The following is a 55,448-nucleotide window of genomic DNA, read 5'->3' as shown; positions in this document are numbered from 1 at the left end:
ACCTGAAGGTCTTCGTCTACGACTGCATGGACGACGAGGGCGCCCGGCACGTGGGCGTGGTGTGCAACCCGAAGCTGGTCGACCTGCCGGCCGACAAGCGCCGGCTGGACGACAGCAACGAGGGCTGCCTCTCCGTGCCGACGGCCTACGCGCCGCTCGCCCGTCCCGACTACGCCGAGGTCACCGGCCAGGACGAACAGGGCAACCCGATCAAGGTCCGCGGCACCGGTTACTTCGCACGGTGTTTGCAGCACGAGACCGACCACCTCTACGGCTACCTGTACATCGACCGGCTGTCCAAGCGGGACCGCAAGGATGCGCTGCGGCAGATGGGCGAGAACGAGCCACGTTATCCGGTGGTCGCGAACGACTAGCCGGCACCGGCCTGCCTGGGCGCCCGACGGGGATCACTCCCTGTCGGGCGCCCTTCGTACGAGCACGCCTCGCTCGTCCGTGTGTCCGTCCGTGCGTTGTGCAACCGGTCCCTTCTGTGCTTGTTGTGATCCCTAATCGGTCATGTGGGGGGAGATTCTCGGCACCTTGGGGTAGTGAGTGAAGCAAATCCGTTCCCCTGGCGGTCAGTTGTGGTGCTGAATGGGGAGGGCGGGATACGCAGCGGCGCGCGCCCGGCACACCGGGGGGCGTGCGCTCCAGGCGGCTGAGAGGGGTTTGTCCGTGCAAGCTTTCCCACACAGCACCACCGCGACGCCGACGGCGGTCGTAGTACCACCCTCACTGGTACTTCCGGTGATCGAGTCCGCCTTTCCCCGGCAACTGCATCCGTATTGGCCGCGGCTCCAGCAGATGACACGACGCTGGCTGCTGGAAAAACGGTTCATGCCGGCGGACAAGGTGCATGAATATGCCGACGGACTTTGCTACACGGACCTGATGGCGGGCTACTACCTCGGCGCCCCTGAGGAGGTCCTGCAGGCCATCGCCGACTACAGCGCGTGGTTCTTCGTCTGGGACGACCGTCACGACCGGGACAGGGTCCACGGCCGGGTCGGTGCCTGGCGGCGGCTGAGGTACCGCCTGCACGCGGCCCTCGACGCACCCCGGCACCATCTGCACCACCCGGATCCGCTGGTCGCGGGGTTCGCGGACAGCGTGCTGCGGCTGTACGGCTTCCTGCCGCGCACCTGGAACCAGCGGTTCGCCCGGCACTTCCACGCGGTGGTCGAGGCCTACGACCGCGAGTTCCGCAACCGCACCACGGGATACATACCCGGTGTCGAGGAATATCTCGCCCTGCGCCGGCATACCTTCGCGCACTGGATTTGGACGGACCTGCTCGAGCCGAGTGCGGGGTGCGAACTCCCGAACGCCATAAGGAAAAACCCGGCCTATCGCCGGGCGGCTCTGCTCAGCCAGGAATTCGCCGCCTGGTACAACGATCTCTGCTCGCTGCCGAAGGAAATAGCGGGCGACGAGGTCCACAATCTCGGAATCAGCCTCATCACCCATGAGGGGCTGAGTCTCGAGGAAGCGGTGGACGAAGTAAGGCGGCGCGTCGAGGAATGCATCAGCGAATTCCTCGAAGCAGAGCAGGTCGCCCTGCGGTTCGCCGACCAACTCGCCGACGGTACGGTCCGCGGAAAGGAATTGAGCACCGCGGTGCGCGCCTGTGTCGGCAATATGCGCAACTGGTTCAGCTCCGTGTACTGGTTCCACCACGAGTCCGGCCGGTACATGGTCGACACCTGGGACGACCGGTCCACGCCCCCGTACGTCACGAACGAAGCGGCAGGTGAGAAATGACCGTCGAGTCTGCGCAGCCCCTGACCCCCGAGACCTCCGAACTGCGCGAACCGCCCCTGGCCGGCGGGGCCGTGCCGGGCCTCGGGCACGGCCTGAAACTGGTCCGTGATCCGCTCGCCTTCATGTCCCGGCTCCGCGAGCACGGCGACGTCGTACGCCTCAAGCTCGGCCCCAAGACGGTGTACGCCGTCACCACCCCGGCGCTCACCGGCGCGCTCGCGCTCAGCCCCGACTTCAAGATCGACGGACCCCTGTGGGAGTCCCTGGAAGGGCTGCTCGGCAAGGAGGGCGTGGCCACCGCCAACGGGCCCCGGCACCGCCGCCAGCGCCGCACCATCCAGCCCGCGTTCCGGCTGGACGCCATCCCCGACTACGGACCGATCATGCAGGAGGAGGCGCATGCGCTGACCGAGCGCTGGCGGCCCGGCGAGACCATCGACTGCACCTCCGAGTCCTTCCGGGTCGCCGTCCGCATCGCCGCCCGCTGCCTGCTGCGCGGCGACTACATGGACGAGCGCGCCGAGCGGCTCAGCGTCGACCTCGCCTCCGTCTTCCGCGGCATGTACCGGCGCATGGTCGTCCCGCTCGGGCCGCTGTACCGGCTGCCGTTCCCGGCCAACCGCGAATTCAACCGGGCGCTGGCCGATTTGCATCTGCTGGTCGACGAGATCGTCGCCGAGCGGAGGGCATCTGGTCAAAAGCCGGACGATTTGCTGACGGCATTGCTGGAGGCGAAGGACGACAATGGCGACCCCATCGGCGAACAGGAGATCCACGACCAGGTCGTCGCGATACTCACCCCCGGCAGCGAAACAGTCGCCTCCACGATCATGTGGCTGCTGCAGGTGCTCGCGGAACACCCGGAACACGCCGAGAAGGTACGGACCGAGGTCGAATCCGTGACCGGCGGCCGACCGGTCGGATTCGAGCACGTCCGCACACTCACGCACACCAACAATGTCGTCGTCGAGGCCATGCGGCTCAGGCCCGCCGTATGGATATTGACGCGGCGCGCGGTGACGGACACCGAACTCGGCGGGTATCGCATTCCGGCCGGGGCGGACATCGTCTACAGCCCGTACGCGATCCAGCGCGACGCCCACTCGTACGACCGCCACCTCGACTTCGACCCCGACCGATGGCTGCCGGAGCGGGCCAAGGACGTACCGAAGTACGCCATGAGCCCCTTCAGCGTCGGCAACCGCAAGTGCCCCAGCGACCACTTCTCGATGACCCAGCTGAGCCTGATCACCGCGGCGATCTCGGCGAAGTACCGCTTCGAGCAGGTCAGCGGGTCGAACGACACGACCCGGGTGGGCATCACCCTGCGCCCGCACGATCTGCGACTGCGGGCGATGCCCTGGTAGATCACCTGCTACCGGCGTGCGCTCAAGCGGCCTGCGGGCCCGGAACGCGCGCCGGCAGGCGTTCGGTTGACGGCGAGACGGGCTCAGAAGTCCTCGTCCAGGTCGACCGTGCCCTCGACCGCGACCTGGTACGCCGACGGGCGGCGCTCGAAGAAGTTCGTCAGCTCCTGAACGCCCTGCAGCTCCATGAAGGAGAACGGGTTCTCCGAGCCGTACACCGGGGCGAAGCCCAGGCGCGTGAGCCGCTGGTCGGCCACGCACTCCAGGTACTGCCGCATCGACTCGGTGTTCATGCCCGGCAGGCCGTCGCCGCACAGGTCGCGGGCGAACTGCAGCTCGGCCTCGACGGCCTCCTTCAGCATGTCGATGACCTGCTGCCGGAGCTCGTCGTCGAAGAGGTCCGGCTCCTCCTTGCGGACGGTGTCGACCACGTCGAAGGCGAAGGACATGTGCATCGTCTCGTCACGGAACACCCAGTTGGTGCCGGTGGCGAGGCCGTGCAGCAGACCCCGGCTGCGGAACCAGTAGACGTACGCGAACGCGCCGTAGAAGAACAGGCCCTCGATGCACGCGGCGAAGCAGATCAGGTTGAGCAGGAAGCGACGGCGGTCGGCCTTCGTCTCCAGCCGGTCGATCTGCTCCACCGAGTCGATCCACTTGAAGCAGAACTCGGCCTTCTCGCGGATCGAGGGGATGTTCTCGACGGCTGCGAAGGCCGCCGCCCGGTCCTCCGGATGGGGCAGATAGGTGTCCAGCAGCGTCAGATAGAACTGGACGTGCACGGCCTCCTCGAAGAGCTGACGGCTGAGGTACAGCCGCGCCTCAGGGGAGTTGATGTGCTTGTACAGCGTCAGGACCAGGTTGTTCGCGACGATCGAGTCGCCGGTCGCGAAGAAGGCCACCAGCCGGCCGATGAGGTGCTGCTCCTCCGGCGTCAGCTTCGCGAGGTCGGCGACGTCCGAGTGGAGGTCGACCTCCTCCACGGTCCAGGTGTTCTTGATCGCGTCCCGGTAGCGCTCGTAGAAGTCCGGGTAGCGCATCGGGCGGAGAGTCAGTTCGAAGCCCGGGTCCAGCAGGTTGGTGTTACGGGTGGTGGTCGGGGTGGTCATTACTGGCAGGCCTCGCAGGACTCGGGGTTTTCCAGGGAGCAGGCGATCGCGTCGGGGTCGGCGACCTGCTGGACGGGGATGGGGACGGGGGTCTGCGCCTGCGCCTGGGCGGCGCGGGCGATCCGGGTCGCCGGACGCGAGCGCAGGTAGTACGTCGTCTTCAGGCCCGACTTCCAGGCGTACGCGTACATCGAGGAGAGCTTGCCGATGGTCGGCGTCTCCAGGAACAGGTTCAAGGACTGCGCCTGGTCCAGGAAAGGGGTGCGGGCCGCGGCCATGTCGATCAGGCCTCGCTGCGGGATCTCCCAGGCCGTGCGGTACAGCGCGCGCACGTCCTCGGGGATCCAGACGAAGTCCTGCACCGAGCCGCTCGAGTCGCGCAGCGCCTCGCGGGTGCGCGCGTCCCACACGCCGAGGTTCTTCAGGTCCTGCACCAGGTAGGAGTTGACCTGGAGGAACTCACCGGACAGCGTCTCGCGCTTGAACAGGTTCGACACCTGAGGCTCGATGCACTCGTACACGCCCGCGATGGAGGCGATGGTCGCCGTCGGGGCGATGGCGAGCAGCAGCGAGTTGCGCAACCCTGTTTCGGCGATACGCCGGCGCAGCGCCTCCCAGCGCTCGGGCCAGGTCAGCTCGACGCCGTAGTGGTCGGGGTGCAGCACCCCCTGGGCCGTACGGGTCTTCTCCCAGGCCGGCAGCGGGCCACTGCGCTCGGCGAGGTCGGTGGAGGCCTCGTACGCGGCGAGCATGATCCGCTCGGCGATCCGCGTGGACAGGGCCCTGGCCTCCGGTGAGTCGAAGGGCAGGCGCAGCTTGAAGAAGACGTCCTGCAGCCCCATCGCGCCGAGACCGACGGGACGCCACTTGGCGTTCGACCGACCCGCCTGCTCGGTCGGATAGAAGTTGATGTCGACGACGCGGTCGAGGAAGGTGACGGCCGTACGGACCGTCTCGTCCAGCCGCTGCCAGTCGAGGTCGCCGGTCGACAGATCGACAAAGGCGCCCAGATTGACGGACCCCAGGTTGCAGACCGCCGTCTCGCCGTCGTCCGTGACCTCCAGGATCTCCGTGCAGAGGTTGGAGGAGTGGACGACGTGACCCGGCAGGGCCGTCTGGTTGGCGGTGCGGTTGGCGGCGTCCTTGAAGGTCATCCAGCCGTTGCCGGTCTGCGCGAGGGTGCGCATCATCCGGCCGTACAGCTCACGGGCCGGGATCGTCTTCTTCGCGAGGCCTTTTTCTTCCGCCTTGCGGTAGGCGGCGTCGAACTCCTCGCCCCACAGGTCCACCAGCTCCGGCACGTCGGCGGGGGAGAAGAGGGACCACTGCGCGTCGGCGTTGACCCGGCGCATGAACTCGTCCGGGATCCAGTGCGCGAGGTTCAGGTTGTGCGTACGGCGCGCGTCCTCACCGGTGTTGTCCCGCAGCTCCAGGAACTCTTCGATGTCCGAGTGCCAGGTCTCCAGGTAGACGGCCGCGGCGCCCTTGCGCCGGCCGCCCTGGTTCACCGCGGCCACCGAGGCGTCCAGGGTCTTCAGGAAGGGGACGATGCCGTTGGAGTGCCCGTTGGTGCCGCGGATCAGCGAACCGCGGCTGCGGATCCGGGAGTACGACAGACCGATGCCGCCGGCGTGTTTCGAGAGCCGGGCCACCTGGTGGTAGCGGTCGTAGATGGAGTCCAGCTCGTCCAGCGGGGAGTCGAGGAGATAGCAGGACGACATCTGCGGGTGCCGCGTGCCGGAGTTGAAGAGCGTGGGGGAGGACGGGAGGTAGTCGAGGCGGCTCATGAGCCGGTAGAGCGCGGCGACTTCGTCGACGGAGCGGACGGTGTCGTCCTCGGCGAGACCGGCGGCGACCCGGAGCATGAAGTGCTGGGGCGTCTCGATGACCTTGCGGGTGAGGGGGTGCCGCAGGAGATAGCGGCTGTGCAGGGTGCGCAGACCGAAGTAGCCGAAGCGGTCGTCGGCCGCCCGGTCGACCAGGGCGTCGAGGCGTTCGGCATGCAGCCGCGCGAACTCCGCGGTGCGGTCGGCGATCAGGCCCTCGCGGTGGCCGACGGCGACGGACTCGGTGAAGGACGTCACGCCCTGCGAGGCGGCCTCGGCGCGGATGGAGAGGGTCAGCAGCCGGGCGGCCAGCCTGGAGTAGGCGGGGTCCTCGGAGATGAGCCCGGCGGCGGCCTCGGTGGCCAGTTCGCGCAACTCCGCTTCGCCGGCGCGGGCGGACCGGCCGCGCAGCGCGGCGGCGGCGACCCGGCCGGGGTCGGCGTCGGGGAGGTCGGCGGTCAGCTCGGTCAGGGTCCGCAGCAGCGCGGTACCGGGACCGTCCGTCTCCGGCTCGCTGACTTCGCCGACTGAAGCCGGATCTGCTGGCGCGATGGTCACGTGGGGCTCTCCCTCGCTCGGCACGGGGGCCTTGTGGAGGGCAGGAGGCAGCCACGAGCGCACACGGCGTCGCGTCCACCGGCCCATTCCACGAGGCCCGGACGTCTCAGGGCACCCGGACCGGACGGCCGGGTGCGCTGCCGGCAGGTCCTCGGACTGACGCGAGCGTGCGAATGCACGCAAGTACACCGTTGCGGGACAGTTCCGGATTCGCACCGGATTCCCCTGCGGCGACAGCGAGGACGAGCATACATCTAGTGCCGGGCTGTCGTGGCACCCCCAGATGTTGTGTCGCGGTGGTCTCAGAGCGTCAACTGATAGGTGAGCAGAGTGATGTCGAGCTGCTCGGGCAGCGGATTCCAGTCCCGCTCGGGTGTGCGAACGAAGCCGAGGCGTTCGTAGATCCGGTGGGCGGCGCGCATGGTGCGCTGGGTCGACAGAACGACGGCCCGACAGCCCTCGGTGGCCCGTGCGCGGTCGAGGCACGCCTGTACGAGGGCCTCGCCGGCTCCCTGACCACGGGCGGCGCCGGCCACGGCCAGCATACGGATCTCCGCCTCTCCAGGGCGCGCGATGTCGGTCATGGGGCCGGGGAAGGGGACGAAGGTGACGCCGCCGAGCACTCCGTCGCGTACGGCCACCAGGACCTCTGCGGCGGCGGCTCTTTTGGCCACGTCCCGGAGTTCACCGAGGTATGTGTCGCTCTCGCCGAAGTCCAGGAGGCCGTCCTGGAGGTAGGCCTGGGCTGTGATGTCGCCGAGTGCGTCGTAATCGGCGGGGTCTGCGGGGCGGATCTGGATGTCCATGGTGTGAGTGTGCAAGCGAGCGGGCCGCCGTAGCACTTGCTTTCCGGCGGCCCGCTGCGGGTTGTCCGTGGTCACTCGCGCCCACGCGGCGGAGCCGCATGTCGATACGGCCCCGCGCCTCCCTTATGGGGTTGCGGTGGGCGTCAGTTCCGTCTGCACGCCGGGTTCTCCCGCGTCCGCCGTGTAGTCCTCCGGCTCGGTCTCGTCGACGCCCTCAGGGGCCTTCACGGCCTTGAGGACGATGGTGAGGACCACGGCCACGGCGACGTTGAGGACGAAGGCCGTGAGGCCGATGTAGCCGATCTCGCCGATGCCGGGGATCTGCTTCGCCGAACCGCCGAAGTGCTTCTGGGTCGGGGAGGCGACGCCGTACGCGGCGACCGTTCCGTAGGCCATGCCGACCGCCCAGCCGGCGAGCAGGGCCCAGCGGTGGAACCAGCGGGTGAACAGGCCGCCGACCAGGGCCGGGAAGGTCTGCAGGATCCAGATACCGCCCAGCAGCTGGAAGTTGATGGCGACGGTCTTGTCCATGGTGAGGACGAAGACCAGCGCGCCGACCTTCACCAGCAGCGAGACGATCTTGGAGACCTGGGCCTCCTGCTTCGGTGTGGCGTCCGGTTTGATGAAGTCCTTGTAGATGTTGCGGGTGAAGAGGTTCGCCGCCGCGATGGACATGATCGCCGCCGGTACCAGCGCGCCGATGCCGATCGCCGCGAACGCCACGCCCGCGAACCAGTCCGGGAACATGTCCTCGAACAGCTGCGGGATCGCCAGCTGGCCGTTGGTGACCTTGACCCCGGCCGCGATCGCCATGAAGCCCAGCAGGGCCAGCAGGCCGAGCATCAGGGAGTACAGCGGCAGGATGGTGGTGTTGCGGCGGATCACCTCACGGCTCTTGGAGGAGAGGGTCGCGGTGATCGAGTGCGGGTACATGAACAGGGCCAGGGCCGAGCCGAGGGCCAGGGTGGCGTAGGTCCACTGGCCCGCCTCCGGGGGCGCGAGCGCGCCGCGTGGCTTGCCCGTCGCCGGGTTGACCTGGCTGAACGCATGGCCGGCCTTGGCGAAGATGTCGTCGAAGCCGCCCAGCTTGATCGGGATGTAGATGATCGCCACCGTGATGACGATGTAGATCAGCGTGTCCTTGACGAACGCGATCAGCGCGGGGGCGCGCAGTCCGGAGGAGTAGGTGTACGCCGCCAGCACGCCGAAGGCGATGAGCAGGGGCAGGTCGCGTACGAACCAGTTGCTGCTGCTGTCCCCGCCGACGCCCATCACGTCCAGCACCGCCTGGATGCCGACGAGCTGGAGCGCGATGTACGGCATCGTCGCCAGGATGCCGGTCAGTGCGACCGCCAGCGACAGGCCCTTGGAGCCGAAGCGGCCGCGCACGAAGTCCGAGGTCGTCACATAGCCGTGCTTGTGGGACACCGACCACAGGCGCGGCAGGAAGGTGAAGATCAGCGGGTAGACCAGGATCGTGTACGGCACCGCGAAGAAGCCGGACGCGCCCGCCGCGTAGATCGCCGCCGGTACGGCGACGAAGGTGTACGCCGTGTACAGGTCGCCGCCGAGCAGGAACCAGGTGATCCAGGTGCCGAACGACCGTCCTCCCAGGCCCCATTCGTCCAGGGAGTGCTCGTTCTCGGCCCTGCGCCAGCGCGCGGCGAGGAAGCCCATGACCGTGACGGCCAGGAAGAAGAAGATGAAGACGCCGAGCGCGACGCCGTTGACGCCGTTCTTCACTGCGCCGCACCGCCCTTCTGGGCCGCCCGGGCGCGCTGGTCGCGCTGCCACAGCTTGTACGCGGTCATGGTGAGCGCGGTGGAGACCAGCACCCAGAGCATCTGGTACCAGTAGAAGAACGGGATCCCGATGAACGCGGGGTCCGTCTCGGCGTAGGAACCGACCCAGAGCATCGCTACGAAGGGCGCGACCAGACACAGGGCGATGATCACCCGGACCGGTGTGACGACCGGTGGTCTCACTTCAGGTGTTTCGGACATGCCACGGCTCTCCGTCCCCTCGCTGATCACCTGTGTAATGCGCAGGCAATCTAGGTGACGGTGTCGTGGCAGTGGAAGACCTCGTCCGCATATCGGTATATCGATTCAGCGAACGTCCACCGGCCGTGCTCCGCAGGGGCGTTGACGGGCCCTACTCCGCCGGCCGCTTGAGGCGTGCCACGAACTTGTAGCGGTCCCCCCGGTACACGGACCGCACCCACTCCACCGGCTTGCCCTCGCGGTCCAGGGAGTGACGGGAGAGCATCAGCATCGGCAGGCCCACGTCGGTACCGAGCAGGCCCGCCTCGCGCGGGGTGGCCAGCGAGGTCTCGATGGTCTCCTCGGCCTCGGCGAGGTGGACGTCGTAGACCTCGGCGAGGGCGGTGTAGAGGGATGTGTACTTCACCAGGGAGCGGCGCAGGGCCGGGAAGCGCTTGGCGCTCAGATGCGTGGTCTCGATGGCCATCGGCTCACCGTTGGCCATGCGCAGCCGCTCGATGCGCAGCACGCGTCCGCCGGCGCTGATGTCGAGCAGCCCGGCGAGCCGGTCGTCGGCCGTGATGTAGCCGATGTCCAGCAGCTGCGAGGTCGGCTCCAGACCCTGGGCGCGCATGTCCTCGGTGTAGGAGGTGAGCTGGAGCGCCTGGGAGACCTTGGGCTTGGCGACGAACGTGCCCTTGCCCTGAATGCGCTCGAGCCGGCCCTCCACGACCAGTTCCTGCAGGGCCTGGCGGACGGTGGTGCGGGAGGTGTCGAACTCGGCGGCCAGCGTGCGCTCGGGCGGCACCGGCGTGCCCGGAGCCTGCGTCTCCGTCATGTCGAGCAGGTGCTTCTTCAGGCGGTAGTACTTGGGCACGCGCGCCGTACGGACGGTCGTCCCAGCCTCGTTCTCCGCACTGCTGACGTCGGTGCTCATGCTCTGCCTTCCCGGCTCCGGATGCCGAAATCGACCGACCTGGCATCGGCCACGGCTCACATCGTGGCACGGCTTCGGGGGTCTGGAGTCCACCCACACCCTCCGTGATCCCCTCTATATACCGTCGCACCCGCTCCTGGTCTAGTCCATCGGGCGCCCGGTGAGCACGCCCGGGCGAGCGGGAAGAGCCCGCCGCGCCCCCCTGCCGGCTTCGCTGCCAGACCCGTGCCGACCGCGGCTGAATCCCCGGCCGACCCCGCTGGATCTACTGCCAGACCCCGGCCGACTCCGGCCGATCCCGCTGGATCCGCCCCCGGCCCCCGGCCGATCCCGCTGGATCGGCTCCTGACCCCCGGCCCCCCTCCCGCTGGATCGGCTCCCGGCCCCCTGCCGCTCCCGACCGGAACCCCTTGCCCACCCCCTGGCCGGCTCCCCGCTGGCCCCGCGTCGATCCGGCCTAGATCCCTTGCCACTCCGGCTTGTTGGCGTAGGTGTGCCTGAAGTAGTCCGCCAGCTTCAGTTTGGACGCGGCTGCCTCGTCGGCGACCACCGTGGCGTGGCGGTGCAGCTGGAGTGCGGAGGCCGGGCAGACGGCTGCGACCGGCCCCTCGACGGTCGCGGCGACCGCGTCCGCCTTGCCCTCGCCCGTCGCCAGCAGCACCAGGTGCCGAGCCTCCAGGATGGTGCCGATGCCCTGGGTGATGACGTGGTGCGGCACCTGGTCGATGTCACCGTCGAAGAAGCGGGCGTTGTCGACGCGGGTCTGCTCGGTCAGCGTCTTGATCCGGGTGCGCGAGGCGAGGGACGAGCAGGGTTCGTTGAAGCCGATGTGTCCGTCCGTGCCGATGCCGAGCAGCTGGAGGTCCACCCCGCCGGCCTCGGCGAGCGCACGGTCGTACGCCTCGCACGCCGCCTGGATGTCCTCGGCGGTGCCGTCGGGGCCGAGGAAGGAGTCCATGCCGATGCCGAGCGGCTCCAGCACCTCGCGGCGCAGCACCGAGCGGTAGGACTCGGGGTGGTCGGCGGGCAGTCCCACATACTCGTCGAGCTGGGCTACGCGGGCCCGCGAGGTGTCGACGGCGCCGGAGCGCACCTTCGCGGTCAGCGCCTGGTAGATGGGCAGCGGGGTCGAGCCGGTGGCCACGCCGAGCACGGCGTCGGGCTTGCGTCGCAGCAGCTGGGCCATGGCCTCGGCGATCAGCTCGCCGCCCGCCGCGGCGTCCGGAACGATGACAACTTCCACGCTGGGCCTGCCGTTCTGAAGTGGGCTCTGTGCGTCTCTATGTGGTTTAGACCAATCTAACAGAAGTGGCGTTCGACGGCCCAGGAAAGGGACGGCGAAGGTCAGGGAAAGCCTCAGGGAAAGCCTCAGGTGAGGGAGCCTCCCGTCGCGTCCAGCCAATGGCCCGTCACCCAGCGCCCGTCCTCCGAGACCAGGAAGGCCACCACGTCGGCGATGTCCGCCGGTGTGCCCACCCGGCCCAGCGCCGCGAGCGCCGCCGCCTCCTGCCACGCCTCCTCGCTCGCGCGCAGCCATGCGGCGTTGACGTCGGTGTCCACGATGCCGGGTGCCACCGAGTTGACCGTGATCCCGCGGGGGCCGAGCTCCTTGGACAGGTCCCGGGTGAAGACGTCGAGCGCGGCCTTCGTCATCGCGTACGCGATCAGCTGGGGCATCGCGGCGGCCCGCGCAAGCCCCGACGATATGTTCACCACCCGCCCGCCGTCGCGCAGCCGCTCCGCCCCGAGCCGGGTGAGGAAGAAGGGCGCCTTCACATTCACCGCGAAGAGCCGGTCGAACTCCTCCTCGCCGATCTCGGCGAACGGCCGCGACGTGCCGATGCCCGCGTTGTGCACGAGGATGTCCAGCCCGTCCGCGTGCCGGTCGAACTCCTCCCACAGCCGATCGGCGTCACCCGGCATGCCCAGTCGCACCCCGATCGCGAACGCCGAGCCGCCGGCCGCCTCGATCGCCGCCACCGTCTCCTTCGCGGCCGTCTTGTCGCTGCCGTAGTGCACCGCGATCCGCGGTCCGTCCCGCCCGAGCCGCTCGGCGACACCTCGCCCGATACCCCGGCTCGCCCCCGTGACCAGCGCCGTCTTTCCCGTGAGCACGCCCATGTCTCCCGCCCCTCCAGATTTGTCTAGCGGTCGCTACAAAAAGACCGTAGCGCATCCCGCCGACAATTCTCTAGGGACCGCTATAAAATGCACTCCATGGTGGGACAAGCGCAGAGGGAAGAGCAGGTCAGGACGGTGAAGGGCCGCGGCCGGCCACGCTCCTTCGACCGGGCCACCGCCCTGGAGAAGGCACTCGTGGCCTTCTGGGAGCACGGCTACGAGGCCACCTCGGTCTCCGACCTCACCCGGATCATGGGCATCGGGGCCCCGAGTCTCTACGCGGCCTTCGGTGACAAGCGGACCCTGTTCGAGGAGGTCGTCCGGGTCTACAGCGACACCCACGGCGCCTTCGGCGACCGTGCCATCGCCGAGGAGCCCACCGCCCGGGCCGCCGTCGAACGCATGCTGCGCGAGGCAGCCGCCGAGTACACCGACCCCGCGCACCCGTACGGCTGCCTGGTCGCGCACGCCGCCACCAACTGCACCAGCCCCGAGGTGGAGCAGCTGCTCCGTGAGCGGCGCAACGCGAACCTCGCCGCCCTCGCGTCCCGGATCCGGGCGGACATCGCGGCCGGGCTGCTCCCCGCCGGCGCCGACGCCGATGCCCTCGCCCGGCACGCCGGCGCCATGATCCAGGGCATGTCCCAGCAGGCGCGCGACGGAGCGAGCAGGGGGGAACTGGAGGCACTCGCGGAAATTGCCATGGCCATCTGGCCCCGCGACTGACCGAGGCGGGCTAGGCTGCGTGGCATCGGGTGCCATCAGTCGTGCATGCCGACAAGAGCATGGACACATCCTTGTGGTCTAGTCCACAATCAAAGTGAAGAAAGCCTCCGTCTTCCCCGCACAGGAAGGCGGATCGAGGAACCGGCGCTCTCTGCCCTGACTGCCCCGGCTCCTCGACCTTCGGCCGGCCGGGACCGCACACCCCGCGGCCGATGATGCTCCGGGCTGCGGTGCCGGAAGGGTTGAGGGTCCCTTCCAGGCGCCGCGGCCCGCGGGTGTTTTTTCGGCCATCCGAGGCCCGCGGGTACGCTCGCACCGTGCCCTCCATGAACGAGCTGGTCCGCCAGCACACCGCCCTCGACGACTCCGATCTCGAGTGGCTCCATCTGCTGGTCTCGGAGTGGCAGCTGCTCTCCGACCTCTCCTTCGCCGACCTGGTCCTGTGGGTCCCCACCCGCGACGGCACGCGATACGTCTCGGTCGCCCAGATGCGCCCCAACACCGGCCCCACCTCCTACCAGGACGACATGGTCGGCCACCTCGTCCCGCGCGGCCGCCGGCCCATGCTGGACGCGGCGCTGGACGAGGGCCGGATCGTGCGCGAGGGCGACCCGGAGTGGCGCGAAGAGGTCCCGGTACGGGTCGAGTCCATCCCCGTACGACGCGAGGGCCGCGTCCTCGGCGTCATCGCCCGCAACACCAATCTGCTGACCGTCCGCACCCCGAGCCGGCTGGAGCTGACCTATCTCCAGAGTGCCTCGGACCTGGCGCAGATGATCGCTGCAGGATCGTTCCCCTTCCCCGGCCAGCAGGTCGACATGGATGCCTCGCCGCGTGTCGGCGACGGCCTGATCCGGCTGGACGCGGACGGCGTCGTCCAGTACGCCTCCCCGAACGCGCTGTCCGCCTACCACCGGCTCGGCCTCGCCGCCGACCTGGTCGGCCAGCACCTCGGGCAGACCACCGCCGAGCTGGCCCCGACCCGCGGTCCGGTGGACGAGGCGCTCGTCAAGCTGGCCAGCGGCTGGGCGCCGCGCGAGTTCGAGATCGAGGCCAACGACGGGGTGATCCAGTTCCGGGCGATCCCGCTCAAGCCCAAGGGCACCCGGATCGGATCCCTGGTGCTGTGCCGGGACGTCACCGAACTGCGGCGCCGCGAGCGCGAGTTGATCACCAAGGACGCGACCATCCGGGAGATCCACCACCGGGTGAAGAACAACCTCCAGACGGTTGCCGCGCTGCTGCGGCTGCAGGCCCGGCGTATCGAGTCCGAGCGAGGCCGGGAGGCCCTGGAGGAGGCCGTCCGCCGGGTCGGCTCGATCGCCATCGTGCATGAGACGCTGTCTCAGAACCTGGATGAGCGCGTGGAGTTCGACGACATCGCCGACCGCGTGCTGGCGATGGTCGCCGAGATCTCGCCGGGCAAGGTGACCGGCCGGCGCACCGGCCGCTTCGGGATACTCGACGCCGAGGTCGCCACCCCGCTGTCGATGGTCCTCACCGAGATCTTGCAGAACGCCCTGGAGCACGGCTTTTGCGAGGGCGACACCGGCACGGTAGAGGTCTCCGCGGTCCGTGGCGGCACCACCAAGGAGGCCCGCCTCCTCGTCACCGTCCAGGACGACGGGGTCGGCCTGCCCGAGGACTTCGACCCACATCGCTCGGGCAACCTGGGGCTGCAGATCGTACGGACGCTGGTGGAGGGGGAGTTGGGCGGCTCCTTCGACATGGTCCCGGCGCCGGGGCGGGGGACCCGGGTGATCCTCGACATTCCGGTGCGGGCGCAGAAGTGACCCAACTGCCGTACGCCGGCGGCCCCTTGCGGACAGCAAAAAGCCCCGGACCGCCATGGGTCCGAGGCTCGTGCTCGTTGCTGCTCTGCTAAATCGCTAGCGGCATCGGGGGATACTGCGCGCTGCGGCTCGGGGGCGGGAGATGCGCGCGTACTGCACGCGCCGCCAAGCTCAGGCTGTCAGCAGGGGTGGGTATGTCAGGCGGAGGCCTGACGGGCCCGGTTGCGGGCGGCGCGGCGCTTCATGGCGCGGCGCTCGTCCTCGCTGAGACCACCCCAGACGCCGGAGTCCTGACCGGACTCGAGCGCCCACTGCAGACACTGCTCGATCACCGGGCAGCGACGGCAGACGGCCTTGGCTTCCTCGATCTGCAGCAGCGCAGGACCGGTGTTGCCGATGGGGAAGAAGAGCTCGGGGTCTTCCTCGCGGCAAACGGCGTTGTGACGCCAGTCCATGGCTGCTACCTCTCCTTGGTTTCTCTGAACGTATTACGTACAGGTTGCTTGTGAATGTGAACGCTTTCACGAATCCCTCAACAAGTGAAGGGCCGACCGCCGAGTCTTCCCCGGCGTGGTCCTTGGTTTGAAGAGGGGTTCTGGTGACCAGCGGAGGCCGGTGTTGCGGGCCGTCCCGATCGCCACGTAGAGACTCGCAAACCTCAGCGGCGGATACAACCCCTTCAGGAAAGTTTTTTTGATTCCTCGGTGTCGACTAGGTCACAGCCGTACTTCCATGGGGTGGATCCTGGCCTAAACGTTCGAGTGAAAGGACTTTGGGGTCTTCCGCTCACACAATCACACGCAGTGCACGGCGTACGCCTGTGAACGTCACGCTTCTACGCAGTCCGAGGTGGTCGCCGTCCATCTGCAGGGGGAGGGGCGCCTTCGAATGCAAGGTGAACTGGTCCATGTCGTGCAGCGAGACCACGTGCCTGCCGTGGGGTCCGCGCTCGGGGGACGAAGTGAGCAACTGGGTGCCATACCGGGCAACCGCGGCCGTCGAGAGGCGGCGCAGACCCAGGACGTCGACGCCGGTGTCGAACGAGGCCTTAGGCGACGTGTACATGGGGCGATTGCCGAAATACGTCCAAGGGGCCGTGTTCGAGATTATGGCGACCACAAGATCGGTGATCGGGTCCTCGCCGGGCCGCTCCAGTGTGATCGAGCCGCGCCGCCGGTTCGGTTCGCCGAGGAACTGCCGGATCACCTGTCGTACGTACAGCCCGTGTGTCGACTTCTTGCCGCGCTCGCGCTGCTGCTCGACCCGGCCGACGACGCCCGCGTCGAAGCCGAGTCCGGCGTTGAAGGTGAACCACCGGTCCGGGACCGCCTCGTCCTCAGTGCCGGGCGTGCCCGAGGTCAGGCCGAGGCCGACGAACCGCTCACTGCCCTCGCGCAGCGCGTCCAGCAGGGCGCCGGTGGCTTCCACCGGGTCGTTGGGCAGGCCGAGGGCGCGGGCGAAGACGTTGGTGGAGCCGCCGGGGACCACGGCGAAGCCGGGCAGCCGGTCCGGGTCGGGGCCGGCGTGCAGGAGGCCGTTGACGACCTCGTTGACCGTGCCGTCGCCGCCGAGGGCCACCACGAGGTCGATGTCGTCGCTGTCCGCCGCCAGCCGGCCGAGGTCGCGCGCGTGGCCGCGGTACTCGGTGGTGACCGCCTCCAGCTTCATCTCGCTCGCCAGTGCGTGGATCAGGACGTCGCGCCTGCGTGCGCTTGTGGTGGTAGCCGCCGGATTGACCACGAGAAGTGCACGCATGGATGGCAGCGTACCTACCCGGCGGTACCCGGCCTACACCGAGGTAGGGATCCGGTAAGAGGCAGGGGCGTGAGCCTCGACATATCGATACAGCCACGCGCCCTTTGAGGAGCCGCAGTGCCGTCGGTTTCGCAGCGCCGCGCGCACCCGCCAGTGGTCCTCAGGGCCCGGCGGCTACCCTGCTGGGGTGAGCAGTGAGCAGAACCCGACCCCGGATGCCGAAGCAGCCGTAGCCGAGGGGCCCCGCCCCCGTCGGCTGACGTATGCCGCCCTGCTGGCCGCCCTGGAAGGCATCGCGCTGGTGGCCGGCGGCCTGTGGGTGTTCGTGCGGGGGCTCACCGGTGACCCGGACGGCCGGCAGCAGGCCGTGACCCTGGGTATCACGCTGGTCGTGCTCGCGCTGCTGCCGCTGCTCGCCGCGCGGGGACTGCTGCTGCGGCGCAGCTGGAGCCGGGGCCCGGCGGTGATCACCCAGCTCATGGCGCTGCCGATCGCCTACAACCTGCTCAAGGCCGACAGCATGGCCATCCCGGCCGGGATCGCCCTGGCCGTCGTAGCCGTGGCGGCGCTCGTACTGCTCGTCAACGGCCAGACGACCCGGGCCCTCGGCATCAAGGGACCGGGTCGCGCCGAGTAGAACCGGGCGCAGACCCAGGCGCTCTGCTCGTCCGCTCTGCTCGCTCCCCGGCTACTCCTCGACGAGCAGCTTCTCCCGCAGCTGGGCCAGCGTGCGGGCCAGCAGCCGGGAGACGTGCATCTGGGAGATGCCGACCTCCTGCGCGATCTGCGACTGGGTCATGTTCCCGAAGAAGCGCAGCAGCAGGATCCGCTTCTCCCGCGGCGGGAGATCCTCCAGCAGCGGCTTCAACGACTCCCGGTACTCCACGCCCTCCAGCGCCTCGTCCTCCGCGCCGAGGGTGTCGGCGACCGCGGGCGACTCGTCGTCGGTGTCGGGGACGTCCAGGGACAGCGTGGAGTACGCGTTGGCGGACTCCAGGCCCTCCAGGACCTCCTCCTCGGAGATCGCGAGCTTCTCGGCCAGCTCGTGGACCGTGGGCGAGCGGCCGTGCAGCTGGGACAGCTCGGCCGTCGCCGTGGTCAGCGCGAGCCGCAGTTCCTGCAGCCGGCGCGGCACCCGGACCGCCCAGCCCTTGTCGCGGAAGTGCCGCTTGATCTCGCCGACCACGGTCGGGGTGGCGTACGTGGAGAACTCCACGCCGCGCTCCGGGTCGAACCGGTCGACGGACTTGATCAGACCGATCGTGGCGACCTGGGTGAGATCGTCCAGCGGCTCGCCGCGGTTGCGGAACCGGCGTGCCAGGTGCTCCACGAGCGGCAGGTGCATACGGACCAGCTGATTGCGCAGCTCCGCGTACTCCGCGCTGCCGGCGTCCAGCTTGCGCAGCTCGACGAACATCGCCCGCGCACCGCTGCGGTCCTGCGGGGCGTGCTGTACGGCCTGCACGGCCTCCGCGCCCAGCGCCTCGTCCTCGGCGTTTCGCTCGTGCTCGCTCATCGTCCCGCCCGTAGCCCTTCCCCGAGCCCTGGCTCCCGCGTGGACGGCGGGTCCGGCGCCGCCGGGTTCCTCCGGCTGTACGACCTGCACCGCGCCGTCACCTCCGGCACTCGCGGAGTCGTCCACCGGGTGCGGCCTGGCCTGCTCGGGGATGCCGTCGATGCCGTCCGCCATGCGCCGGGAACCGTCCCGGGGGGCTTCCCCGGAGATCTCGCCCGCGCTCGACCAGGGGGCACCCCCGTCCCCGGTCGGCAGCTCGCGTGTGCCGCGCTCTTCGTCCCGCACCGGACCGTCCCCGTTCCTCACGCCGGGCCGGGGCCCGCGCCGCGCTGTTTGTAGAGGCTGATCGACACGGTCTTGTCCTCGTCGACTGCGGACGAGACCTTGCCTGCGAGGGCCGACAGCACGGTCCAGGCGAAGGTGTCCCGCGAGGGGGCGTGACCGTCCGTGGTCGGCGCCGAGACCGTGACCTCCAGCGAGTCGTCGACGAGCCGGAAGACACAGCTGAGCACGGAGCCGGGCACAGCCTGTTGGAGCAGGATCGCGCAGGCCTCGTCCACGGCGATGCGCAGGTCCTCGATCTCGTCCAGGGTGAAGTCCAAGCGGGCCGCGAGACCGGCCGTGGCCGTCCGCAGCACCGACAGGTAGGCACCCGCGGCCGGCAGCCGGACTTCCACGAAGTCCTGATTCGCCGCGGGCTCGCCTGCGATCTGGGACACCCTCACCTCCATGGTGGTACAAGCTTTACGGGGCCGAGGGTCGCCCCCCGGGGTAACGCGTACGTGGTTCGGCGGTGACGCTATCGCGCTCCGAACGTTCCTGTCCCGGGACCCCAACCCCCCTGGCGTCACTCACAGTAAAGCTGTGTATACGCTCCGTGTCTAGAGGGTTTGCGGGCCCAAATGGGAAGAGCGCGCGCCGGGTTGACGTACCCAGACGTCAGACGCTCGAACCGTCGTGCGGCCGCCGTCGCATGCAGTGTCACACGAGAACGCGGTCGGACGGGAACACGATCACACCAGTACGTGGTCCACGAAGCACCACCGCCAGTCCTCGCCGGGCTCGAAGGTCCGCATCACGGGGTGACCGGACTGCTCGTGGTGCTGCGTCGCGTGCCGCCCGGGCGAGGAGTCGCAACAGCCGACATGGCCGCAGCTGAGACACAGCCGCAGCTGCACCGGGTGCGTGCCGTCCCGCAGGCACTCCGGGCAGGTCGGGTCGAGCGGATCCGGTTCCGGGTGCGGCAGCGCGTCGGTGTGCGTGCACTGTTTCATGATTGCCAGATTACGACGGGTGTGCGGGTGGCCGCGCGGAAAACGAGGGTGGGCGAGGACCATGGACGTGATGCCGCTGCTGTTGCTGGTGGCGGGCAGTGCGGGGTTCGCGGGGATCGCCCGGCGCACCCCGGTCCCGGCGCCCCTGCTGCTGGTCGCGGTCGGCCTGGCCGTCTCGTACGTCCCGGGGATCCCGCACTACACGCTGGACCCGGACATCGTCCTGCCGCTGGTGCTGCCCCCGCTGCTCTACAAGGAGGGCACCGAGAGCTCGTACCTCGATCTGCGCGCCCAGATGCGGCCCGTGGGGCTGCTGTCGATCGGGTACGTGCTCTTCGCGACCTTCGTCGTCGGCTGGGCCGCCTATCTCGTCGTACCGGGGCTGCCGCTGCCCGCCGCGCTGGTGCTGGGCGCGGTGGTCGCGCCGACCGACGCGGTCGCGGCCGCGGCGATCGCGCGCCGGGTCGGCCTGCCGTCCCGGATCACCACCATCCTCCAGGGCGAGTCCCTGCTGAACGACGCCACCGCGATCACCGCCTACAAGGTGGCCCTCGCCGCGGCCGTCGGCGAGGGCGCCACCTGGGCGGGCGGCATCGAGGAGTTCCTGCGGGCCGCGGTCGGCGGGGTGCTCGTCGGACTCGTGCTCATGGTGCCGATCCACTGGCTGCGCACCCATCTGAAGGAGGCGCTGCTGCAGAACACCCTCTCGCTGCTGATCCCGTTCGTCGCCTACGGCGTGGCCGAGCAGTTCCACGGCTCCGGCGTCCTCGCGGTCGTCGTGGTCGCGGTGTATCTCGGGCACCGCGCGTGGGAGGTCGACTTCGCCACCCGGCTCCAGGAGGACGCGGTGTGGCGGATGGTCGCCTTTCTACTGGAATCGGCGGTCTTCGCGCTGATCGGCCTGCAACTGCCCACCGTCCTCAAGGGATTGGGCGCGTACCAGGGGGTCGACGCGGCCTGGTACGCGATCGCGGTCTTCGTCGTGGTCGTGGCGGCCCGCTTCGCGTGGGTGTTCCCGGCGACCTTCCTGCCCCGCGCGCTCTCCCGCCGGATCAGGGAGCGCGAGGAGGGTGTCACCTGGCGGGCGCCGGTCGTGACGGGGTGGGCCGCCATGCGCGGAGTGGTGTCCCTGGCCATCGCGTTCTCGATCCCGCTCACGGTGCACGGCGGCGCCCCCTTCCCGCAGCGGAACCTGATCCTCTTCATGACCTTCACCACGGTCATCGGCACCCTCGTGGTGCAGGGCCTGACGCTCGCGCCGCTGATCCGCCTGATGCGCTTCCCGGGCCGCGATGCGCAGGCCGAGACGCTCGCCGAGGCCAACGCCCAGGCACAGGCCTCCCGGGCCGCCGAGCGCCATCTCGACGACCTCCTCTCCGACGAGCGCAACGCCCTGCCCCCGCCGCTCGCCGACCGCCTGCGCACGGTCCTGGAGCGCCGCCGCAACGCCGTCTGGGAGCGCCTCGGCCAGACCAACCCCGTCACCGGCGAGTCCGTCGACGACACCTACCGCCGCCTGTCCCGCGAGATGATCAGCGCCGAACGCGAGGTCTTCGTCAAGCTCCGCGACCACCGCTACATCGACGACGAGATGCTGCGCGCGCTCCTCAGACGCCTGGACCTGGAGGAGGCGGCGGCCTATCGGGAGGCGGGTTGACCCTGCGGGAACGGCCGCCCGGTCACGACGGCGGCGATCGTCGTCCCGCGCGGGAAGGCGCCCTCGTCCGCGAGGGCGACAAGTCCGTAGAGCAACTTGGCGACATAGAGACGCTCGACAGGCAGCCCGTGGCGGTCCTCGAAGTCCTGGGCGAAGCCGTGCAGTTCGGGTGTCGTACGGGCGTAGCCGCCGAAGTGGAAGCGCTCGTCCAGGGACCAGGAGCCGGTACGGCCGCCGAAGGCACGTTCCTGCAGCGCTTGTATGTCACGCTCCAGGAAGCCGCCCCTGAGTACCGGTACGCCGAGCGCCCGCTGTCCCGCCGTCAGCCCGGCGGCCAGCCCCGCGAGCGTGCCACCGGTGCCGCAGGCGACCGCGACGACGTCGGCGTGCCCGCGCAGTTCCTCTCCCAGCGCCCGGCAGCCCTGTACGGCCGCGCCGTTGCTGCCGCCCTCGGGCACGACGTACGCCTCCTCCGCACCGGCCGCGCGCAAGATCGCGGCCAGGGTCTCCGGCTCGGTCTTGCGTCGGTACGTCGATCTGTCGACGAAGTGCAGCCGCATGCCGTCCGCCGCGCACCGGGCCAGGGAGGGGTTGAGCGGACGGTCGGCCAGTTCCTCGCCGCGGACCACGCCGACGGTCGGGAGCCGGAGAAGGCGGCCCGCGGCGGCGGTGGCGCGCAGGTGATTGGAGTAGGCCCCGCCGAAGGTGGCCAGCGGCCGGCCCTTCGCCGCCTCGATGTTCGGCACGAGCTTGCGCCATTTGTTGCCGATGAGGTGGGTGTGGATCAGGTCGTCGCGTTTGAGGAGCAGCCGCAGACCGTACCGCTCGAACCGGTCGTCCCCGACCTCTTGGAGAGGAGAGGGGAGCCGGGGAACGAGCGGATCGGGGCTGGTCACCGCTTCATTGTCACCCGGTGCGGGGCATACGGCCGAGGGCGCTGCAGGGGACTGGACAGGTCCTTCGTCATGCCCAGTAATCCGATGATCTATTCCCGCCCGTTCGGGTAATGGCGCGACCGCGATCCGTGATGGAAGGCTCGGGTGCCGAGACCGGTGCCCCCTGCGATTCGGCACCGGGAATACCTGGGAGGCAATTCTCTATGTCGGTAGGCGAAGAGGTCCGCACGGATCAGGGCAAGCCGCAGCAGTCCCTCGGGACGGCGGCAGCGCGGAACCTGGCCACCACAACCAAGTCCGTTCCGCAGATGCAGGAGATCAGCTCCCGCTGGCTGCTGCGCACGCTCCCGTGGGTAGACGTACATGGCGGCACATACCGGGTCAACAGGCGACTGGCGTACACCGTCGGCGACGGTCGCATCACCTTCGTGAAGACCGGGGACCAGGTCGAGGTCATCCCGGCCGAACTCGGCGAGCTGCCGGTCCTGCGCTCGTACGAGGACGAGGAGGTGCTGGCGGAGCTGGCCCGCCGCTGCCGTCAGCGTGACTTCGCGCCCGGCGAGGTGATCGCCGACTTCGGCAACCAGACCAATGAGGTGTACCTACTGGCACACGGCAGGGTCGAGAAGATCGGCACCGGCCCCTACGGCGACGACGCCGTCCTCGGAGTCCTCGCCGACGGCGCCTACTTCGGCGAGCAGGCACTGCTGGACCCGGACGCCATCTGGGAGTTCACCGCCCGCGCGGCCACCGCGGCGACCGTGCTGATCCTCAGTCGCCAGGACTTCGAGCAGGTCGCCCAGCGCGCGGACACCCTGCGCGAACACGTCGAGCAGCTTCGCTCGGCCCCGGAGCAGCCGACCAACAAGTACGGCGAGAAAGAGGTCGCGCTGGCGGCCGGTCACTCCGGCGAGCCCGACATCCCGCACACCTTCGTGGACTACGAGCCCCGGCCCCGCGAGTACGAGCTGAGCATCGCCCAGACCGTGCTGCGCATCCACACGCGCGTGGCCGACCTGTACAACCAGCCGATGAACCAGACCGAGCAGCAGCTCAGGCTCACGGTCGAGGCGCTCAAGGAGCGCCAGGAGCACGAGCTGATCAACAACCGCGAATTCGGCCTGCTGAACAACTGCGAGTACGACCAGCGGATCCAGCCGCACGACGGTGTGCCCGGCCCGGACGACATGGACGAGCTGCTGAGCCGCCGGCGCAGCACCAAGCTGTTCCTGGCCCACCCGCGCGCGATCGCGGCCTTCGGGCGCGAGCTGAACAAGCGGGGACTGGTCCCGGAGACCGTCGAGATCAGCGGCAACCGCATCCCGACCTGGCGCGGAGTGCCGATCTACCCCTGCAACAAGATCCCGGTCACCCCGGAGCGCACGACCTCGATCATCGCCATGCGTACCGGCGAGCAGGACCAGGGTGTCATCGGCCTGAGGCAGTCCGGCATCCCGGACGAGATCGAGCCCAGCCTGTCCGTCCGTTTCATGGGCATCAACGAACAGGCCATCATCAAGTACCTGGTGACGGCCTACTACTCGGCCGCCGTGCTGGTGCCCGACGCGCTCGGCGTGCTGGAGAACGTCGAGATCGGCCGGTGGAGGTGACGTTTCCGCACTTCGCGGTCGTGTTCCCGCTCGTCGGCGAGGGTAGACCCTCGGAATATGCGTCCGGCCGGGCCGGTGACGCCGGTGTCCGCGGACCTGGCGAGGGGGAGACATGGCCGAGTTCATGACGGAGACCGAACAGCGTTCCCCCGCCGTGCCGCACCCCGGCACGGCGGGGGAACGGCGGGGGAGGACCGGTGACGCCGATGCCGGTCAGGCCGGGGGACATCCCGAGCGACATCCCGAGGCGCGTCTCGAAGGACAGGAGGCGGTGGCGCTGCTGGAGCGCACCCGGACCCTGGTCGACCCGGAGCTGCGCGCGGCTCTGGAGTCGCTGCCCGGCTCCATGCGCCGGATCGCGCTCTACCACTTCGGCTGGCAGCACGCGGACGGCACCCCGGCGCGCGGCAACGCCGGCAAGGCGATCCGGCCCGCGCTCGTCCTCGCGGCGGCCACCGCCCTCGGCGGACCCGCGGGCCGTACGGCGGCGGTCCGGGCGGCGGTGGCGGTCGAACTGGTCCACAACTTCACCCTGTTGCACGACGACGTGATGGACCGGGACGCCTCCCGCCGGCACCGGCCCACGGCCTGGACCGTGTTCGGCACTGCCGACGCGATCCTCGCCGGTGACGCCCTGCAGGCGCTGGCCCTGCGGATGCTCGCCGAGGACCCGCACCCGGCGTCCGGCCCGGCGGCGGCCCGGCTCGCGGACTGCGTCGTGGAACTGTGCGCCGGCCAGCACACCGACGTGGACATGGAGCGCCGCGCCCCGGGCGAGGTCACCCTCGACGAGGTGCTCGCCATGGCCGAGGCGAAGACCGGCGCGCTGCTGGGCTGCGCCTGCGCCCTCGGCGCGCTGTACGCGGGCGCCGACGGCGAGGACGTGGCGGCGCTGGACGGCTTCGGCCGCCAGGCCGGGCTCGCCTTCCAGCTGATCGACGACGTCATCGGCATATGGGGCGACCCGCGGCGCACCGGGAAGCCGGCCGGCGCGGATCTCGCGGCCCGCAAGAAGTCGCTGCCCGTGGTGGCGGCCCTGTCCTCCGGCACGGAAGCGGCAGCCGAACTCGCCGAGCTGTACGACGAGCCGTACGTCTCCGGTGACGCCGAGGGCATCGTGCGTACGGCACTGGCCGTGGAGCGGGCGGGCGGGCGGGACTGGGCGCAGGCCGAGGCGGCCGACCGGATGGCCCGCGCGGTGCAGGAGCTGTCCCGCGCGGTCCCCGCGCCCGAGGCGGCGGGCGGTCTGCTGGCGCTCGCCGAGTTCGTCACCCGGCGCAGCGGCTGATCGAGGCCAGGACAGACCCCGGTCCCGCACATCCCCACAGTGTGCGGGACCGGCCGCTCGTGCCTGTCCGGAACCACTTCTCCCGCTTCTGGCAGACCTCCGAAACGTCTTGCAACCACTACGACTGGAGTACTACAAATGGAGTGGTTGGCCGCCCGGTCGTACCAACTCCTCCTGAAAAGAGACAGGTTTGCGCAAGCTCAGCTACTTCATCGCCTGTTCGCTCGACGGCTTCATAGGCGACGAGCAGGGCGACGCCTCGGCGATGTTCCGCTTCATGAACGAGGAGTACCTCGACTTCCTCAAGACGGAGTTCCCGGAGACCATGGCCACCCATGGCCGCAGGCCGCTCGGCCTCGACCACCTGGAGAACAAGCGGTTCGACACCGTCATCCAGGGCCGGGGCAGCTACGAGCTGGCCCTCAAGGAGGGCATCACCAGCCCCTACGCCCATCTGCGCGAGTACGTCGCCTCCCGCAGCCTGGCCGTGTCCCCCGACCCGCACGTCGAGATCATCGCCGACGACCTGCTCGGCCGGGTCCACGCACTGAAGGCGGAGGAGGGCGGCCTGGACATCTATCTGTGCGGCGGTGCGCGCCTCGCCGGAGAGCTGCTGGACGAGATCGACGAACTCGTCATCAAGACCTACCCGCTCGTCTACGGCACGGGCATGCCCATGTTCGGCACCGGACTCGACATCAAGGAGTTCACCCTCGACGGGGTGCGCACCTTCACCAACGGCGTGCTCGTGCGGACGTACACGAGGCAGCGCTGAGCCCGCCGCCGACGCCGTACCGGACGCCGTACCGTGGGCGCATGCCGAAACTGCCCCGCATCTTCCACATCACCGAACGCTCCCTGTGGGAAGCGGCCCGCGAGCGCGGCGCCTACGAGGTGTCGACCCGAGGCCGCACCCTCCAGGAGGAGGGCTTCATCCACTTCTCCACCCGCGAACAGCTCCCGCGCATCGCCGCGTTCCTCTACGGCGACTACGACGGTCCGGACGAGCTGGTCGTCCTGGTCGTGGACCCGGCCTTGGTCGCTGCACCGGTGAAGTACGAGGCCATGGAGCCGGGCGGGGAGGAGTTCCCGCATGTGTACGGGCCGCTGCCGGCCGACGCCGTGGTGGAGGTGGAGTCCTGGGGGTGACCGGTACCCCTGTCGTGTGGGCCTGCGCACCGGCTGTCTTGCGGGCCTGCGCGCCGGGCGTTCACCGACCGGCGGCCGGAAGGCCGCCCGTCTCCGGGTCTCGGCCGGTCAGGCAGTAGACGCCGCCGGCCGGGTCGCGCATCACCGTCCAGTGCGGGCCATGGTGCACGGGGGCGGCCCCGTACTCCTCGTGCCGGGCGCGGACTGCCGCGATGTCCGCGCAGGCGAGGTCCGGATGGGCGGAGGCGGGGCGCTCGTCGTCGAGCCGCTGGAGCAGGATCCGGACGGGTAGTCCCGCCGGCGGCTTCAGCACCTCGAACTCCGGGCGGGACCCCTTCAGTCGTTCCCAGCCGGTGAGGGTGGCCCAGAAGTCCGACTCGGCGGCGTGCCGGGACGGCGGGATGTCGAGGCAGACCTGGTCCAGCCGGCTGCCCGCCACCACCGGCGGTCGTACCGTCTCCCCGTGCCAGGGCACGGCACAGAACGACTGCCCCGCCGGAGAGCGCAGTACGACCCAGTCGCCGTGGTCCGCCACCAGCTCCGCGCCGAGTTCCCGGGCGTTCGCGGTCAACTCCCGTACGTCCTCGGCGCAGAGGTCGAGATGGGCGCCGCCGTCGCCCTCGGCGACGCCCTGGAGCTTCACGCACGCGTCCGTCCCGGCGGCCTCCTCGGGCAGCAGGGTCAGGAACTCGCCCTGTTCGCCGCGGGGTTCGGACGCGTGGGTGCCGGTGACAGCCGTCCAGAAGGCGCGAGCCTCGCGCAGCCGGCCGGCGGGCCGGTCGACGAAGGCGTACGTCCAGCGAATGATCATGCGGGGAGTGTAGGCGTGAATTCCCTGGCGGGCCCGGGGAATTCACGCGGGCCGTTCATTCCGCAGGTCGGTCATTCCGCGGGGCGCTGGAGGAAGCGGAGCTGGTTGCCCGCCGGGTCCCGGAAGGCGCAGTCACGGACCCCGTACGGCTGGTCCGTCGGCTCCTGGAGCACATCGGCGCCGGACTCCCGCACCCGCTCGTACAGCGCGTCGCAGTCCTCGGTCGTGAAGATGACACCCCGGAGCATGCCCTTGGCGAGCAGTTCGGCCATCGCCTGCCGGTCGGCGGGGGAGGCGTCCGGGTTGGCGCCGGGCGGCTCCAGCACGATCTCGACGTCCGGCTGGAGCGGTGAGCCCAGGGTCACCCAGCGCATGCCCTCGAAGCCCACGTCGTTGCGGACCTCCAGGCCGAGCACGTCGCGGTAGAAGGCGAGCGCCTTGTCATGGTCGTCCACCGCGATGAAGCACTGCTTGAGTTTCACGTCCATGCAGTCACGCTAGGCCCATCCGGGCCGGGACGCGCGCGACCCGGGCACGCCTGTGCTGTCGGGGGCGGACGGGTCAGTAGGGCCGGCGGCGCGGGCGGGTGACGTATGGGTCAGTAGGGCCGGCGGCGCGGGCGGGTGAACGTGCGGGCCACGCAGGACGGGATCACGGCGCTCTCCTCGTGGTCCCGGGCCCGGTAGGCGCTCGGTGTCTCGCCGACCAGCTCGGTGAAGCGGGAGCTGAAGGACCCGAGTGACGTACAGCCCACGGCGAGGCAGACCTCGGTGACGGTGAGGTCGCCCCGGCGCAGCAGCGCCTTGGCCCGCTCGATCCTGCGCGTCATCAGATAGCTGTACGGCGTCTCGCCGAAGGCCTTGCGGAAGCTGCGCTGGAAATGGCCCGGCGACATATGGGCGCCGCGGGCCAGCTCGGTCATGTCGAGCGGCTCGGCGTACTCGCGGTCCATGCGGTCACGGACGCGCCGCAGCCGTCTGAGGTCGTCCAGGGTCATCTGCACAGCGTGGCACAGGGCACTGACATCGCGAGATGGCACGATTCCGCACAGGAATGCACAACAGAGTCCCCCATCTTCGACACTCCGTTCGCCTTCAGTTCGCCGCGCATTGGCCGGCCCTTGCTTGCCTCGGGGAATGGACCACATCACGTTCCTCGTGGCGGTCGTCATCGTCACGGCACTGGCGTTCGACTTCACGAACGGATTCCACGACACCGCGAACGCGATGGCGACCTCCATCGCCACCGGCGCGCTCAAGCCGCGCACCGCGGTTCTGGTCAGCGGAGTCCTCAACATCGTCGGCGCCTTTCTGTCCACCGAGGTGGCCAGGACCATCTCCGGCGGGATCGTGGACGACACACTGGTCAGCCCGGCGATGATCTTCGCCGGGCTGGTCGGGGCGATCCTGTGGAACCTGGTGACCTGGCTCGCCGGCCTGCCCTCCAGTTCCTCCCACGCCCTCTTCGGCGGTCTGATCGGTGCAGTCTGGGTCGGTGCGGGCTCCCACGGAGTGCACTTTGACAAGGTTGTCGAGAAGGTGCTGATCCCGGCTGTGGCCTCTCCGGTGGTGGCCGGCGTGGCCGCCCTGGTCGCCACCTACCTCGCCTACAGGCTCAGCGCTCGCGCCCGTCGGGACTCGGTGACCAAGGGCTTCCGCCTCGGCCAGATCGCCTCGGCGTCCCTCGTGTCCCTGGCGCACGGCACCAACGACGCCCAGAAGACCATGGGCGTCATCACGCTGACGCTGATCTCGGCGGGCGCGCTCGGCCATGAAGCGGGCCCGCCGGTGTGGGTGATCGGCGCGGCGGGTCTGGCCATCGGTCTGGGCACCTACCTGGGCGGCTGGCGGATCATCCGCACCATGGGCAAGGGGCTGGCGGAGATCCAGTCGCCGCAGGGCTTCGCCGCCGAGACGGCCTCCACGACGGTGATCCTCACCTCCGCTCACCTCGGCTTCGCGCTGTCCACCACGCAGGTCGCCTCGGGCAGCATCCTCGGCGCCGGTCTCGGCCGCCGTCTCGCGGAGGTCCGCTGGGGCGTGGCCGGCCGGATGGTGCTGGCCTGGCTGATCACCCTGCCGTCCGCCGCGCTGGTCGGCGGCCTCGCGGCGAGCGTGGTCAAGCACGGCGGCAACGTCGGTACGGCGGTCATCGCGCTGGTCGCCCTGGCCCTCGCCGCCGTCATCGTCGCCGCGTCCCGCCGCAATCCGGTGCGCGCCGACAACGTCAACGACCACCACGACGTCACCCTCCGCACCCCGGCCCCGCCGCACGTCGGCGCGGCCGCCTGACCCTCCGGGAGCCCCTCATGCATGTCGACTGGTCCGCCCTCGGCAAGGTCGCCGCGGTCAGCCTCGGTGTCACGGTCGCCGTGGTCGTCGTCTTCACCTTCGGTGTCCTCGGCCTGTCCCGGGCGGAAGCCGACCGCTCCGGTTCCGCCACCGCGGGCCGAGCCCAGGCCGCCCTGTGCTTCCTCGCCTGCGCTGCGGTGGTGGCGTACGGGATCTGTCTGATCGTGCCGCAGTTCCACTGACGGCACGTACACACGGCGCATACCCAGAGGCCGCCGTCGGGGCAGTGCCTAATACAGGGCCTCGCCCATAGGCGAGGCGTCGCCGATGACGTAGGAGCGGATCGACGCCAGGTACTCATCACGAACCACCAAGCCGTCGCCGTCGGTGTCCAATGCGTTGAACGCGGAAGCGGCGTTTCCGGGCGCATTGTTCAGCGCGGTGCGCAGCATCGTGAATTCGGTCTTGTCCAGGGCGCCGTCCCCGTCGGCGTCGGCGAGGTCGAACAGTGAGCCCAGGGCGAACCGGCAGATGTTGTCGAACTTGTCGGCGCCGACCCATGCGTCGTATTCCTCGAAGGTCAGCTTCCCGTCGCCGTTCGCGTCCATAGCCCCCCACGCCTTGTGGGCTTGCCCGCGGGCGGCGACGACCAGTGGGTCGTCCTCCGAGCGTCCCGTGGCCTGGACGGCCCGATCGACCCGGGAGAGGTAGTCGTGCGCCGAGATGACCCCGTCCCCGTCCGCGTCCATCATGGCGAAGATACGCCCTCTCGCGACGGTGGCGGCTGCAACGGTAGTACGGCCCACTGGAGATCTCCTCCTGCTCGTTTCCTGCTCGACGAGGACTCGTCCGGCGCTTGCTACCCGCCGTGTTCCAGGTTCCATGCGACCGCAGCCGACCGTATGGCGTGCGGTGCGAGTACAGGCGCGCGTGGCCGCGCACGAAGCGGAACGTGCGCGGGTCGTGCGCTTCGAGACGCCGGGGCACGGGATGCGCCTCTGGGTAGGCCAAGTGCCGTTAGTGGTGCAGGACGTAGCTGGAGGGAAACATGTTCGGTAGGCGTGGTGTCGCGGTGGCTCTGGGGTCCGTGATGCTGGCGGGGTCGTCGTTGGTGTGGGCGCCGATCGGTCGGGCCACGGCGGACGAGGAGGGGAGCGTCGGCTGCGTCGGGCATAGCGAGAGCCGTTACGACCCGCCGCTCAAGCTCCTGGCCGGGCCGACCCATGTTCACGCGGACATTACGTACACCTGCGGTGCCCACGGCCGGACCGTTCCCGCCACCGGCTCCTTCAACTCGGAGGCGCCGGCTGCCTCCTGCGTCGCCGTGTCCGGCGGAAGCGGGACGGAAACCATCCGGTACGCCGACGGCGGCAGGTCGCTGATCGCCTACGACAGCGCCACGACCCTCCGCGTCACAGGGGTCCTGGTCGTGATCCAGCGAGGTCGAGTCGTCGAGGGACGTGGCCAAGGGCATCCCGTACGGCGGACCATCACCGGCCTGCCCCAGGAACTACCCACGGAATGCCTCACGTCCGGCCTCCAGGGGGGCAGTAACGAGGTGCAACTGGAGATTGAGCCATAACGCTCAGGCCATAGGCCGGCGGACGCCACACAGCCATTGCACGTGCGCCTGGCTGGGCGCACTGTACTCACGAACACGGACTCACTTATACCTGGAGCATTCCGGCAAGCAGCGAGCCGGGGTTGAGGTGAAGTGACTCGGCGAACGCCAGGCGCGTCTCCGCGCGGAAGAAGTGCCGGGGGGCAGAACAGGCGGGCATCCGGAGCGTATGTCGGCCAGTATCGTGCGTCGGCTCACCGCTCTGGGCCGGGAGCTGGGCGAGCCGCAGTACGGTGGAGCCGCGCAGGCCGCACACCTACGCGAACGACTCCAGCACACGGCCGTCCTCGCGGGCTCACCCTCCCCCACTGCCTCAAGGGCGTGGGCGGTACCCCCATCCCACCCACCGGAGCTGCCGACGTGACCGAACTGTCCGCCGCACACGACGCCGCCGTCACCGACCGGGGCCGTCTCGCCGGAAGTGCCTACAGCAGTGACCGGGATCTGGCTGCCCGCCAGTCGCTCTATCAGTGGCAGACGCCCCGCTATGACCTGCCTGGCATCGTCGCCGAGCAGCTGAGGGGCGTACGCGGGCGCGTGGTCGATGTCGGCTGCGGCAACGGCAAGTTCATCCAGCGGCTCCGCGAGGACCGGCCCGACCTGGCCCTGCTCGGCTTGGACATCGCTCCCGGCATCCTCGCCGGCGTGCCGGGCCCCGTCGCCGTGGCGGATGCCACCCGCCTGCCGTTGGCCACGGAGAGCGTCGATGCCGCCTTGGCCCTGCACATGCTCTACCACGTCCCGGACATCCCTCAGGCGGTCAGGGAGCTGTCCCGCGTGGTTGCCCGCGAGGGGCTGGTGATCGTCTCCACCAACAGTGACCGGGACAAGGCCGAACTCGACGACCTGTGGCAGCGGGCCGCAGGCGACGTGCTCGGCACCGGGCGCGGCCCGGCTCGTATCTCGCTCAGTGCCCGCTTCTGCCTGGAGAAGGCTCCGTCCTTCCTGGGGGAGGAGTTCGGCCGGGTGGAGGCGATCGGGCTGCCCGGCACCATCAGGGTGCAGGATCCCGGGCCGGTCATCGCGCACATGGCCTCCTATCGGGCGTGGGCGGACCAGCACGACGTGCCCTTCGACGCCACGATCGAGCGGGCCCGCACGATTCTCCTCGGTCATATCGCCCAGCACGGGGCCTTTGAGGTCACGTGTCTGGGCGGCATCCTCGTCTGCCGCCGCTGACCCGGCGCCCGCTCATGGAGGGCATAGGCAAGGGGCCCGGTCGGAGATGCCGACCGGGCCCCTTTCAAAGGGAGAGAAAGCCTCAGGCCTTCTTGGTCTCCCAGAAGATCTTGTCGATCTGGGCGATGTAGTCCAGCGCCTTCTGGCCCGTCGCCGGGTCGGTGGACGCCTTGGCGGCCGAGAGGGCCTTCAGGGCGTCGTTGACCAGCTGGTGCAGCTCCGGGTACTTCTCGAAGTGCGGGGGCTTGAAGTAGTCGCTCCAGAGCACGGAGACGTGGTGCTTGGCGAGCTCCGCGCGCTGCTCCTTGATGACGGTGGCGCGTGCCTGGAAGTGGGGGTCGTCGTTGCCGGCCATCTTCTCCTGGACGGCCTTCACCGACTCCGCCTCGATGCGGGCCTGGGCCGGGTCGTAGACGCCGCAGGGCAGGTCGCAGTGGGCGCTGACCTTGACCTTGGGGGCAAACAGGCGGGAAAGCATGCAGCATTCCTTCCTCGTGATCGTCTTCTCAGGTGCGACATTACTCCCTGGGGAAGGCGATTTCTCGGGCGCCCCCTAGGGCTTAGGACAAAAGTCCAGGGTCAGACTGAGACTGGTGGAGGAACGGACCGGGGAGGTGCCGGGGATGCCGGAACTGTCGCAGGAGACCGAGCGGGGGAGGGCTGTGGCGCCCTTCGGAGTGGCGGAGGTGACCGGGCCGTCCATGGTGCCCGCGCTCCAGCACGGGGACCGGCTGCTGGTGCAGTACGGGGCCTCGGTCAGGCCGGGGGACGTCGTCGTCCTGCGTCATCCGTTCCAGCAGGACCTGCTGGTCGTCAAGCGTGCCGTGGAGCGGCGCGACGGCGGCTGGTGGGTGCTCGGGGACAACCCGTACGCGGGCGGGGACAGCACGGACTACGGGGTCGTACCGGACGAGCTGGTGCTGGGCAAGGCCCGCTTTCGGTACCGGCCGCTCCCCGCCGGTCAGCGCTCGCCGCTCGCGCTGGTGCGCTGGGCGTTCTCGGCCGCGAGGCCGTTGCTGCCGGACCGGTCGGCCTCCAGGCGCTTGCGGGCCCGGTAGGCGGCCACGTTGGCGCGGGTCGCGCAGCGGTCGGAGCAGTAGCGCCGGGAGCGGTTGGTGGACGTGTCGAGGTAGGCGTTGCGGCAGGGGGCTGCCTCGCACAGGCCCAGGCGGTCGACGCCGTACTCGGTGAGGTGGAAGGCCAGGCCCATGGCCGCGATCGCCGCGTAGCCGGCCGTCGCGTTCGACGGGTGGTCGGCCAGGTGCATGTGCCACAGCGGGCGGCCGTCGTCGTCGCGGAAGTCGTGGCCGGAGATCTGCGGCGACACCGGGAACTCCAGCAGGAGTGAGTTCAGCAGGTCCACGGCCAGGGTCTCGTCGCCCTGGTCGGCCGCCTCGAAGACCGCGCGCAGCCTGGCCCGTACCGAGCGGAAGCGGGTGACGTCGGCGTCGGTGGTGCGCCGGGCCGCGGAGGAGTTGGCGCCAAAGAGGTCGCGGACGGCCTCGACCGAGGTCAGCGAGTCCTTGCCCCGGGCCGGTTCCTCGCTGTTGACGAGTCGTACGGCGTAATCCGAGTAATAGGCCAGTTCCACTTGTAGTCCTTACGAGGGCGCTTTATGGTCGTGTCTGCGGGCGGGTAACAGCCGGTCGTGCTTCCAGGGTATTACGCATCACGAGGGGAGACGGGGATCCATGACCATGAGTACCGGAACCGACTGGGCGGCCTGGCAGGGGAGCTGGGACCGGCAGCAGGAGTGGTACATGCCGGACCGGGAGGAGCGGTTCCGGATCATGCTCGACATGGTCGAGGCGCTGGCCGGTACGGCGCCGCGCGTCCTCGACCTCGCCTGCGGCACCGGCAGCATCACCGACCGGCTGCTCAAGCGCTTCCCGCGGGCCACCAGCACCGGCGTCGACCTCGACCCGGCCCTGCTGGCCATCGCGCGCGGCACCTTCGAGTGCGACGAGCGGGTCACTCTCGTCACCGCCGACCTCAAGGAACCCGACTGGCCGGCGAAGCTGCCGTACGACTCCTACGACTGCGTCCTGACCGCCACGGCCCTGCACTGGCTGCACAGCGAACCCCTCGCGGCCCTCTACGGTCAGGTCGCGGAGCTGGTCCGCGACGGCGGTGTCTTCATGAACGCGGACCACATGATCGACGACAGCACGCCCCGGATCAACGCGGCCGAGCGCGCACAGCGGCACGCGCGTATGGATCAAGCCAAGCGGGACGGTGCCCTGGACTGGGCGGACTGGTGGCAGGTCGCCGCCAAGGACCCCGTCCTCGCCGGACCCACCGCCCGGCGGTACGAGATCTACGGCGAGCACGCCGACGGGGACATGCCCTCGCCGGGTTGGCACGCGCGTGTGCTGCGCGAGAAGGGGTTCGGGGAGGCCCGGCCGGTGTGGTGCTCGCCGTCGGACACGCTGCTGCTCGCGGTGAAGTAGCCGGAGAAGCAGCAGGAGAAGCAGCAGGGGAAGCAGCAGGAAGGGGCGGTACTGGAAGCCCGTACCGCCCCTCCAGGGATGCGCGGTCAGAGAACCTTCGACAGGAACGACTGCGTCCGCTCGTGCTGGGGGTTCGTCAGGACGTCGCGCGGATGGCCCGATTCGACCACCACGCCCTCGTCCATGAACACCAGGCTGTCGCCCACCTCGCGGGCGAAGCCCATCTCATGGGTGACGACGACCATCGTCATGCCGGACTCGGCGAGGTCGCGCATGACGTCCAGGACGTCGCCGACCAGCTCCGGGTCCAGGGCCGAGGTCGGCTCGTCGAACAGCATCAGCTTCGGGTCCATCGCCAGCGCCCGGGCGATCGCCACCCGCTGCTGCTGGCCGCCGGAGAGCTGCGAGGGGTAGTACCCGGCTCGGTCGGCCAGGCCCACGCGCTCCAGCAGCTGCGTCGCCCGCTCCCGGGCCTGCGCCTTGCTCACGCCCTTGACCTGAACCGGCGCCTCCATGACGTTCTCCAGCGCCGTCATGTGCGGGAACAGGTTGAAGCGCTGGAAGACCATGCCGATGTCCCGGCGCTTGCGCGCGACCTCGCTGTCCTTCAGCTCGTACAGCTTGTCGCCCTTCTGCCGGTAGCCGACCAGTTCGCCGTCGACGTACAGCCGGCCGGCGTTGATCTTCTCCAGATGGTTGATGCACCGCAGGAAGGTCGACTTGCCGGAGCCGGAGGGGCCGATCAGGCAGAACACCTCGCCCGGCTTGACCTCCAGGTCGATGCCCTTGAGTACTTCGACATGGCCGAAGGACTTGTGGACTCCCTGCGCCCTGACCATCGGCACCGAGCCCTCGGGCGGGGTGTCCTGCGTCTTGCTCAGCTTGTCGGTCATGGTGCGGCCACCGCTCCCTTCGGGCGGCCCAGCGAGAACATGTTCGCCTTCACCTTCTGCCATGGGGTCGGCGGCAGTTGGCGGCTGGAACCGCGGGCGTAGTAGCGCTCGATGTAGTACTGGCCGACGCTCAGCACCGAGGTCATGATCAGGTACCAGGCCGCGGCGAGGAAGTACATCTCCACCGGGGCGCCGGAGTTCTGGCCGATGTCCTGGGCGAAGCGGAACAGCTCGGGATACTGGACGGCCGCCACGAGGGAGGTCGTCTTCAGCATGTTGATGACCTCGTTGCCCGTCGGCGGCACGATCACGCGCATCGCCTGCGGGATGATCACCCGGCGCAGGGTCTTGCCGTGGCTCATGCCGAGCGCGTGGGCCGCCTCGGTCTGGCCCTCGTCCACCGCGAGGAGGCCCGCCCGGCAGATCTCGGCCATGTACGCCGCCTCGTTCAGACCCAGGCCGAGCAACGCCGTCAGCAGCGGCGTCATGAAGTTCGACCAGTAGTCCTTGTAGATCGGCATCAGGTTGATGTAGTGGAAGACCAGGCCCAGGTTGAACCACAGGAACAGCTGGACCAGGACCGGGGTGCCGCGGAAGAACCAGATGTAGAACCAGGCGATCGACGAGGTCACGGGGTTCTTCGAGAGCCGCATGACGGCGAGGACGATGCCGCCGGCGATGCCGATCAGCATCGACAGGACCGTCAGCAGGAGGGTCTTGTAGACACCGGTCATGATCCGGTGGTCGAAGAAGTAGTCAGGTACGGCATGCCAGTTGATGTCGCCCTGGCTGAAGGCGTAGATGATCGCGACGAGGATCGCGATGGCGATGAGGGCGGAGACGTAGCGTCCGTAGTGCCGGACCGGGATGGCCTTGATGGCCTCCGGGCCGGCCGGGGGAGTGGGGCCCTCCCCGGGGTTCTGCCCCGGGTTCTGCCCCGGGTTCTTCCCCGAGTTCTCCCCTGGGTTCTCCCCGGCCGTCTTCTCTGTGTCAGTCACGGGTGGTGCCTCTCGGTGGCCGCTTCTGCTTCGTCTGCTTCCGCGGGTCACTTGCCGCCGTTGATCACGGACTGCTTGACGGCGCCGTCCTGGGCGCCCCACTTCTCGAGGATCTTCTGGTACTCGCCGCTCTTGATGATCGCGTTCATCGCCGCCTGCAGCGCGTCACGCAGCTGGGTGTCCTTCTTGGCCACGGCAATGCCGTACGGGGCCGCCTCGACCTGCTGGCCGACGGTCTGGAAGTCCTTGCCGCCGCCGGAGGTCTTGACCGCGTACGCCGCGACCGGGAAGTCGGAGGAGGCCGCGTCCACACCGCCCGAGCGCAGCCGGGTCTGAGACTGCTGGTCGTCGTCGAACGGTTCGATGGTGAGCTTCTTGCCGCTCGGACACTTCTTGGCCTCCGCCTTGGCCAGGTCGTTCGAGACGGTGCCGCGCTCGACGGCTATCTTCTTGCCGCACAGGTCCGACCAGCCGTTGATGCCCTGGGTGTCGCCCTTGCGGGTGTAGATCGAGACACCGGCGGTCAGGTAGTCGACGAAGTCGACGCCTTCGCCGACCTTCTTGCCCGTGTCCGGGTCGACGCCCTGCTGGCGGTTCTTGTTGTCCGTCATCGCGGACATCGCGATGTCGTAGCGGCCGGAGCGCAGACCGGTGAGCAGGGCGTCGAAGGTGCCGTTCTGGAACTCCAGCGTCACGCCGAGCTGCTTGCCCAGGGCCGCGGCGAGGTCCGGGTCCAGACCGACCGCGTTGCCGGAGGAGTCCTTGAACTCCACCGGGGCGTACGCGATGTCCGAACCGACCTCGATCTTGCCCTTGTCCCTGATGTCCTTGGGGAGCTTGGCGGCCAGCGGGGCGCTGCTGACGGAGGAGCCGGAGTCCTTGCTCTTGTCCTTGGTCTGGTCACCGCAGCCGGTGAGCAGCAGGGCGCCGGCGACCGCGATCGCACTGGCCGCTGCCAGAGGAGAGCGTGCGGCGGTCGTACGACGGGCGGAGCTTGCGGTCATCGTGGTTCCTCCGGCGAATGGGAAGGTGCCGATGGGGTCGACGAGAACACACACCTTCGGGTGTCGCGACCTCGTGGGTTTACGGCATCTTGCCATTCGGACTACGCCATTCAGGGGCGTCGGCATGTCAAAATCGCATAACGGGTGACCCCCGAACCGCATCAGGTCGGCACATCCTTGGTCCTTCGCCGCCGAACCATCTGCGGGAATCAAGCCTTCCGGCCGGAAAATCCACGGCACGTCTCACGATGTGGGCAGTGCGTGTGCCCGTGCACCAGCGTCTTCGGGCGCCCCGGCGCGGTTGTCAGCCGCGTGTCACCTCTCTGTGGCTTTCTGGTTCTCAGATGTGACCTTGCACCTATCAGATGTGACCTTGCACCTAATGGACTCGTCGTGGGCACCGTCCGTCCGGTAAGAAGGTTCTTTACACCCCTCATCCGGGGCTCAGGGCGCGTGTGCGGCGCGCCCGTCGCGCAGGTGCTCGTACGTGCTCGTACGTATCGGCATTCGGGCCTTGCGCGGTGCCCGCCCACCCCTCACCAGGAGTGGTCGACCCTCAAACCATGCATAGCTAAGGGGTACAACAAAGTGGCAGCGGAGATCGTCAATCCTCGCAGCGACGGCAAACCGGACCAGGACGGCGGGGCCGAGCCCCTCGATTCCTTCGATCCGGTGTTCGCGCTGCACCGCGGCGGCAAGATGGCTGTGCAGGCCACCGTGCCGGTCCGCGACAAGGACGACCTTTCCCTCGCGTACACGCCCGGAGTCGCGCGCGTGTGCACCGCGATCGCCGAGCAGCCGGAGCTGGTCAACGACTACACATGGAAGTCCTCCGTGGTCGCCGTCGTGACCGACGGTACGGCCGTGCTCGGACTCGGGGACATCGGTCCCCAGGCCTCCCTCCCGGTGATGGAGGGCAAGGCGATCCTGTTCAAGCAGTTCGGCGGCGTCGACGCGGTTCCGATCGCGCTCGACTGCACCGATGTGGACGACATCGTCGAGACCGTCGTCCGGCTCGCCCCGTCCTTCGGCGGAGTGAACCTGGAGGACATCTCGGCGCCCCGGTGCTTCGAGATCGAGCGCCGGCTGCAGGAGCGCCTCGACATCCCGGTCTTCCACGACGACCAGCACGGTACGGCCGTGGTGACGCTCGCGGCCCTGCGGAACGCGGCGCGGCTCAGCGGACGCGAGATCGGGCAGTTGCGGGCCGTCATCTCCGGCGCCGGCGCGGCCGGTGTCGCCATCGCCAAGATGCTGATCGAGGCCGGCATCGGGGACGTGGCGGTGACGGACCGCAAGGGCGTCGTCTCGGCCGACCGGGAGGACCTCACCCCGGTCAAGCGGGAGCTCGCGGGCTTCACCAACAAGGCCGGCCTCAGCGGTTCGCTGGAGGACGCGCTCGCGGGCGCCGACGTCTTCATCGGCGTCTCCGGCGGTACGGTCCCGGAGGAGGCCGTGGCCTCCATGGCGGAGGGCGCCTTCGTGTTCGCGATGGCCAACCCGAACCCCGAGGTGCACCCGGACGTCGCGCACAAGTACGCGGCGGTCGTCGCCACCGGGCGGTCCGACTTCCCGAACCAGATCAACAACGTGCTGGCGTTCCCGGGCATCTTCGCGGGCGCGCTGCAGGTGCGGGCCTCTCGGATCACCGAGGGGATGAAGATCGCTGCCGCGGAGGCGCTGGCCGCTGTCGTGGGCGACGATCTTGCCGCCGACTATGTGATTCCCTCGCCGTTCGATGAGCGGGTCGCTCCGGCTGTTACGGCGGCGGTTGCGGCTGCTGCTCGTGCCGAGGGCGTTGCTCGTCGCTGACGTCGCGTGCAATGGCCCCGTCCGTTTGGGCGGGGCCATTTCCTTCCCGCTCGCCCACGCGAATCGCGCGGTGAAGGGGTTCCCTTTGCCGTCGTTGGCGGTGGGCTGTGCTGCATGGGTGGACCTGTGCAAGAGGGCATGTGTCACAGGGCCCCGCAGTTCCGTCGGCCGGCCTTCGCACCTATCGTCGGGCCCATGTTCGCTGTCTACGCCGCCCGAATCGACCGCGACCAGCCGCTCACCGGCCTTGAGTTGGGGGAGCGACCGGCTCCCGAGGCCCGTCCCGGCTGGAGCACCATCACCGTACGGGCCGCTTCCCTCAACCATCACGACCTCTGGTCCCTGCGTGGTGTCGGCCTCCCGGAGGACCGGCTGCCGATGATCCTCGGCTGCGACGCCGCCGGGGTCGACGCGGACGGCAACGAGGTCGTCCTGCACTCCGTCATCGGCCAGACCGGCCACGGTGTCGGCCCGGACGAGCCGCGCTCCATCCTCACCGAGCGCTACCAGGGCACCTTCGCCGAGCAGGTCGCCGTACCGACCTGGAACGTGCTGCCCAAGCCCAAGGAGCTGTCCTTCGCCGAGGCCGCCTGTCTGCCGACGGCGTGGCTGACGGCGTACCGGATGCTGTTCACCAACGCCGGGGTACGGCCCGGGGACTCGGTCCTCGTGCAGGGCGCGGGCGGCGGGGTCGCCACGGCCGCGATCGTGCTCGGCAAGGCGGCGGGGCTCCGCGTCTTCGCCACCAGCCGGGACGAGGCGAAGCGGAAGCGGGCCCTGGAGCTGGGGGCCGTGGAGGCCGTGGAGTCCGGGGCGCGGCTGCCGCAGCGGGTGGACGCCGTCATCGAGACCGTGGGTGCGGCCACCTGGTCCCACTCGGTGAAGTCGCTGCGGCCGGGCGGCACCATCGTGATCTCCGGGGCGACGAGCGGGGACCGGCCCTCACACGCCGAGCTGACCCGGATCTTCTTCCTGGAGCTCAAGGTGGTCGGCTCCACCATGGGCACCAAGGAGGAGCTGGAGGACCTGCTCTCCTTCTGTGCCGCGACCGGGGTACGGCCCGTCATCGACGAGGAGCTGCCGCTGGACCGGGCCCGTGAGGGCTTCGAACGGCTCGCGTCCGGGGAGCAGTTCGGGAAGATCGTGCTCACCAATTCCTGAGGATCCTGAATTCCTGAATTCCTGAATTCCTGAATTCCTGAGGTTCCTGCGGGAGTTGGAGGGGTGGCATGGGGCGGGTCCGGAGGTCCGGGCCCGCCCTCTGTGCGCCGGGGATGTCAACTCTGGTTGACATGAGCGGAGGCGTCAACGTAGGTTGACATCATGAGCGAGGCAACCGATCTGGCACAGCGTGCCGGGGATCGTGATCCGCGGGTCGGGCTCCGGGCCGTGGCCGCGCTGCGCAGGCTGCTGGAGCAGCTGGAGGCGGTGCAGGTGCGCAGTGCGCGCAATCAGGGCTGGTCGTGGCAGGAGATCGCCGCGGAGCTGGGCGTCAGCAGGCAGGCCGTGCACAAGAAGTATGGGAGGCAATGATGTTCGAACGCTTCACCAAGGACGCGCGCGAGGTCGTGCAGGGCGCGGTCATGGACTGCCGGCGCACCGGGGCCCAGACCATCGATGCCGAGCATCTGCTGCTCGCCCTCCTGGAGCGCGAGGGCAGCCGCGCCTCCTTCGCCCTCGCCGCGCTCGGGCTCGCGGAGCGCCGGGAGTCGGTGCGGGGGGCCTTGTCCCAGGCGCGACGGCGGGCCGGGCTGACCCGGGCCGATGCGGACGCGCTGGCGGGGCTGGGGATCGACGTGTCGGAGATCGTGGCGCGGGTGGAGGAGGTGCACGGCGTCGGAGCGATGTCCGGCGACCGGAAGGACGGAAGCTGGTGGTCGGGACGCCGGCCGAGTTTCAGCCGGGGCGCGAAGGACGTGCTGGAGAAGTCCCTGCGGGTCGCCCTCGCCCACCATGACCGCCACATCGGCGACGAGCACCTGCTACTGGCGCTCACCATCCTGCCTGGCGTGCCGGCCGAGGTGCTGGCCGACCACGGGGTGACATACGAGTCGGTGACGCGGGTGTTGTACGGAGACGGGCAGTACGGAGACGGGCAGGAAGAGGCGAAGGCCGGCTGACCGGCCGGGGCGGCACCGAGGGTGCATGTCCACGCCGATTCCGGTCGGCAGCTGTAGCCGCAGCCGGGCCGGTCGCCCTGGTCGGCGGGCCCGGCGAGCAGCTGCCTTCGGCGGCTGGCGGCACAGGGCCCGTCGTCGCCGTCCCGGCCGGGCCTCGTCCGGCCCCGCCACCGACTTCAGGGCGCGGCGCGCCATAGCCAGGCCGAGGCGCGCCGTCGACGGCCTCCGGCGCACCTCTGTCAGGAAGGTGGCCCGGCACCCGGGGCTCCTTGACGGCGACCTCGCGGTCCGGGCTCCGGCGGTCTCGGTCAGGCCTCCGATCAGGGTTGTCGGCCTTGGATGGGACCGCGGTCGGGCCTCCGATCAGGCCTGCCAGTCTCGGACGGGACCTCGGTGAGGCCTCCATTAGGCCTGTCAGCCTCCGATCGGACCTTGGTTAGCCCTTTGGCCAGACCCGTCAGCCTCCGATCGGACCCGCGCCAGACCTCCGTCGGACCGCGATCAGACCTCGTCCAGGCCTCCGACCGGACCTGGGTCAGACCGCGATCGGCTCTCGGGTAGACCGCGATCAGACCCCGGGCAGGCCCCCGATCAGGCGTGTCAGCCTCCGATCAGATCTCGGCCAGGCCCTCAATCAGGTCTGTCGGCTGGCTTCGTCGGTGTAAGAGGAGAACGGTTGATGCCGAGTTCGGGCAACTGGTGTTGACCAAGCGGGTCCAGAATGTTGTCGAGTTCCGAGAACGCCTCGTCGGCGTGTCGGGGTATGTATGACGAAGATCGATCGTCGGGTGTCGCCGAGGTAAGCCGAATGGCCTCCAGCTGTTTCACCTCACGTGGTCACTGATCACGATCACGGCCCGGCGGCTAGGGCCGGTCCGATGGGTCGGCCGGGCGGTCCGCCGTAACCAGCCACGACGTGCTGCGCAGCCGGACTGTGCCGTCCGCCGCTTCCTGAGCGCGCAGATGGTCCGTCAGGGTGCGGCGGGCGCGGGATCGCGTGGCCGTGTCGGCCTGCTCCATCAGGTGCTGGCCGGGGCCCGTGCCCAGCAGGAACGCCGCCGCGTCTTCGGCTCCGTGTCCCCATGTCCCGTACTTCTGCACCTGGTTGGTGCTGATGCCGGTGAACCCGGCCGCGGTGAGGACATCGCAGATGCGGTCCGGGGCGGCCAGGGAGAACATGCCGGGCAGCCCCGGCCGCCCGAAGTTGCCGACGGGCAGGAAGTCGCGCAGCGACGCCATCGCCGCAACCCAGCCGTTGAGCGCGGCATCGGCCGGGCAGATGAACGCCAGGCGTCCGCCGGGCCGCAGCGCCCGGCCGACGTTGCCGAAGGCCGCTACCGGGTCGGCGAAGAACATCACCCCATAGCGGCTGACCGCCGCGTCGAACGCGCCCGCCTCGAAGGGATACACCTGGGCGTCCCCTTGCACGAACGAGGCGTTGGTGATGCCCTCCCGCTCCACGCGGGCTCGCGCCTCGGCCAGCATTGGGCCGGACAGATCGAGGCCAAGCGCGTGCCCTCGGGGCGCTTTGCGCGCGGCGAGGCGCGTGGTCTGCCCGGAGCCGCACCCAAGGTCGAGGACCCGGTGGTCCCCGGTGATCCCGGCGGCATCGAGCAGCGGCTCGTTGAAGCCCTCGTTCACAGCGTTCCAGCGGTCTTGGTTGTGGGCCCAGTGGGAGCCTTCGGGGCCGTTCCATGCCTGTGCCTGCTCGGTGTTGACGACGTCCGGCATGGGTGCCTCCTGTGGTGAATTATCAAGAATGGGCATTCGCCCAAACTGTATGGGCACATGCCCAAACTGGCAATCCCCGCTACCATCCACGGAGTGGCGCAGCCTGGGGCGGCGGCACCAGAACGGAAGAGAGGCCCATGTCACCGCGCGGAGTGGCGACGCCGGACGTACGCGAGCGGTTGTTCGCGGCGGCCGAGCGCGTCGTGGAGAAAGACGGGCCCGGCGCGCTCACCAGCCGGGCCATCACCACCGAGGCGGGCTGCTCCAAGGGGCTGTTGCACGCGCACTTCGCGGGGCTCGACGAGTTCGTGGCCGAGCTCTGCCTCGACCGGTTCGCACGGGTGGCGGCGAAGGCGCAGGCACTGTCGCAGCTCGCCGGGCAGGGCACAGTGGCGCGGAACCTCACCACCATCGCCCTCGCGCTGTTCGACTCCGTCAGCCCGGCCCTCTCAGGCCTCGCAATGAGCCGAACCACCACCACGCTGCGCATCCGCGAGGCCCTGGAAGGCGGGGCGCCCGGCTTCACCGCGATCCAGGAGGCCATCACCGCCTATCTGACGGCCGAACAGAGGCTCGGTCGGGTGGCGGGGACCGTCGACCCGGGCACTGTAGCCCTTGCCATCGTCGGCACCGCCCACCACCTCCTGATGACCAGCTGGCCGGGCACACCTGACCCACGGCCGCCCATGACGCGCCTAGTGGCCACGCTGGTGGACGGCTGAGGACTGTCGGGTTGGTCCTCATCGGAGCCATAGCCGGATCGCGGCGAGGGTGACGGTGCCGCGAAAGACATACTCTCGCTTGTCGCACCTGGTCGCCACGGTCCGCGACTCCTTGGGGGCATTCACGGTCCGTTCGAATTCGTTCCTGCGCTTGTAGAGCGACTTGTCGGAGCGGGTGGGCCGACCGCCTCGGCTGCCCCGGTACTGCCGGTTGGCCCGCTGGTTCCTCGGTTCGGGGACGGCGTGCTCAATCTGGCGCCTGCGTAGGTGGACGACGGATGCGACGGGATAGAAAGATCGCCCCGCCCCACACCAGCCGGAACGACCCTGCCGGTCGTCGGTCACATGACCCAGCGGACAGGCCCTAGCCCGGGCGGTCGACTCCATACGGACAGCCGAGACAAGAGACGGCAACCGGGCGGAGGGCTCGCACCGTGGCTCGATCGGGCGTCAAGGGCAGTCAAGACCGTCCGCGACATACCGCGTAGCCGCCCAGGGAAGGTTCCAGCAGGCCGAAGACCTCCTGGGCCGAGCGGGTCACGGCAGCGGTGATCTCCTGGTTGCTCCGGCCTGCCAGAGTGAGGTCCATGACCTGCTGGAACAGGACGCGGTGGGCGGTGGCGAGCAGAGCCGCGGCGGCCCGGGGAACGAGATCGCCGCCGCTGGATGCGGTCTCGGCGGCAAGCGCCCGGGCGAGGGCCTCCTCGCGCAGGTCGTGCAGCTCGCGCAGCCGAGCGGTCAGGGTGGGACTGTCGGTGACCATCCGGGCGAACTCGGCCCCGGAGAATCCGGCCACCGCGTCGTGCCGCTCCAGCGCGGCCAGGAAATCCCGGCGTAGCGCCGCCAGGGCCGACTCGCTCTCGGCCCGGCAGGTGACGGCGCGCGCAAGGCCGGCGGTGAAGGTCCCGTGGTAGTCGAGGGCGAGGTCTTCCTTGCGGGGGAAGTAGTTGGTGACGGTCATCTCGGCCACCCGGGCCGCAGCCGCGATCTCTGCGATGGTCACCGCCTCGAGGCAATGCTGACGGGCGAGCCCCTCCCCGCCACAACTACCTTCCTCCGACGCCTGGCAGACTTCATCGACGGAGGTCCCGCACCGCGTCGTGGGCCATCTTGAAGCCAGCAACGCTTGAAGCCAGCAACGCCTGGAGCCAGCCTCCAGCTTCTCCAGACGAGCCCGTCCACCGCAGGCAATACAACTGTGCACCCCGCCACTTGGAGCGGGTGCACATCACAGGCGAGGCCTTTCCAACACGCTGTCAGCCCAGGGACTGCTGTTCGGCTCTGGCGCGGGTGGTGGCGAGGCGGTAGGAGTCGGGATGGCGTCGAACACCGGCTTGTAGGGGTCCAGCCGCGTCGCCCGCGGCCTCATCTTCTTCCGAGGCTCCGGCAAAGCCGAGATCAGAGCCCTCTGTACCGTCTCGTAGCCGGCGCCGTACTTCCGCATGAGCGCGCGCGTCGACATGCCGGTGCTGGCATCACGGCGGATCGCCGCGTACAGATCGGCCTTGGACTTCGGCAGCACCCCGGCCCCCTCGTCGTGCAGAGCACAACCAGGGTCCCGAAGCAAGCACTGAGGTGTTCCCAAAACTCAGCAGCATCACTCGCACGTGGAACAAGGCGTTCACGCCGCTGAGTAACAGACGTTCTCGAAACTCACCTACAAAGCCAGTCAGCCACCGATCGGGCCTCGGGCAGCCCCTCGGTCAGACCCGTCAGCCTCCGACCGGAGCCGGGTCAGGCCTCCGTCGGACCGCGATCAGACCCCGTCCAGGCCTCCGACCGGACCTCGGTCAGACCGCGATCGGCCCTCGGGCGGACGGCGATCGGACCTCGGGCAGCCCCGGTCACACCTTCGGTGCCCCAAGGATCGCGGCGATGTGGGCCGCCGCCGTCGACAGGTGGCGGCGGGCGTCGCGGAGTTGGTCCTGGGTTACTCCGTGGTCGCGGGCCGCGTCGCGGATGTCGTCGCGGAAGCGGTCCAGGAGGCGGTCCAGGTCGCGGGTCGGGTCGCCGGTGGGGTCCTCGTGCGCCCAGGAAGGTTCGTACTCGGCGGGGAAGTCCTCCGGAGGGGAGACGTAGTGCGGGTCCGAGGGGGTGGCCGTGGGCTTGGGGGCCGGCTCCTCGGGGGTGCGGGGGGAGGTGTTCCAGCTCTTGCCGAAGTCGCCCAGTTCCCTGGCCAGTTCGGACAAGCCCTCGCGCACACCCGTCGGCCAGTCGCCCTGGGCGAAGTGGTCCTGGACGCGGTCCTGTACCTGGCGGGCGATGCGCTGCATCTCCTCCTGCGCCTGAGCCCGTGCCCGCGACTGCGCCTCCTGGGCCTGGCGGCGGGCCCGCTGGGCCTCCTCGCGGGCCCGGCGGCTCTCGTCCTTGGCGCGGCGGGCCTGTTCCTTCCACTCCTGCTTGACCCGGCGCATCTCCTCCTTCGCGGCCCGCCAGGCATCCTTGTCGGTCATGTCGCCGTACTCCGCGAAGGGGCCCGCCGCGCCGGCGTCCGTCTTCGTGGTCCGGCGGGCCTCGGACGCGGCCGCGCGCATCTCACGGCGCAGATCGCCGGCCGCGCCGCGCACGTCGGCCTTTATCTCGGCGGCCAGTTCCGCGACCGACTCGCGGATCTCCAGCTCCAGGTCGGCCAACTCGCCGCTGCGGTCGGCCAGTTCGGCCCGGCCCGCGTCCGTGATGGCGTACACCTTGCGGCCGCCCTCCGTAGTGTGCCGGACCAGGCCCTCCGCCTCCAGCTTGGCCAGCCGGGGGTAGACCGTGCCCGCCGAGGGGGCGTACAGCCCCTGGAAGCGCTCCTCGAGGAGCCTGATCACCTCGTAGCCGTGGCGCGGGGCCTCGTCGAGCAGCTTGAGCAGATACAGGCGCAGGCGCCCGTGGGCGAAGACGGGGGGCATGTCAGAGCACCTTCTTGTCGTTCGGGCCAGCCGTGTCGGTCGTGCCAGCGGTTTCGTCGGACTGGCCGGCGGCCGGGTTATCGGTGTCGGGGGCGGCACCGGGGGTCTGCAAGGGCTCCGTGGGCCGGGTGGGCTCGGGCTCCCACGGGGTGCCCGGCTCGTCCTCGCGCGGCGGGCGGCGCAGCAGGGCGATCGAGCCGGAGACCGTGGTGGCGCGGAGCCGGCCCGTGCCCGCGCCGAGGCGGCCGGTGATCTTGTGGGCGCCCCACTGGCCGTGCACCCGCAGTCCGTCGAAGGCGTTGGAGATCGTGCCGCTCGCGGTGTTCGCCTCCACCTCGGCGTCAGCCGGTTGGGGCAGGCGGATGGCGATCTCGCCGGAGACGCTGGTGAGGCTGACCTCCGTGGGGCCGTCCGGGTCCAGGTCGACGATCATGGAGCCGCTGACGGAGTCGGCCCGGACGGAGCGGCCGGAGCCGTCGACCACCGTCAGGTCGCCCGAGACCGACTTGAACCGCAGGTCGCCGGTGACGGCCTGGGCCTCCAGGTTCCCGGACACGGTGTCCGCGTGGACGGGGCCCGAGACGCCGACCAGGGTCGTGTCGCCGGTGACCCCCTTGACCATCGCGGGGCCGCGGATGCCGGAGACGACCGCGCCGGCGCCGACCACGCCGACCTCGACGCGGGTGTCGGCGGGGACGGCCAGGGAGACCACGGCGCTGCGGCGCCAGCCCTTGCGGTCGAGCCACTTCAGGAAGCCCTTCCAGGGCAGGTCCTCGTAGGCCACGGTGAGGGTGTCGCCCTGCTGGGTGATCACCAGGGGCGGGCCATCGATCTCCGAGATTTCCAGGCGGGCGGAACCTTCGTCCGTGCCCACCACGTTCACCGTTCCGTTGACGATGCGGACCTGGAGGTCGCTCACGCGGGTGTCAAAGGTCAGTTTCCGGGGCTCGGTGACGGACCACTCGGGCATGGGGATCTCCTCGGGCTGGCACGGCCGCGACGCGCCATATCGCGTCCTCTGTGAAACACGATATATCGTGGCTCCCGGAAGTCAAGGCACCCTTTCGTGTGAGAAGGCCGGCGGAAGGTCGGCGTACGATCCCGCACCTCCCGTGTCCGGGAGACGGCCTACCCTGAGGGAGTAGGCCCGTCCCCATCAGGAGTGAGAGTTGTACTTCACCGACCGTGGCATCGAGGAACTGGAGAAGCGGCGCGGCGAGGAGGAGGTCACCTTCGAGTGGCTCGCCGAGCAGCTGCGGACGTTCGTCGATCTCAACCCGGACTTCGAGGTGCCGGTGGAGCGGCTGGCGACCTGGCTGGCGCGGCTGGACGACGAGGACGACGAGTAGGCCCGGCGCGGAGTGACGAAAAGGCCCGGCGCGGAGTGACGAGTAGGCCGGGCGCATAGTCCTGCAACCATCCTGGGTATTAGCCTCGTCACTGTCCAAGTGGGTGCCGCCCGGGGCCGGTTGACCTGGCGGCTCGGGCTCTGCGGGGGGAGCGGAATGAGTCACATCCAGGACATCGAGCTGCCGGACGGCACGGTGGTCACCGCCCGGATCGGCGCGGGGGAGGCCTACGGCGACCAGGAGGACGTCGGCTTCACCGAGGCCGCCGTCGCCAAGGTCGAACAGCTCCAGGAACTGATCAGGGCCGTCGGCGGCACCGTGCTCGACGCCGCCCGCGCGGCCAAGCCGCACGAGGCCTCCATCAGCTTCGGCGTGGAACTGACCGCCAAGGAGGGCCTGGCCGTCGCCGTGCTCGCGCGCGGGGAGGCCAAGGCGTCCCTGGAGGTCACCCTCACCTGGCAGTTCGACCGGGGGACCGCGGGGGAGGGCGAGGACAGAGCGGTGGGCGCATGAGCGAGCGCGACGACCGTCTCTTCGACCTCGTCCGGGCCGCCACGGTCCATCTGCTTCCCGCCGACGGGAAAGACGGCTCCTTATGGGGCAGCGGTTTCTTCGTCGCGCCCGGCTGGGTGCTCACCGCCGCCCATGTGCTGCGCCCGCACCTCGCCGCGGACCGCCGGGCCGCGTTCCGGGTGCGCGGCGAGGGTGTCGACATCGAGGCCCGCCTCGCCGAGTGGCTGCTCAGCGACCCGCGCAACCCCAAGGTGCCGCTGGCCGAGGACCTGGCCCTGGTCCGGCTGACCGACGCGTGCCCGCACGAGTGCGTGTGGCTCACCGACCGGGCCGTCCGCCACTCAGGCGCCCTCAAGGCCTGCGGCTACTTCCCGGTGCCGCCCGAGGCCCACTTCCGCATCGTGGACGCGGAGATCAACGGTCACGAGGACACGTACGGGCTGATCATCAAGCCCGACGTCGACTTCCCGAGCGGTATGTCGGGCGGCCCGCTGCTCGACCCCGAGACGGGTGCGGTCGTAGGACTCATCAAGTCGCGGCGCACGACGAGGGACGGCACCCCGACGGAGGGCGGCAAGGCCGTGGCGATCGCCGCGCTGCGCCGGTTCGGGGAGACGTACCGCGAGGTCATGGCCGCGCACGACCGCTGGCACGGCGAGGAGCCGGTCTCGGAGACCGGGGACAACTGGATCGACCTCCAGTGCGGCCCGGCGGCCGATCCGGGTGCGATCTGGACGCCCCGCGACCGCCGCAAGGCGCTCGCCCTGCTCGCCGCTCTGCCGCAGCCGCCCGACGAGCCCACCGTCAAGCTCATCGCCAAGGAGGCCCGCAGCGGCAATCAGTGGCCCGGCGGCACCCCCGAACTGCGCACCTGGCGCGATGGCCACGGCCTGCTCTACGAGGGCACCGCCCCGCTCGACCCGCTCGCCTTCCTGCGCTACCTCAGGCTCGTCGGAGCGCACGCCTGCGCCCGGAACGCCGGCAGCCCCCTGCTCACCGGCTGGATCGAGGAGCGCCTGCGCCGCGACACCCGCCGCTACCTGCACGCCTACGTGCGCGATGTCACCCTCCCCGACGAGCTGAAGCCGCCACCCGAGGATCACGGCCCTGAGCGCGTCGTGATCTCCTACCCCGGCCCCGGCGAGGGCCCCGTCGTGGCCCTGCTGCTCGACCCGGTGATCGGCGCGCACCCCGTCCGGTTCTTCTGGCAGATCTGGTACGACGACGGAGACGGCCTGCCCGAGGTGCACGAGACGGACTCCTCGGTGCGCGGATACCGGCCCGACGAACTCGTCCAGGCACTCCGTGTCCCCCTCGGCGGACTGCTGGAGTCCAAGGACCGGGAGGGCCACCCCGTACCGCTCGAAGTCGCGCTGCCCGCCGAGCACCTGGACACCGCCGTGCACCGGTGGCGGTTCGCGGACATCGCCGCGCTGTACGACCCCGGGCATCTGGGGGCGCGCCGCCGCCTGGTGCTGCGCGCCCTCGAGCGCCGGGGAGATCCGGACAACCTCTGGCTCGACCGCTGGCACGGCATGACGACCGGGCACCGCTTCCAGGGCTGGCGCATGCCGCCGCCGGGCGCCGCGGATCCCTCCGGCTACCGCGGGGCCGGACGCGACCGCATCCCCGTGATGTGCCGTCCGGCCGGACAAGGCCCCGGGCGGGTCGCCATGAAACACGCGCTGAACAGCGGCCACGCCGTCGCGCTGTGGCACATCGGCCCGCACCCGGAGCGCGGCGCCTGCCTGCCGGAGTGCGACTCGCTGCACGCGCGCGTGGAGAAGTTCCTCGAAACGCTCGGTTCGCTGGCCGAACTCCCCGACCGGCTGCGGCTCGTCCGGCAGGACATCAGCGAGCAGCGCCCCGACAGCGCCTGGGCCGAACCGCTCGCCCTGCTCTACGACGACCCGCGCCGGCCCCTGCCGGGTGAGGAGACCGAACCGGTGGACGCGCCGTGAACATCGCCGAAGGCTGGCCGAAATCAACCGTGTATCCCGGCTGCCGCGGGTATGTTCCCAGGGGCCCGTTGCGGGCGCACTACGCCCCCGTCGGCCAGGACGTGGACCACCACCGACCGTCGGCGAGGAGCACAGCATGAGCGAGTGGTTCGTCTACCAGGGCATCGGGCAACCGGATCCGGCCAGGATCGACGCGCTGCCGGAACCGCCGCCCTGGCGGAAGTTCGACGCCCCGCCCGTCGACTACGACGTCCCGGAGCTCGACTCGGCCACCCATCGCAGGCTCGGCGAGCGCACCGTCCCGCTGCCCGTGCAGGACCCCGATGCCCTCGAACTCGTCAACGCGGCCCTGTACTTGAGGCGCCCCCTGCTCGTCACCGGGGAGCCCGGCGTCGGCAAGTCCACGCTCGCCCACTCCGTCGCCTACGAACTCGCCCTCGGCCGCGTCCTGGAGTGGCCGATCGTCAGCCGCAGCGAACTGCGCGACGGCCTCTACACCTACGACGCCATCGGCCGCCTCCAGGACGCCCAGCTCCCCGGCGAGGCCGCCGCCCAGGACATCGGCCGGTACATCAAGCTGGGCCCGCTCGGCACCGCGCTGCTCGCCGCCGACAGGCCCCGGGTGCTGCTCATCGACGAACTCGACAAGAGCGACATCGACCTGCCGAACGACCTGCTGAACGTCCTGGAGGAGGGCCGCTTCGCCATCCCCGAGCTGCAGCGCATTGCCGACCGCACCCCCGAGGTGCGGGTCCTCACCGACGACGGCCGACGCGTCACGGTGACGGACGGTCAGGTCCACTGCCGCTCCTTCCCGTTCGTCATCATGACCAGCAACCGCGAGCGCGAGTTCCCCGCCGCCCTGCTGCGCCGCTGCATCCCGCTCGACCTGAAGGCCCCGCGCGACGAGCGCCTCGCCGCCCTCGTCCAGGCACATTTCGGCGAGGGCGCCTACGACACGAACCGCGATCTCGTCGACCGGTTCACCCAGGCCGAGGCGGACGGCGCGCTGCGCCCCACCGACCAGCTTCTCAACGCCATCTTCCTCGCCCAGCACGCCGCCCGCGAGGCCGGCCAGCGGCGCGAGGAGGTCTCGGAGCTGCTGATGCAGCCCCTCGACCGAGGACCGCGCTAGCCCATGACCTCCCGCGCTCCCGACAGTCCGGCGAGCGCCGTGAGCCCGGTGCTCACGGCGCTGGTCGCGCGTATGCGGGACGCAGGGATCGCGCCCGCGGTCGAGGAGCTGGCGGACGCGCTGTGGCTGGCGCAGTGGCTTCCGGCGCCCGCGGGACAACCCGACCGGCCCGGCCTCGATCCCCCCTCCGGCCCGGAACCGCCCGGGGTCCACGGCACGCCGCTCCCGCGCCCACCGCGGTCCCTGCCCCTGCCCGCCGAGGGCGACGAGCCCCGGCAGCCCGACAACGCCCGCCTGTTCGTCCCGGCCCCGGGCGGCGACGACGGCACCGGAACCCGGATGACCCCGGTCCGCGTCCCCGCCGCACCCGCCCTGCCCGAACCCCTCGCCCTGCAGCGAGGACTCCGGCCCCTGCAGCGCTACCGCGCGCCCGTACGACCGGTTCCGCGCACCCTCGACGAGCAGGCCACCGCCGAACGCGCCGCCGAGTCCGGGCTCGTCCTGCCCGTCCTGCGCACCGACCGGCGCCGGGAGGCCCGCCTGCTGCTCCTGATGGACGTCTCCACCTCGACGGCCGTCTGGCAGCAGGCCCTGGACGAACTGCGCCAGGTCTGCGCCCGCGCCGGCGCCTTCCGCGAGGTGCAGGTGCGCTATCTGCACGAGGCGCCCGGCGGACTGCCCGGCTGCGCGGCCACCCCGGAGCCGGGCGCCGTGCTCTACGCACCGGAGCAGCTCAGCGATCCGACGGGGCGGCGGGTCACGCTTGTCCTCAGCGACTGCGCCGGGCCCATGTGGCGCAGCGGCCGGGTGCAGCGGCTGCTGCACCGCTGGGCGGCCACGGCACCCGTGGCCGTCGTACAGCCGTTGCCGCAGCGGATGTGGCTGCGGACTCATCTGCCCGCGCGGCGCGGGTTGTTGCAGCGGCGTGAGGGGCCTGCGGGGTCGCTGCGGTTCCTGCCCGACCGGGGGGCGGCCGAGGCCGGGGCGCTGCCGGTGCCGGTGCTGGCGCTGCGCCGGGAGTCGGTGGAGGGCTGGGCGCGGCTGGTGTCCGGCGCCACAGGGCAGTCGCTGGCCGCCGCGGCCGGGTGGGTTCGGGCCGATCATCCGGCGTCCGGGGCACCCGTGCGGGCGGCGGAGGAGCGCAGCGGCGAGGAGCGGGTACGGGCATTCTGGCGGCAGGCGTCCTCCGAGGCGCGGCGACTGGCGGTGTATCTGTCGGCGGTACCGCTGTATCTGCCGGTGATGCAGCTCGTCCAGCATGCGATGCTGGCCGGGAGCGGCCCGGACGTCCTCTCCGAGGTGCTGCTGAGCGGGCTGCTCGGGCGGCGGGAGGACGCGGACGATCTGCGGGCCGTGCGCTACGACTTCCTGCCGGGGGTCGCTTCCGAGCTGCGGTCACGGCTGTCCGTCGAGGAGGCGGAGCTGCTCTTCAAGCACTGCTCCGAGTACGTGGAAAGGAAGTTCGGGCGAAGCGCCCGGAACTTCCCCGCGCTGGCCGGGGCGTTCCTGCGGGGAGCGGTGCCGCCGGACGGGGAGTTGCCGGCGGACCCCGGGGAGCGGGAACCGGCAGGGCTACGGGCGTTCGCCGAGGTCTCGGCGGCGGTGCTGCGGGATCTGGGCGCGCGGCTGCCGCCGGTGCCGGTGGCCGCGGCGGCCGGGCAGCTGCCCGGGGAACTGCTGGAGCTGGGGCGGCGGGCGCTGGACCAGTTCTATGAGCACGGCCTCACCCGCGAACTCGACACGGCGGTCGGCTACTTCGGGGTGGTGGCGACCGACGCCCGCTCGGACACGGAGCGGGCCTCGGCGCAGGAGGACCTGGCCGAGGCGCTGCTGGCCCGGTGGGGGGCGCGGCGCGTGGGGGACGACCTCAGGGATGCGTGGGAGGCGGTCGAGCACACTTCGTCCGTCTCCGGGCGACTCGTCCGGGGACTGGTGTGCTGGGTGCAGGCACGGGAAGTGCGGCACGCGGGGGTCGACTTCGACGGTATTCCGGAGAGCCTGCGGGAGTGGGCCCGGCAGGAGCCGCGGCGAGCCGATGAGCGAGCCCTGCGCGTGCTGTTGTACGTGGCTGAAGCGAGCCTTGTGGCGGGCCTGGACTCCAGGGACGACGCGTTGCTGGAGCGCCTCGGAGTCGCTGGGGAGGCGTTGACAGGTGTGCGGCGGGCCATGGCGGAGCTGGGGCCGGACGAGGGGATCGACGCCGAGTACTGGTACGTCCGTCACCTGGAGCGGGCCATCGAGGCGGTGGAACGATGGCCAGGTATGGACCCGTTTGTTCTACGGGGGCAGTTGTTGCTGGACGTGGCCCGGCAGTACGCGGGGAAGGGGCCGGTCGCCAGGTCCGCCCCCGACCGCCGGCGTGCCGAGTACTGCGCCGCGCGGGCCGGTGACGACCTCGTCCACGCGGCCGGCGCCGACACCCCCCTGCCGGACGCGGTGCGCTGCCGGATCTGGCTGGACGCGGCGGCCGCCATCGAGATCGAGCAGCCCCCACGCGAGGACGGCCGGGAACGGCGGACGATGCTGTACGCGGTGGACGAGGCCTTGCAGGCCGCGGGCGACGACAAGGAGCTCAGGTTCGAGTGCTACGCATGGGCCGCGGGGATCTATCGCGACCGCTACGACCACTCTGGCGACCTGACCCAGCTGGACCGCGCCGTCGACGCGTGGTCGCAGGCCGGATCGCTGCTCGACATGGACGACCCCCGACGGCCGGAGACGGCAGACGACCTCGGTCGTGCCCTGTTCGAGCGGTTCGGACAGGCGGAGGTGCCGGATGACCTCGCCCGGGCCGTCCTCGTGATGCGCCGCGCGGTCGAGCAGTCCCTGCCCGACGATCCCCGGCTGCCCGTGCGGCGCCGGAGTCTGGCCGACGCGTACATCACGCGCTACCGCAAGACCGGAGTACTGACCGAGCTGTACGAGGCCGACTGGCTGCTCGGCGAGGCCGTGCGCGGTTCCGACGACCCGGTGCACCTCACCCTGTGCTGGAACAGCCGCGCGAACCTGTCCCTGGAGCTGTACGAGCGCAACGAGGCGATCGCACACCTGCACACGGCGATCGACTGCTTCAGCAAGGCGGTCGCACACGCCGAGGAGGCGGGCGACGACGCGCTGGTGGCCGAGGCACTCAGAGGGCGTGCCCGGGCACGGGAGCGGCAGGGCAGACCCGCCACGGCCCGGAGCGACTACGAACGTGCCCGACGTCTGACCGACCCCGCGAGTACCGGCGACATCCACCAGCGCCCCTCCCGCCTGTCCCCCGAAACGGCCGACGAGTGACCCTCCCCATCGACGACACCCACATACCGCTCCCCGAGATCGACCCGCCCGACCACACCGACCATCCGGTGCTGGCCGCGATCCTCGCCGAACTCCGGGCAAGGGAGGGGGAGTCCACCGTCGTCGCCCACTACGAGGACGCGCCATGAGGACCCACCCGGCATGGCCGTACGACACCTTGGACACCCGCGCCCACGAGCCCGTGCCGTTCCGGCAGTTCGTGCTGAAGGTGCACGGCCGCTGCAACCTCGACTGCACCTACTGCTACCTCTACCAGGGCCCCGACCACGGCTGGCGCGACCGCCCGCGGAGCACCGACGCCCACACCATGCGCCGCACGGCACAGCGCGTCGCCGAGCATGTCCGCACCCACCGCCTCGACGCCATCCGCATCGAACTCCACGGCGGCGAACCCCTCCTCACCGGCCCCGCCCCGGTCCTCGCCTATGCCGAAGCCGTACGCGAAGCCGTCGACTGCCAGGTCACCGCCACGGTCCAGACGAACGGCACGCGGCTGACGCGCAGAACCCTCGACCGCCTCGCCGACGCCG

57 protein-coding genes, 1 pseudogene and 1 riboswitch (1 of these 59 cut by a window edge) are annotated in these 55,448 nt (G+C 70.2%); of the genes and pseudogenes, 29 read left to right on the top strand and 29 right to left on the bottom strand.

Translation table 11 applies throughout. The annotated features are described in order from the left end of the window. The 3 genes from def to M878_RS63325 form a co-directional block, all read left to right on the top strand. Positions 1-374 carry the 3' portion of a peptide deformylase gene (def, locus tag M878_RS63335; protein WP_023546876.1) on the top strand. 277 nt of this gene lie to the left of the window's left edge, so 374 of the gene's 651 nt are visible here — the last part of the coding sequence; its start codon lies beyond the left edge, outside the window; its stop codon occupies positions 372-374. A gap of 301 nt (positions 375-675) precedes the next feature. Next, complete coding sequence (gene cyc1 / locus M878_RS63330) at positions 676-1,761, top strand: epi-isozizaene synthase (protein ID WP_031224891.1); 1,086 nt, start codon at positions 676-678, stop codon at positions 1,759-1,761. After that, the gene (locus M878_RS63325) at positions 1,758-3,128 is read left to right on the top strand and encodes a bifunctional albaflavenone monooxygenase/terpene synthase (RefSeq protein ID WP_023546874.1); all 1,371 of its coding nucleotides are present in this window, start codon (positions 1,758-1,760) and stop codon (positions 3,126-3,128) included. Before cyc1 ends, M878_RS63325 begins: the two co-directional genes overlap by 4 nt. 83 nt (positions 3,129-3,211) lie before the next feature. Here the strand turns inward: M878_RS63325 and M878_RS63320 are convergent, their stop codons facing one another. The 8 genes from M878_RS63320 to M878_RS63285 all read right to left on the bottom strand — a co-directional run bounded on the left by M878_RS63320 (position 3,212) and on the right by M878_RS63285 (position 12,467). Continuing rightward, positions 3,212-4,237, bottom strand: a complete 1,026-nt coding sequence (locus M878_RS63320; protein ID WP_023546873.1) for a ribonucleotide-diphosphate reductase subunit beta — start codon at positions 4,235-4,237, stop codon at positions 3,212-3,214. Continuing rightward, positions 4,237-6,621, bottom strand: a complete 2,385-nt coding sequence (locus M878_RS63315) for a ribonucleoside-diphosphate reductase subunit alpha (RefSeq protein WP_023546872.1) — start codon at positions 6,619-6,621, stop codon at positions 4,237-4,239. The genes M878_RS63320 and M878_RS63315 overlap by 1 nt, the downstream gene beginning before the upstream one ends. Before the next feature lie 125 nt (positions 6,622-6,746). After that, positions 6,747-6,871: riboswitch (cobalamin riboswitch) on the bottom strand. Between the two features lie 52 nt (positions 6,872-6,923). Then, positions 6,924-7,427 carry a GNAT family N-acetyltransferase gene (locus tag M878_RS63310; RefSeq protein WP_031224890.1) on the bottom strand — a complete coding sequence of 168 codons (504 nt, stop codon included), beginning with the start codon at positions 7,425-7,427 and terminating at the stop codon, positions 6,924-6,926. 123 nt (positions 7,428-7,550) lie between these two features. Further along, on the bottom strand, positions 7,551-9,170 hold the full coding sequence (gene mctP / locus M878_RS63305) for a monocarboxylate uptake permease MctP (protein ID WP_023546870.1): 1,620 nt from the start codon (positions 9,168-9,170) through the stop codon (positions 7,551-7,553). Then, positions 9,167-9,430: a DUF3311 domain-containing protein gene (locus M878_RS63300; RefSeq protein ID WP_031224888.1), complete on the bottom strand. Its 264-nt coding sequence runs from the start codon at positions 9,428-9,430 to the stop codon at positions 9,167-9,169. The genes mctP and M878_RS63300 overlap by 4 nt, the downstream gene beginning before the upstream one ends. A 151-nt stretch (positions 9,431-9,581) precedes the next feature. Beyond that, on the bottom strand, positions 9,582-10,346 hold the full coding sequence (locus M878_RS63295; RefSeq protein ID WP_023546868.1) for a GntR family transcriptional regulator: 765 nt from the start codon (positions 10,344-10,346) through the stop codon (positions 9,582-9,584). A gap of 457 nt (positions 10,347-10,803) precedes the next feature. Further along, the gene (gene nagB / locus M878_RS63290) at positions 10,804-11,589 is read right to left on the bottom strand and encodes a glucosamine-6-phosphate deaminase (protein WP_023546867.1); all 786 of its coding nucleotides are present in this window, start codon (positions 11,587-11,589) and stop codon (positions 10,804-10,806) included. Positions 11,590-11,714: 125 nt separating this feature from the next. Next, complete coding sequence (locus tag M878_RS63285; RefSeq protein ID WP_023546866.1) at positions 11,715-12,467, bottom strand: SDR family oxidoreductase; 753 nt, start codon at positions 12,465-12,467, stop codon at positions 11,715-11,717. 87 nt (positions 12,468-12,554) lie between these two features. Between M878_RS63285 and M878_RS63280 the strand changes: the two genes are divergently transcribed. Then, the gene (locus M878_RS63280; RefSeq protein WP_425347895.1) at positions 12,555-13,193 is read left to right on the top strand and encodes a TetR/AcrR family transcriptional regulator; all 639 of its coding nucleotides are present in this window, start codon (positions 12,555-12,557) and stop codon (positions 13,191-13,193) included. Positions 13,194-13,519: 326 nt separating this feature from the next. After that, the gene (locus M878_RS63275; protein WP_023546864.1) at positions 13,520-14,986 is read left to right on the top strand and encodes a sensor histidine kinase; all 1,467 of its coding nucleotides are present in this window, start codon (positions 13,520-13,522) and stop codon (positions 14,984-14,986) included. Between the two features lie 197 nt (positions 14,987-15,183). Here the strand turns inward: M878_RS63275 and M878_RS63270 are convergent, their stop codons facing one another. Both M878_RS63270 and M878_RS63265 read right to left on the bottom strand, forming a co-directional pair. After that, positions 15,184-15,441 (bottom strand): WhiB family transcriptional regulator, encoded by a 258-nt coding sequence (locus M878_RS63270; protein WP_003992873.1) that lies wholly within the window; start codon positions 15,439-15,441, stop codon positions 15,184-15,186. A 331-nt stretch (positions 15,442-15,772) separates the two neighbouring features. Next, the gene (locus tag M878_RS63265; protein WP_023546863.1) at positions 15,773-16,741 is read right to left on the bottom strand and encodes a diacylglycerol/lipid kinase family protein; all 969 of its coding nucleotides are present in this window, start codon (positions 16,739-16,741) and stop codon (positions 15,773-15,775) included. A 187-nt stretch (positions 16,742-16,928) separates the two neighbouring features. Between M878_RS63265 and M878_RS63260 the strand changes: the two genes are divergently transcribed. After that, entirely contained in the window at positions 16,929-17,378 is a 450-nt protein-coding gene (locus M878_RS63260; protein WP_023546862.1) for a hypothetical protein, read from the top strand. Positions 17,379-17,429: 51 nt separating this feature from the next. Here the strand turns inward: M878_RS63260 and M878_RS47795 are convergent, their stop codons facing one another. The 3 genes from M878_RS47795 to M878_RS63250 all read right to left on the bottom strand — a co-directional run bounded on the left by M878_RS47795 (position 17,430) and on the right by M878_RS63250 (position 19,531). After that, positions 17,430-18,542, bottom strand: a complete 1,113-nt coding sequence (locus M878_RS47795; RefSeq protein ID WP_023546861.1) for an RNA polymerase sigma factor SigF — start codon at positions 18,540-18,542, stop codon at positions 17,430-17,432. 17 nt (positions 18,543-18,559) lie between these two features. Further along, the gene (locus tag M878_RS63255; RefSeq protein ID WP_009190566.1) at positions 18,560-18,976 is read right to left on the bottom strand and encodes an ATP-binding protein; all 417 of its coding nucleotides are present in this window, start codon (positions 18,974-18,976) and stop codon (positions 18,560-18,562) included. Between the two features lie 294 nt (positions 18,977-19,270). Further along, entirely contained in the window at positions 19,271-19,531 is a 261-nt protein-coding gene (locus M878_RS63250; protein WP_023546860.1) for a UBP-type zinc finger domain-containing protein, read from the bottom strand. 61 nt (positions 19,532-19,592) lie between these two features. Here M878_RS63250 and M878_RS63245 point away from each other — a divergent pair, with 61 nt between their 5' ends. Continuing rightward, positions 19,593-21,188, top strand: a complete 1,596-nt coding sequence (locus M878_RS63245) for a Na+/H+ antiporter (RefSeq protein ID WP_023546859.1) — start codon at positions 19,593-19,595, stop codon at positions 21,186-21,188. On the opposite strand, the gene M878_RS63240 is transcribed toward M878_RS63245, so the two are convergent. Next, positions 21,170-22,084, bottom strand: a complete 915-nt coding sequence (locus M878_RS63240) for a 1-aminocyclopropane-1-carboxylate deaminase/D-cysteine desulfhydrase (RefSeq protein ID WP_023546858.1) — start codon at positions 22,082-22,084, stop codon at positions 21,170-21,172. The two genes, M878_RS63245 and M878_RS63240, sit on opposite strands and share 19 nt — an antisense overlap. Positions 22,085-22,287: 203 nt before the next feature. Here M878_RS63240 and M878_RS63235 point away from each other — a divergent pair, with 203 nt between their 5' ends. The 4 genes from M878_RS63235 to M878_RS63220 all read left to right on the top strand — a co-directional run bounded on the left by M878_RS63235 (position 22,288) and on the right by M878_RS63220 (position 26,131). After that, positions 22,288-23,694, top strand: a complete 1,407-nt coding sequence (locus M878_RS63235; RefSeq protein ID WP_023546857.1) for a family 2B encapsulin nanocompartment shell protein — start codon at positions 22,288-22,290, stop codon at positions 23,692-23,694. 112 nt (positions 23,695-23,806) lie between these two features. Then, a complete protein-coding gene (locus tag M878_RS63230) occupies positions 23,807-24,982 on the top strand; it encodes a family 2 encapsulin nanocompartment cargo protein polyprenyl transferase (RefSeq protein WP_023546856.1) in 1,176 nt (391 codons plus the stop codon). Between the two features lie 190 nt (positions 24,983-25,172). Then, on the top strand, positions 25,173-25,757 hold the full coding sequence (locus M878_RS63225; RefSeq protein ID WP_023546855.1) for a dihydrofolate reductase family protein: 585 nt from the start codon (positions 25,173-25,175) through the stop codon (positions 25,755-25,757). A 41-nt stretch (positions 25,758-25,798) separates the two neighbouring features. Next, positions 25,799-26,131 carry a DUF952 domain-containing protein gene (locus M878_RS63220; RefSeq protein ID WP_023546854.1) on the top strand — a complete coding sequence of 111 codons (333 nt, stop codon included), beginning with the start codon at positions 25,799-25,801 and terminating at the stop codon, positions 26,129-26,131. Between the two features lie 61 nt (positions 26,132-26,192). Here M878_RS63220 and M878_RS63215 read toward each other — a convergent pair whose 3' ends face one another. The 3 genes from M878_RS63215 to M878_RS63205 form a co-directional block, all read right to left on the bottom strand. Beyond that, positions 26,193-26,942 carry a VOC family protein gene (locus tag M878_RS63215; RefSeq protein WP_023546853.1) on the bottom strand — a complete coding sequence of 250 codons (750 nt, stop codon included), beginning with the start codon at positions 26,940-26,942 and terminating at the stop codon, positions 26,193-26,195. Positions 26,943-27,013: 71 nt separating this feature from the next. Further along, complete coding sequence (locus M878_RS63210; protein WP_023546852.1) at positions 27,014-27,430, bottom strand: VOC family protein; 417 nt, start codon at positions 27,428-27,430, stop codon at positions 27,014-27,016. Between the two features lie 110 nt (positions 27,431-27,540). Beyond that, positions 27,541-27,939, bottom strand: a complete 399-nt coding sequence (locus M878_RS63205) for a helix-turn-helix transcriptional regulator (protein ID WP_031224885.1) — start codon at positions 27,937-27,939, stop codon at positions 27,541-27,543. A gap of 139 nt (positions 27,940-28,078) precedes the next feature. Between M878_RS63205 and M878_RS63200 the strand changes: the two genes are divergently transcribed. Further along, positions 28,079-29,233, top strand: coding sequence for an inorganic phosphate transporter (locus M878_RS63200; RefSeq protein ID WP_023546850.1), 1,155 nt, complete (start codon positions 28,079-28,081; stop codon positions 29,231-29,233). A gap of 17 nt (positions 29,234-29,250) precedes the next feature. Next, positions 29,251-29,475 carry a hypothetical protein gene (locus M878_RS63195; RefSeq protein ID WP_023546849.1) on the top strand — a complete coding sequence of 75 codons (225 nt, stop codon included), beginning with the start codon at positions 29,251-29,253 and terminating at the stop codon, positions 29,473-29,475. A gap of 48 nt (positions 29,476-29,523) precedes the next feature. Here M878_RS63195 and M878_RS63190 read toward each other — a convergent pair whose 3' ends face one another. Beyond that, a complete protein-coding gene (locus M878_RS63190; protein WP_031224883.1) occupies positions 29,524-30,039 on the bottom strand; it encodes an EF-hand domain-containing protein in 516 nt (171 codons plus the stop codon). A 242-nt stretch (positions 30,040-30,281) separates the two neighbouring features. On the opposite strand from M878_RS63190, the gene M878_RS63185 reads away from it, so the two are divergent. Together M878_RS63185 and M878_RS63175 are read left to right on the top strand one after the other, a co-directional pair. Continuing rightward, entirely contained in the window at positions 30,282-30,815 is a 534-nt protein-coding gene (locus tag M878_RS63185) for a hypothetical protein (RefSeq protein WP_023546847.1), read from the top strand. A gap of 399 nt (positions 30,816-31,214) precedes the next feature. Next, entirely contained in the window at positions 31,215-32,033 is an 819-nt protein-coding gene (locus M878_RS63175; RefSeq protein ID WP_023546845.1) for a class I SAM-dependent methyltransferase, read from the top strand. An 82-nt stretch (positions 32,034-32,115) separates the two neighbouring features. On the opposite strand, the gene sodN is transcribed toward M878_RS63175, so the two are convergent. Next, positions 32,116-32,511 carry a superoxide dismutase, Ni gene (gene sodN, locus M878_RS63170; RefSeq protein WP_023546844.1) on the bottom strand — a complete coding sequence of 132 codons (396 nt, stop codon included), beginning with the start codon at positions 32,509-32,511 and terminating at the stop codon, positions 32,116-32,118. A 145-nt stretch (positions 32,512-32,656) separates the two neighbouring features. On the opposite strand from sodN, the gene sodX reads away from it, so the two are divergent. After that, on the top strand, positions 32,657-33,091 hold the full coding sequence (sodX, locus tag M878_RS63165) for a nickel-type superoxide dismutase maturation protease (protein WP_037730607.1): 435 nt from the start codon (positions 32,657-32,659) through the stop codon (positions 33,089-33,091). Here sodX and M878_RS63160 read toward each other — a convergent pair. Further along, positions 32,995-33,624: a CGNR zinc finger domain-containing protein gene (locus tag M878_RS63160; RefSeq protein ID WP_023546842.1), complete on the bottom strand. Its 630-nt coding sequence runs from the start codon at positions 33,622-33,624 to the stop codon at positions 32,995-32,997. The two genes, sodX and M878_RS63160, sit on opposite strands and share 97 nt — an antisense overlap. A 100-nt stretch (positions 33,625-33,724) precedes the next feature. Between M878_RS63160 and M878_RS63155 the strand changes: the two genes are divergently transcribed. After that, positions 33,725-34,483, top strand: coding sequence for a class I SAM-dependent methyltransferase (locus tag M878_RS63155; RefSeq protein WP_023546841.1), 759 nt, complete (start codon positions 33,725-33,727; stop codon positions 34,481-34,483). Between the two features lie 86 nt (positions 34,484-34,569). Here the strand turns inward: M878_RS63155 and M878_RS63150 are convergent, their stop codons facing one another. The 3 genes from M878_RS63150 to M878_RS63140 all read right to left on the bottom strand — a co-directional run bounded on the left by M878_RS63150 (position 34,570) and on the right by M878_RS63140 (position 37,378). After that, positions 34,570-35,322 carry an amino acid ABC transporter ATP-binding protein gene (locus M878_RS63150; protein ID WP_031224882.1) on the bottom strand — a complete coding sequence of 251 codons (753 nt, stop codon included), beginning with the start codon at positions 35,320-35,322 and terminating at the stop codon, positions 34,570-34,572. A 50-nt stretch (positions 35,323-35,372) separates the two neighbouring features. Further along, positions 35,373-36,254, bottom strand: coding sequence for an amino acid ABC transporter permease (locus M878_RS63145; protein WP_051430229.1), 882 nt, complete (start codon positions 36,252-36,254; stop codon positions 35,373-35,375). A 167-nt stretch (positions 36,255-36,421) separates the two neighbouring features. Then, positions 36,422-37,378: an ABC transporter substrate-binding protein gene (locus tag M878_RS63140; RefSeq protein WP_023546838.1), complete on the bottom strand. Its 957-nt coding sequence runs from the start codon at positions 37,376-37,378 to the stop codon at positions 36,422-36,424. A gap of 588 nt (positions 37,379-37,966) precedes the next feature. Here M878_RS63140 and M878_RS63135 point away from each other — a divergent pair. The 4 genes from M878_RS63135 (at position 37,967) to M878_RS63120 (ending at position 41,310) form a co-directional block, all read left to right on the top strand. Then, a complete protein-coding gene (locus tag M878_RS63135; protein ID WP_023546837.1) occupies positions 37,967-39,190 on the top strand; it encodes an NAD(P)-dependent malic enzyme in 1,224 nt (407 codons plus the stop codon). A 195-nt stretch (positions 39,191-39,385) separates the two neighbouring features. Further along, entirely contained in the window at positions 39,386-40,351 is a 966-nt protein-coding gene (locus M878_RS63130; RefSeq protein ID WP_023546836.1) for a zinc-binding dehydrogenase, read from the top strand. A gap of 162 nt (positions 40,352-40,513) precedes the next feature. After that, positions 40,514-40,723: a helix-turn-helix domain-containing protein gene (locus tag M878_RS63125; protein WP_023546835.1), complete on the top strand. Its 210-nt coding sequence runs from the start codon at positions 40,514-40,516 to the stop codon at positions 40,721-40,723. After that, on the top strand, positions 40,723-41,310 hold the full coding sequence (locus M878_RS63120; RefSeq protein ID WP_023546834.1) for a Clp protease N-terminal domain-containing protein: 588 nt from the start codon (positions 40,723-40,725) through the stop codon (positions 41,308-41,310). The genes M878_RS63125 and M878_RS63120 overlap by 1 nt, the downstream gene beginning before the upstream one ends. 864 nt (positions 41,311-42,174) lie before the next feature. Here the strand turns inward: M878_RS63120 and M878_RS63115 are convergent. Further along, positions 42,175-43,041: a class I SAM-dependent methyltransferase gene (locus M878_RS63115; protein WP_023546833.1), complete on the bottom strand. Its 867-nt coding sequence runs from the start codon at positions 43,039-43,041 to the stop codon at positions 42,175-42,177. Positions 43,042-43,178: 137 nt separating this feature from the next. Between M878_RS63115 and M878_RS63110 the strand changes: the two genes are divergently transcribed. Then, a complete protein-coding gene (locus M878_RS63110; RefSeq protein WP_031224879.1) occupies positions 43,179-43,763 on the top strand; it encodes a TetR/AcrR family transcriptional regulator in 585 nt (194 codons plus the stop codon). Positions 43,764-43,781: 18 nt separating this feature from the next. Here M878_RS63110 and M878_RS94195 read toward each other — a convergent pair. The 5 genes and pseudogenes from M878_RS94195 to M878_RS63090 form a co-directional block, all read right to left on the bottom strand. Then, a pseudogene (locus M878_RS94195) lies at positions 43,782-44,036 on the bottom strand (IS5/IS1182 family transposase); the annotation flags it as partial. A gap of 187 nt (positions 44,037-44,223) precedes the next feature. Continuing rightward, on the bottom strand, positions 44,224-44,967 hold the full coding sequence (locus tag M878_RS63105) for a TetR family transcriptional regulator (RefSeq protein WP_280923663.1): 744 nt from the start codon (positions 44,965-44,967) through the stop codon (positions 44,224-44,226). Positions 44,968-44,991: 24 nt separating this feature from the next. Next, positions 44,992-45,285, bottom strand: a complete 294-nt coding sequence (locus tag M878_RS63100) for a hypothetical protein (RefSeq protein ID WP_023546830.1) — start codon at positions 45,283-45,285, stop codon at positions 44,992-44,994. A gap of 322 nt (positions 45,286-45,607) precedes the next feature. Further along, a complete protein-coding gene (locus M878_RS63095; protein ID WP_023546829.1) occupies positions 45,608-46,657 on the bottom strand; it encodes a PadR family transcriptional regulator in 1,050 nt (349 codons plus the stop codon). 1 nt (position 46,658) lies between these two features. After that, a complete protein-coding gene (locus M878_RS63090; RefSeq protein ID WP_023546828.1) occupies positions 46,659-47,627 on the bottom strand; it encodes a DUF4097 family beta strand repeat-containing protein in 969 nt (322 codons plus the stop codon). Between the two features lie 199 nt (positions 47,628-47,826). Here M878_RS63090 and M878_RS63085 point away from each other — a divergent pair, with 199 nt between their 5' ends. The 7 genes from M878_RS63085 to M878_RS47785 all read left to right on the top strand — a co-directional run. Further along, the gene (locus M878_RS63085) at positions 47,827-48,006 is read left to right on the top strand and encodes a DUF6104 family protein (protein ID WP_003992906.1); all 180 of its coding nucleotides are present in this window, start codon (positions 47,827-47,829) and stop codon (positions 48,004-48,006) included. 156 nt (positions 48,007-48,162) lie between these two features. Further along, positions 48,163-48,519 (top strand): CU044_2847 family protein, encoded by a 357-nt coding sequence (locus tag M878_RS63080; protein ID WP_023546827.1) that lies wholly within the window; start codon positions 48,163-48,165, stop codon positions 48,517-48,519. Continuing rightward, positions 48,516-50,480: a VMAP-C domain-containing protein gene (locus M878_RS63075; RefSeq protein ID WP_023546826.1), complete on the top strand. Its 1,965-nt coding sequence runs from the start codon at positions 48,516-48,518 to the stop codon at positions 50,478-50,480. Before M878_RS63080 ends, M878_RS63075 begins: the two co-directional genes overlap by 4 nt. Before the next feature lie 136 nt (positions 50,481-50,616). Beyond that, positions 50,617-51,615, top strand: coding sequence for an AAA family ATPase (locus M878_RS63070; RefSeq protein ID WP_023546825.1), 999 nt, complete (start codon positions 50,617-50,619; stop codon positions 51,613-51,615). A gap of 3 nt (positions 51,616-51,618) precedes the next feature. Next, positions 51,619-54,897, top strand: a complete 3,279-nt coding sequence (locus M878_RS47790; RefSeq protein ID WP_023546824.1) for a tetratricopeptide repeat protein — start codon at positions 51,619-51,621, stop codon at positions 54,895-54,897. Continuing rightward, positions 54,894-55,046 carry a hypothetical protein gene (locus M878_RS97485; protein ID WP_023546823.1) on the top strand — a complete coding sequence of 51 codons (153 nt, stop codon included), beginning with the start codon at positions 54,894-54,896 and terminating at the stop codon, positions 55,044-55,046. Before M878_RS47790 ends, M878_RS97485 begins: the two co-directional genes overlap by 4 nt. Next, a partial coding sequence (locus tag M878_RS47785; protein ID WP_031224870.1) for a radical SAM protein occupies positions 55,043-55,448 on the top strand: 406 nt, incomplete at its 3' end. The genes M878_RS97485 and M878_RS47785, both read left to right, overlap by 4 nt.

It is taken from the genome of Streptomyces roseochromogenus subsp. oscitans DS 12.976 (assembly GCF_000497445.1).
In the GTDB taxonomy this organism is placed as follows: domain Bacteria; phylum Actinomycetota; class Actinomycetes; order Streptomycetales; family Streptomycetaceae; genus Streptomyces; species Streptomyces oscitans.
The sequence above is the reverse complement of the archived record's forward strand: the minus strand, read 5'-3'. Positions and strand labels throughout refer to the sequence as shown.

Excerpts from the sequence above, each read along its gene's own strand:
- M878_RS63130 (WP_023546836.1), top strand. The coding sequence starts at position 39,386 with ATGTTCGCTGTCTACGCCGCCCGAATCGACCGCGACCAGCCGCTCACC.
- M878_RS63090 (WP_023546828.1), bottom strand. The coding sequence starts at position 47,627 with ATGCCCGAGTGGTCCGTCACCGAGCCCCGGAAACTGACCTTTGACACC.
- M878_RS63185 (WP_023546847.1), top strand. The coding sequence starts at position 30,282 with ATGTTCGGTAGGCGTGGTGTCGCGGTGGCTCTGGGGTCCGTGATGCTG.
- M878_RS63205 (WP_031224885.1), bottom strand. The coding sequence starts at position 27,939 with ATGACCCTGGACGACCTCAGACGGCTGCGGCGCGTCCGTGACCGCATG.
- M878_RS63325 (WP_023546874.1), top strand. The coding sequence starts at position 1,758 with ATGACCGTCGAGTCTGCGCAGCCCCTGACCCCCGAGACCTCCGAACTG.
- M878_RS63285 (WP_023546866.1), bottom strand. The coding sequence starts at position 12,467 with ATGGGCGTGCTCACGGGAAAGACGGCGCTGGTCACGGGGGCGAGCCGG.
- M878_RS63115 (WP_023546833.1), bottom strand. The coding sequence starts at position 43,041 with ATGCCGGACGTCGTCAACACCGAGCAGGCACAGGCATGGAACGGCCCC.
- M878_RS63295 (WP_023546868.1), bottom strand. The coding sequence starts at position 10,346 with ATGAGCACCGACGTCAGCAGTGCGGAGAACGAGGCTGGGACGACCGTC.
- M878_RS63110 (WP_031224879.1), top strand. The coding sequence starts at position 43,179 with ATGTCACCGCGCGGAGTGGCGACGCCGGACGTACGCGAGCGGTTGTTC.
- M878_RS63300 (WP_031224888.1), bottom strand. The coding sequence starts at position 9,430 with ATGTCCGAAACACCTGAAGTGAGACCACCGGTCGTCACACCGGTCCGG.
- M878_RS63270 (WP_003992873.1), bottom strand. The coding sequence starts at position 15,441 with ATGGACTGGCGTCACAACGCCGTTTGCCGCGAGGAAGACCCCGAGCTC.
- M878_RS63215 (WP_023546853.1), bottom strand. The coding sequence starts at position 26,942 with ATGATCATTCGCTGGACGTACGCCTTCGTCGACCGGCCCGCCGGCCGG.
- sodN (WP_023546844.1), bottom strand. The coding sequence starts at position 32,511 with ATGCTTTCCCGCCTGTTTGCCCCCAAGGTCAAGGTCAGCGCCCACTGC.
- M878_RS63075 (WP_023546826.1), top strand. The coding sequence starts at position 48,516 with ATGAGCGAGCGCGACGACCGTCTCTTCGACCTCGTCCGGGCCGCCACG.
- M878_RS63150 (WP_031224882.1), bottom strand. The coding sequence starts at position 35,322 with ATGGTCAGGGCGCAGGGAGTCCACAAGTCCTTCGGCCATGTCGAAGTA.
- M878_RS63245 (WP_023546859.1), top strand. The coding sequence starts at position 19,593 with ATGGACGTGATGCCGCTGCTGTTGCTGGTGGCGGGCAGTGCGGGGTTC.
- M878_RS63080 (WP_023546827.1), top strand. The coding sequence starts at position 48,163 with ATGAGTCACATCCAGGACATCGAGCTGCCGGACGGCACGGTGGTCACC.
- M878_RS63230 (WP_023546856.1), top strand. The coding sequence starts at position 23,807 with ATGGCCGAGTTCATGACGGAGACCGAACAGCGTTCCCCCGCCGTGCCG.
- M878_RS63275 (WP_023546864.1), top strand. The coding sequence starts at position 13,520 with ATGAACGAGCTGGTCCGCCAGCACACCGCCCTCGACGACTCCGATCTC.
- M878_RS63280 (WP_425347895.1), top strand. The coding sequence starts at position 12,555 with ATGCACTCCATGGTGGGACAAGCGCAGAGGGAAGAGCAGGTCAGGACG.
- M878_RS63070 (WP_023546825.1), top strand. The coding sequence starts at position 50,617 with ATGAGCGAGTGGTTCGTCTACCAGGGCATCGGGCAACCGGATCCGGCC.
- M878_RS63195 (WP_023546849.1), top strand. The coding sequence starts at position 29,251 with ATGCATGTCGACTGGTCCGCCCTCGGCAAGGTCGCCGCGGTCAGCCTC.
- M878_RS63210 (WP_023546852.1), bottom strand. The coding sequence starts at position 27,430 with ATGGACGTGAAACTCAAGCAGTGCTTCATCGCGGTGGACGACCATGAC.
- M878_RS63320 (WP_023546873.1), bottom strand. The coding sequence starts at position 4,237 with ATGACCACCCCGACCACCACCCGTAACACCAACCTGCTGGACCCGGGC.
- M878_RS63310 (WP_031224890.1), bottom strand. The coding sequence starts at position 7,427 with ATGGACATCCAGATCCGCCCCGCAGACCCCGCCGATTACGACGCACTC.
- M878_RS63265 (WP_023546863.1), bottom strand. The coding sequence starts at position 16,741 with ATGCGTGCACTTCTCGTGGTCAATCCGGCGGCTACCACCACAAGCGCA.
- M878_RS63155 (WP_023546841.1), top strand. The coding sequence starts at position 33,725 with ATGACCATGAGTACCGGAACCGACTGGGCGGCCTGGCAGGGGAGCTGG.
- M878_RS47790 (WP_023546824.1), top strand. The coding sequence starts at position 51,619 with ATGACCTCCCGCGCTCCCGACAGTCCGGCGAGCGCCGTGAGCCCGGTG.
- M878_RS63235 (WP_023546857.1), top strand. The coding sequence starts at position 22,288 with ATGTCGGTAGGCGAAGAGGTCCGCACGGATCAGGGCAAGCCGCAGCAG.
- M878_RS63220 (WP_023546854.1), top strand. The coding sequence starts at position 25,799 with ATGCCGAAACTGCCCCGCATCTTCCACATCACCGAACGCTCCCTGTGG.
- M878_RS63125 (WP_023546835.1), top strand. The coding sequence starts at position 40,514 with ATGAGCGAGGCAACCGATCTGGCACAGCGTGCCGGGGATCGTGATCCG.
- sodX (WP_037730607.1), top strand. The coding sequence starts at position 32,657 with ATGCCGGAACTGTCGCAGGAGACCGAGCGGGGGAGGGCTGTGGCGCCC.
- M878_RS63200 (WP_023546850.1), top strand. The coding sequence starts at position 28,079 with ATGGACCACATCACGTTCCTCGTGGCGGTCGTCATCGTCACGGCACTG.
- M878_RS63120 (WP_023546834.1), top strand. The coding sequence starts at position 40,723 with ATGTTCGAACGCTTCACCAAGGACGCGCGCGAGGTCGTGCAGGGCGCG.
- M878_RS63140 (WP_023546838.1), bottom strand. The coding sequence starts at position 37,378 with ATGACCGCAAGCTCCGCCCGTCGTACGACCGCCGCACGCTCTCCTCTG.
- M878_RS63095 (WP_023546829.1), bottom strand. The coding sequence starts at position 46,657 with ATGCCCCCCGTCTTCGCCCACGGGCGCCTGCGCCTGTATCTGCTCAAG.
- M878_RS63250 (WP_023546860.1), bottom strand. The coding sequence starts at position 19,531 with ATGAAACAGTGCACGCACACCGACGCGCTGCCGCACCCGGAACCGGAT.